Source organism: Weissella viridescens, assembly GCF_003862435.1.
Lineage (GTDB): Bacteria > Bacillota > Bacilli > Lactobacillales > Lactobacillaceae > Weissella > Weissella viridescens_A.
On sequence record NZ_RHGY01000009.1, the window covers coordinates 1 to 47,025 of the forward strand.

42 protein-coding genes and 2 rRNA genes are annotated in these 47,025 nt (G+C 42.5%); 8 read left to right on the plus strand and 36 right to left on the minus strand.

Going from position 1 to position 47,025, the window contains the following annotated elements; translation table 11 throughout:
- The 12 genes from D3P96_RS07320 to D3P96_RS07375 all read right to left on the minus strand — a co-directional run.
- A 16S ribosomal RNA gene (locus tag D3P96_RS07320) occupies positions 1 to 110 on the minus strand; the annotation flags it as partial.
- 415 nt (positions 111 to 525) lie between these two features.
- A complete protein-coding gene (gene lysS, locus D3P96_RS07325) occupies positions 526 to 2,010 on the minus strand; it encodes a lysine--tRNA ligase (RefSeq protein WP_124943717.1) in 1,485 nt (494 codons plus the stop codon).
- 100 nt (positions 2,011 to 2,110) lie between these two features.
- A complete protein-coding gene (gene hslO, locus D3P96_RS07330; protein WP_124943718.1) occupies positions 2,111 to 3,001 on the minus strand; it encodes an Hsp33 family molecular chaperone HslO in 891 nt (296 codons plus the stop codon).
- Positions 3,002 to 3,118: 117 nt separating this feature from the next.
- Positions 3,119 to 5,203 (minus strand): ATP-dependent zinc metalloprotease FtsH, encoded by a 2,085-nt coding sequence (ftsH, locus tag D3P96_RS07335; RefSeq protein ID WP_124943719.1) that lies wholly within the window; start codon positions 5,201 to 5,203, stop codon positions 3,119 to 3,121.
- 57 nt (positions 5,204 to 5,260) lie between these two features.
- A complete protein-coding gene (hpt, locus tag D3P96_RS07340) occupies positions 5,261 to 5,857 on the minus strand; it encodes a hypoxanthine phosphoribosyltransferase (protein WP_124943720.1) in 597 nt (198 codons plus the stop codon).
- A 98-nt stretch (positions 5,858 to 5,955) separates the two neighbouring features.
- On the minus strand, positions 5,956 to 6,942 hold the full coding sequence (gene tilS, locus D3P96_RS07345; RefSeq protein ID WP_124943721.1) for a tRNA lysidine(34) synthetase TilS: 987 nt from the start codon (positions 6,940 to 6,942) through the stop codon (positions 5,956 to 5,958).
- 62 nt (positions 6,943 to 7,004) lie between these two features.
- A complete protein-coding gene (locus D3P96_RS07350; RefSeq protein ID WP_124943722.1) occupies positions 7,005 to 7,382 on the minus strand; it encodes an FtsB family cell division protein in 378 nt (125 codons plus the stop codon).
- A gap of 124 nt (positions 7,383 to 7,506) precedes the next feature.
- Positions 7,507 to 7,779, minus strand: coding sequence for an RNA-binding S4 domain-containing protein (locus D3P96_RS07355; RefSeq protein ID WP_124943723.1), 273 nt, complete (start codon positions 7,777 to 7,779; stop codon positions 7,507 to 7,509).
- 1 nt (position 7,780) lies between these two features.
- The gene (locus tag D3P96_RS07360; RefSeq protein ID WP_124943724.1) at positions 7,781 to 9,355 is read right to left on the minus strand and encodes a polysaccharide biosynthesis protein; all 1,575 of its coding nucleotides are present in this window, start codon (positions 9,353 to 9,355) and stop codon (positions 7,781 to 7,783) included.
- A gap of 12 nt (positions 9,356 to 9,367) precedes the next feature.
- The gene (mfd, locus tag D3P96_RS07365; protein ID WP_124943725.1) at positions 9,368 to 12,862 is read right to left on the minus strand and encodes a transcription-repair coupling factor; all 3,495 of its coding nucleotides are present in this window, start codon (positions 12,860 to 12,862) and stop codon (positions 9,368 to 9,370) included.
- 24 nt (positions 12,863 to 12,886) lie between these two features.
- Positions 12,887 to 13,453: an aminoacyl-tRNA hydrolase gene (pth, locus tag D3P96_RS07370; protein ID WP_124943726.1), complete on the minus strand. Its 567-nt coding sequence runs from the start codon at positions 13,451 to 13,453 to the stop codon at positions 12,887 to 12,889.
- Positions 13,454 to 13,656: 203 nt separating this feature from the next.
- Positions 13,657 to 16,269, minus strand: coding sequence for a YhgE/Pip domain-containing protein (locus D3P96_RS07375; RefSeq protein ID WP_124943727.1), 2,613 nt, complete (start codon positions 16,267 to 16,269; stop codon positions 13,657 to 13,659).
- Between the two features lie 117 nt (positions 16,270 to 16,386).
- On the opposite strand from D3P96_RS07375, the gene D3P96_RS07380 reads away from it, so the two are divergent.
- Together D3P96_RS07380 and cbpA are read left to right on the plus strand one after the other, a co-directional pair.
- Positions 16,387 to 16,992 (plus strand): TetR/AcrR family transcriptional regulator, encoded by a 606-nt coding sequence (locus tag D3P96_RS07380; protein WP_124943728.1) that lies wholly within the window; start codon positions 16,387 to 16,389, stop codon positions 16,990 to 16,992.
- Between the two features lie 139 nt (positions 16,993 to 17,131).
- Complete coding sequence (cbpA, locus tag D3P96_RS07385) at positions 17,132 to 17,767, plus strand: cyclic di-AMP binding protein CbpA (RefSeq protein WP_124943729.1); 636 nt, start codon at positions 17,132 to 17,134, stop codon at positions 17,765 to 17,767.
- A 36-nt stretch (positions 17,768 to 17,803) separates the two neighbouring features.
- On the opposite strand, the gene D3P96_RS07390 is transcribed toward cbpA, so the two are convergent.
- The 9 genes from D3P96_RS07390 to D3P96_RS07430 all read right to left on the minus strand — a co-directional run bounded on the left by D3P96_RS07390 (position 17,804) and on the right by D3P96_RS07430 (position 26,481).
- A complete protein-coding gene (locus tag D3P96_RS07390) occupies positions 17,804 to 18,376 on the minus strand; it encodes a hypothetical protein (RefSeq protein WP_124943730.1) in 573 nt (190 codons plus the stop codon).
- Positions 18,377 to 18,607: 231 nt separating this feature from the next.
- Positions 18,608 to 19,354, minus strand: coding sequence for a DUF4352 domain-containing protein (locus tag D3P96_RS07395; RefSeq protein WP_124943731.1), 747 nt, complete (start codon positions 19,352 to 19,354; stop codon positions 18,608 to 18,610).
- A gap of 369 nt (positions 19,355 to 19,723) precedes the next feature.
- A complete protein-coding gene (gene dld, locus D3P96_RS07400; protein ID WP_124943732.1) occupies positions 19,724 to 21,409 on the minus strand; it encodes a D-lactate dehydrogenase in 1,686 nt (561 codons plus the stop codon).
- A gap of 129 nt (positions 21,410 to 21,538) precedes the next feature.
- On the minus strand, positions 21,539 to 22,729 hold the full coding sequence (locus D3P96_RS07405; protein WP_124943733.1) for an ABC transporter permease: 1,191 nt from the start codon (positions 22,727 to 22,729) through the stop codon (positions 21,539 to 21,541).
- Complete coding sequence (locus D3P96_RS07410; RefSeq protein ID WP_124943734.1) at positions 22,719 to 23,396, minus strand: ABC transporter ATP-binding protein; 678 nt, start codon at positions 23,394 to 23,396, stop codon at positions 22,719 to 22,721. The genes D3P96_RS07405 and D3P96_RS07410 overlap by 11 nt, the downstream gene beginning before the upstream one ends.
- A 12-nt stretch (positions 23,397 to 23,408) precedes the next feature.
- Positions 23,409 to 24,353: an efflux RND transporter periplasmic adaptor subunit gene (locus tag D3P96_RS07415; RefSeq protein WP_124943735.1), complete on the minus strand. Its 945-nt coding sequence runs from the start codon at positions 24,351 to 24,353 to the stop codon at positions 23,409 to 23,411.
- 60 nt (positions 24,354 to 24,413) lie between these two features.
- Entirely contained in the window at positions 24,414 to 25,634 is a 1,221-nt protein-coding gene (locus D3P96_RS07420; protein ID WP_244919082.1) for a PH domain-containing protein, read from the minus strand.
- Between the two features lie 80 nt (positions 25,635 to 25,714).
- Positions 25,715 to 26,188: a hypothetical protein gene (locus D3P96_RS07425; RefSeq protein WP_124943737.1), complete on the minus strand. Its 474-nt coding sequence runs from the start codon at positions 26,186 to 26,188 to the stop codon at positions 25,715 to 25,717.
- A 17-nt stretch (positions 26,189 to 26,205) separates the two neighbouring features.
- Positions 26,206 to 26,481 carry a hypothetical protein gene (locus tag D3P96_RS07430; protein WP_124943738.1) on the minus strand — a complete coding sequence of 92 codons (276 nt, stop codon included), beginning with the start codon at positions 26,479 to 26,481 and terminating at the stop codon, positions 26,206 to 26,208.
- Between the two features lie 267 nt (positions 26,482 to 26,748).
- On the opposite strand from D3P96_RS07430, the gene D3P96_RS07435 reads away from it, so the two are divergent.
- Positions 26,749 to 26,886 (plus strand): enterocin L50 family leaderless bacteriocin, encoded by a 138-nt coding sequence (locus D3P96_RS07435; protein WP_124943739.1) that lies wholly within the window; start codon positions 26,749 to 26,751, stop codon positions 26,884 to 26,886.
- An 82-nt stretch (positions 26,887 to 26,968) separates the two neighbouring features.
- Here the strand turns inward: D3P96_RS07435 and D3P96_RS07440 are convergent, their stop codons facing one another.
- From D3P96_RS07440 to D3P96_RS07450, 3 genes are read right to left on the minus strand one after another with little or no spacing between them, the layout of a single operon-like run.
- Complete coding sequence (locus tag D3P96_RS07440; RefSeq protein WP_124943740.1) at positions 26,969 to 27,703, minus strand: hypothetical protein; 735 nt, start codon at positions 27,701 to 27,703, stop codon at positions 26,969 to 26,971.
- 47 nt (positions 27,704 to 27,750) lie between these two features.
- Positions 27,751 to 28,551: a hypothetical protein gene (locus tag D3P96_RS07445; protein WP_124943741.1), complete on the minus strand. Its 801-nt coding sequence runs from the start codon at positions 28,549 to 28,551 to the stop codon at positions 27,751 to 27,753.
- 28 nt (positions 28,552 to 28,579) lie between these two features.
- A complete protein-coding gene (locus D3P96_RS07450) occupies positions 28,580 to 28,942 on the minus strand; it encodes a winged helix-turn-helix transcriptional regulator (RefSeq protein ID WP_124943757.1) in 363 nt (120 codons plus the stop codon).
- 121 nt (positions 28,943 to 29,063) lie between these two features.
- On the opposite strand from D3P96_RS07450, the gene D3P96_RS07455 reads away from it, so the two are divergent.
- Positions 29,064 to 30,080 carry a zinc-binding alcohol dehydrogenase family protein gene (locus D3P96_RS07455; protein WP_124943758.1) on the plus strand — a complete coding sequence of 339 codons (1,017 nt, stop codon included), beginning with the start codon at positions 29,064 to 29,066 and terminating at the stop codon, positions 30,078 to 30,080.
- A gap of 121 nt (positions 30,081 to 30,201) precedes the next feature.
- On the plus strand, positions 30,202 to 31,068 hold the full coding sequence (locus D3P96_RS07460; protein WP_124943742.1) for a YihY/virulence factor BrkB family protein: 867 nt from the start codon (positions 30,202 to 30,204) through the stop codon (positions 31,066 to 31,068).
- A gap of 211 nt (positions 31,069 to 31,279) precedes the next feature.
- Here the strand turns inward: D3P96_RS07460 and D3P96_RS07465 are convergent, their stop codons facing one another.
- Complete coding sequence (locus D3P96_RS07465) at positions 31,280 to 32,119, minus strand: undecaprenyl-diphosphate phosphatase (protein WP_124943743.1); 840 nt, start codon at positions 32,117 to 32,119, stop codon at positions 31,280 to 31,282.
- 176 nt (positions 32,120 to 32,295) lie between these two features.
- On the opposite strand from D3P96_RS07465, the gene D3P96_RS07470 reads away from it, so the two are divergent.
- Positions 32,296 to 32,538: a PspC domain-containing protein gene (locus tag D3P96_RS07470; RefSeq protein ID WP_124943744.1), complete on the plus strand. Its 243-nt coding sequence runs from the start codon at positions 32,296 to 32,298 to the stop codon at positions 32,536 to 32,538.
- Between the two features lie 44 nt (positions 32,539 to 32,582).
- Here D3P96_RS07470 and D3P96_RS07475 read toward each other — a convergent pair whose 3' ends face one another.
- From D3P96_RS07475 to D3P96_RS07485, 3 genes are read right to left on the minus strand one after another with little or no spacing between them, the layout of a single operon-like run.
- The gene (locus D3P96_RS07475) at positions 32,583 to 33,701 is read right to left on the minus strand and encodes an LCP family protein (RefSeq protein WP_124943745.1); all 1,119 of its coding nucleotides are present in this window, start codon (positions 33,699 to 33,701) and stop codon (positions 32,583 to 32,585) included.
- Positions 33,702 to 33,730: 29 nt separating this feature from the next.
- Positions 33,731 to 34,687: a thymidylate synthase gene (locus D3P96_RS07480; protein ID WP_124943746.1), complete on the minus strand. Its 957-nt coding sequence runs from the start codon at positions 34,685 to 34,687 to the stop codon at positions 33,731 to 33,733.
- The gene (locus D3P96_RS07485) at positions 34,684 to 35,181 is read right to left on the minus strand and encodes a deaminase (protein WP_124943747.1); all 498 of its coding nucleotides are present in this window, start codon (positions 35,179 to 35,181) and stop codon (positions 34,684 to 34,686) included. Before D3P96_RS07485 ends, D3P96_RS07480 begins: the two co-directional genes overlap by 4 nt.
- A 323-nt stretch (positions 35,182 to 35,504) precedes the next feature.
- On the opposite strand from D3P96_RS07485, the gene D3P96_RS07490 reads away from it, so the two are divergent.
- Both D3P96_RS07490 and D3P96_RS07495 read left to right on the plus strand, forming a co-directional pair.
- A complete protein-coding gene (locus D3P96_RS07490) occupies positions 35,505 to 35,738 on the plus strand; it encodes a Veg family protein (RefSeq protein WP_124943748.1) in 234 nt (77 codons plus the stop codon).
- A 286-nt stretch (positions 35,739 to 36,024) separates the two neighbouring features.
- The gene (locus D3P96_RS07495; RefSeq protein ID WP_124943749.1) at positions 36,025 to 37,059 is read left to right on the plus strand and encodes a branched-chain amino acid aminotransferase; all 1,035 of its coding nucleotides are present in this window, start codon (positions 36,025 to 36,027) and stop codon (positions 37,057 to 37,059) included.
- A gap of 48 nt (positions 37,060 to 37,107) precedes the next feature.
- Here D3P96_RS07495 and D3P96_RS07500 read toward each other — a convergent pair whose 3' ends face one another.
- From D3P96_RS07500 to rrf, 8 genes are all read right to left on the minus strand, one after another.
- Positions 37,108 to 38,472 (minus strand): hemolysin family protein, encoded by a 1,365-nt coding sequence (locus D3P96_RS07500; protein ID WP_124943750.1) that lies wholly within the window; start codon positions 38,470 to 38,472, stop codon positions 37,108 to 37,110.
- A 42-nt stretch (positions 38,473 to 38,514) separates the two neighbouring features.
- Positions 38,515 to 39,882 carry a hemolysin family protein gene (locus D3P96_RS07505; protein ID WP_124943751.1) on the minus strand — a complete coding sequence of 456 codons (1,368 nt, stop codon included), beginning with the start codon at positions 39,880 to 39,882 and terminating at the stop codon, positions 38,515 to 38,517.
- An 89-nt stretch (positions 39,883 to 39,971) separates the two neighbouring features.
- Positions 39,972 to 40,868 (minus strand): 16S rRNA (adenine(1518)-N(6)/adenine(1519)-N(6))-dimethyltransferase RsmA, encoded by an 897-nt coding sequence (rsmA, locus tag D3P96_RS07510; RefSeq protein WP_124943752.1) that lies wholly within the window; start codon positions 40,866 to 40,868, stop codon positions 39,972 to 39,974.
- Positions 40,865 to 41,434: a ribonuclease M5 gene (gene rnmV / locus D3P96_RS07515; RefSeq protein ID WP_124943753.1), complete on the minus strand. Its 570-nt coding sequence runs from the start codon at positions 41,432 to 41,434 to the stop codon at positions 40,865 to 40,867. The genes rsmA and rnmV overlap by 4 nt, the downstream gene beginning before the upstream one ends.
- Positions 41,434 to 42,237, minus strand: coding sequence for a TatD family hydrolase (locus D3P96_RS07520; protein WP_124943754.1), 804 nt, complete (start codon positions 42,235 to 42,237; stop codon positions 41,434 to 41,436). Before D3P96_RS07520 ends, rnmV begins: the two co-directional genes overlap by 1 nt.
- 144 nt (positions 42,238 to 42,381) lie before the next feature.
- Entirely contained in the window at positions 42,382 to 44,532 is a 2,151-nt protein-coding gene (locus D3P96_RS07525; RefSeq protein ID WP_124943755.1) for a cation:proton antiporter, read from the minus strand.
- 81 nt (positions 44,533 to 44,613) lie between these two features.
- Positions 44,614 to 46,602 carry a methionine--tRNA ligase gene (metG, locus tag D3P96_RS07530; protein WP_124943756.1) on the minus strand — a complete coding sequence of 663 codons (1,989 nt, stop codon included), beginning with the start codon at positions 46,600 to 46,602 and terminating at the stop codon, positions 44,614 to 44,616.
- Between the two features lie 177 nt (positions 46,603 to 46,779).
- Positions 46,780 to 46,896 (minus strand): 5S ribosomal RNA (gene rrf, locus D3P96_RS07535).
- Positions 46,897 to 47,025: the final 129 nt, after the last annotated feature.

Below are 47,025 nucleotides of genomic sequence, written 5' to 3' on the forward strand. Positions count from 1 at the left end.
GTCATATCTGAGCAAGCTCTTCAAATCAGTTGGACCACAAAGCGTTCGACTTGCATGTATTAGGCACGCCGCCAGCGTTCATCCTGAGCCAGGATCAAACTCTCATTTTGTACTTACTCCATAAATGAAGAAAGGTTTCAAAAGCTTGATATTACTCAATTTTTCTTTTTGTTGTTTAACAGATTGTTAAACGAATTTACTAGCGAATTGACTTCGCAAATGTTTGCACCAAATAAATTTGGTGACCCTACACATTTGTTTATATCGAAACGATATTCAGTTTTCAATGATCTACTTATCGGTCGGAATAACTCCCTGACGCAACTTTTATATTATAGCAACTATCTGGTTAATCGTCAACGATTGTTTCTGATTAATTCAAACGTTTATTTATAATTTTCCGTTGCCACGGCTCGTGACAACTCTTAAGATAATACAGATTTAAACCGTTAATGTCAATCACTTATTCGATATAATTGGATAAAAAAATAACCCACCGAAATTCGGCGAGTTATTTTGTATTAATTAACGCATTGTTGGGAACAACAAAACATCACGAATTGATTCTGCATCAGTTAAGAGCATTACCAAACGATCAATTCCGATACCCAATCCACCTGTAGGTGGCATACCATATTCAAGGGCTTCAACGAAGTCTTCATCGATGCCTTCGGCTTCATCATTTCCAGCGGCACGTTCAGCAGCTTGTGCTTCGAAACGTTCACGTTGGTCAATTGGATCGTTCAACTCAGTAAAGGCATTTCCATATTCAGCCCCAACAATGAACAACTCAAAACGATCAGTGAAACGGTCGTCTTCAGCATTCTTCTTGGCCAATGGAGACACTTCAACTGGATGTCCGTAAACAAATGTTGGTTGAATCAATGTCTTTTCAACGAATTCTTCGAAGAATTCGTTGATGATGTGACCAACTGTCCAGTAATCTTCATACTTAACATTATGCTCATCAGCAACTTGACGCGCTTCTTCAACAGTCATTGGTTGCCAGAAGTCAACGCCAGTCTTTTCCTTAATCAAGTCAACCATATGCTTACGGGCAAATGGCTTACCTAAATCAACTTCAGTACCTTGGTAAGTAATCTTCAAATCATCAGATACAACCTTAGTTGCAGCCTTGAAGATGTTTTCCGTTTCCGTCATCACATCATCAAAGTCCCAGTATGCCGCATATGTTTCCATAACAGTAAACTCAGGGTTGTGCTTTTGATCCATACCTTCATTACGGAAAACACGTCCAATTTCATAGACACGCTCCATACCACCAACAATCAAACGCTTCAAATGCAATTCAAGCGCAATACGAAGATACATATCAATATCTAGGGCGTTGTGGTGTGTAATGAATGGGCGAGCTGAAGCACCACCAGCTGAATTTTGTAGCATTGGTGTTTCAACTTCAATGAACCCATCTTGGTTCATGTAATCACGAATAGCTGTAATGATTTGTGAACGCTTGTAGAAACGGTCATAAGTGTCATCATTGGCAATCAAATCAAGGTAGCGTTGACGATACTTTGTTTCAACATCCGTTAGACCATGGTACTTATCTGGCAATGGACGTAGCGCCTTTGACAAGTGCGTGATTTCTTCAACGTTAATTGAAAGTTCACCAGCACGCGTCTTCATAACGGTTCCCTTAAAGCCTAAGATATCACCTAAGTCAGACTTCTTGAACCATTCGTAAACATCCTCACCAACAACAGGCTTTTGGACGAACACTTGGATACGACCTGTACGGTCTTTGATATCAGCAAAAGTAATCTTACCTGAACGACGCTTAGTCATCATACGACCAGCAATCTTCACTTCATGATGCCCTGCTTCTAAGTCTTCCGTTGAAACATCATCGTACAACTCATGCAATTGTTCTGCTGTATGTGTTCGGTCAAAACGATGACCAAAAGGATCAATTCCTGCTTCACGCATTTCGTCAGCTTTTTGACGACGTGAAATCATTTGATCATTTAATGACTCTTGTTGATCTGCCATTGTGTACCCCTTTATATGTTTTAATTTAAATTTGGTTTTTGAAAAATCGCCTTCTTAAGTTTGCCAAGCTTAAGGCATTTTTGCAAGCCCTAAACCGACATTATTTGTCTTGAGCTTCTGTAATTAATGCTTGGAGTTCTTCCGCATTAAAATCAATTTCTTTTCCAGTGAAACGATCAGTAATCTTAACACCGTGATCTTGATCAAGCATCTCTTGCAAATCAGCAACTGGTAACGTCTCAAGCATTTGGGCGTAACGCGCCTTTGAAGTTTCAGGGTATGACGTTACTGGCGTAGAATCAACTTGTTCCAATTCAGTAGCCCCAAACAATTGGTCCAAAAGCTCCATTGGCATGTGGTTTTCTTCCAAAATTGATGCAATTGATGGGTAGTGTTGTAACTTTTCTTCCAATGTATCCAAGTCAGCATCAGTGGCGTCAGGTAGTGCAGAAACAATGAAACCACCGGCAGAGATGACATTCCCATCGCTATCCAAATCAACTGAAACCGCAACAGCTGAGGGAATTTGTTCTGACTTAGCCATGTAATAAGTTAAGTCATCACCAATTTCACCCGTTGCAAGTTGGACCTTCCCTGTAAATGGTTCCATGTCCTCACCCATATCTTTGGTAACCGTCAAGTAACCATCAATACCAACGGCTGCCCCAACATTTTCTGAACCATCTTCATTCAATGGCAATGAAACTTCTGGATTTGAAACATAACCGCGAACTTGCCCTTCAGCAGAAGTTTCAACCACAATCTTACCTGCAGGTCCGTTACCGTCAATTGTCAAAACCAGACGATCATCATCCTTTAACAAGGCATTTGAAAGTAATAGTCCCCCAATTAAAGCACGGCCTAAAATAGTCTTTCCAAGGTTTGAAGCCTTTTGGTTTTCTGTAATCTTTTGCACCATGTCAGTTGCATCAACGGCAATGGCACGGAACGCATTATTTTTCGTTATGGCACGTACTAGTTCATCTGTCATATTAATTCTCCTTATACTCACATTTTCTTAAGTGCTATTATACGCTATCTCACAGCATACTTTAATCATTAAATATAAAAAAGGAACTAATCGGTGATTAGTTCCTTGTTCATGTACTTAGATTTCATCATCGTCATCAGGGGCGATTTCCTTTGGCTTATCTGTAGCAGCCTTGTCTTCGTCCTCTGTTAACTTACGGTTAGCAGCATCACGTGCTTCTTCATATGACATTGGCTCGTCTGAATCTTCTTCATCAACGGGCTTTTCATCTGGCATGTGGCCTGTTTCAAACAAACTCAAAATTTGCTTTTCGTCAAGGGTCTCATACTCAAGAAGTGCTTGCGCAATGGCTTCATGCTTATCTTGGTATTCTGCAATGATTGACATTGCAGTATTATATCCATCAGTTGTTAAGCGACGAACTTCTTGATCAATATCGTTCGCTGTTGCTTCCGAATATGTCAAACCATTACGTCCCATTGAAGGCGTGTTTTGGTTTTCCAATTCAACCATTCCCAACTTATCAGACATTCCATATTGCGTCACCATCGAGCGCGCAATTTGTGTTGCTTGTTGGAAGTCATTTGAAGCGCCGGAAGATTGTTGATCAAACTTGAACATTTCAGCAGCGCGTCCACCCATCAAACCAGCAATTTGATCAGTTGCGTCTTGCTTTGACATTAACATTTGATCTTCACGTGGCAACATGATGGCATATCCGCCAGCACGTCCACGTGGCACAATTGTTACCTTGTGCACGACACGTGCGTCATTTAGTACCAAACCAACAATGGCGTGTCCAGCTTCGTGATAAGCAACTGTCTTACGTTCCTTTTGCGAAATGACACGGTCTTTCTTAGCTGGTCCAGCAATAACACGGTCTTCCGCTTCGTCAACATCCTTGGCGTTGATGGTGTTGTGGTTTTGACGTGCAGCCAAAAGCGCAGCTTCATTCAACAAGTTTTCCAAATCAGCTCCCACGAAACCTGGTGTTTGCTTGGCAACTTCCTTCAAATCAACTGAAGAATCCAATGGCTTGTTGCGGGCGTGCACCTTCAAAATTTCTTCACGACCCTTAACGTCAGGTTGCCCGACCAAAATCTTACGGTCAAAACGACCTGGACGTAGCAAAGCGGGGTCCAAAACATCAGAACGGTTGGTAGCAGCCATCACAATGACACCTTCACTACCAGAGAACCCATCCATTTCAACCAAGATTTGGTTCAATGTTTGTTCACGTTCATCGTTTCCACCACCGGTACCAGAACCACGTTGACGTCCAACCGCATCAATTTCATCAATAAAGATGATTGATGGGGCAACTTTCTTGGCGTTATCAAACAAGTCACGAACACGACTTGCCCCAACCCCAACGAACATTTCAACGAAGTCAGATCCAGAGATTGAGAAGAATGGCACCTTTGATTCACCAGCCACGGCACGGGCTAGCAAAGTCTTACCTGTTCCTGGAGGCCCCTCAAGTAGGACACCCGCTGGAATACGTGCACCCAACTTAGAGAACTTCTTTGGATCACGCAAGAATTCAACCACTTCGACCAATTCTTGCTTTTCTTCTTCTTCACCGGCAACATCCTTGAAACGTACTTTGTTTTCACTAGGATCTTCAGGCTTAGCCTTTGACTTACCGACACCCATGATGTTTCCACCACCGCGTCCGCCTTGGCCACCACCTTGCATACCGCTCATCATCATGTAGAACAATCCGACCATCAATAGCACAGGCAACAACGTTACCAGCATTGTACCCCAGAAGTTTGAGGCTTGTGGCTTAGTTGTCACAGCTGTCTTTGACTTGTCAGCTTGATTTTGAATATCTGAGATGACGGTACCGTTGCTTACAACTTGCGTTTGGAAATTCTTTGTCTTGGTATTTTGCTTACCTGACAAAAGATTGTTAAACGCACCGGTCGTACTCTTTTGGTCCTTCTTTGAACCAGAATCAGACTGTGCCTTACGGTATTCACCCGTAATCTCATACACACCCGCACCTGGTTGGACCGTAATCTTTTTAATCTTTTCGTTCTTGAGATCAGTCACGAACTGTGACGTTGTCGTTGTTTTAGTCGTTGTTGTTTGTGTAGGTCCTGCAACCCAATAAAACAACCCCAAAAAACCTAAAGCAAGGATAACGTAGAACAGACTGTTTCGAACAAAATTACCATTGTTCTTGGGATTTCGCATCTATTCCTCCTAGGGGTATATCACTGCGATATACCGGTTTACTTTATCATTTATATTTTAGTGCTCTGCTGTGATATCTGTTGTATCCACCAAGTCGGCGTGTTCTGGGTCATAGACGGCTTGTTTCAACACGCCCACGTATGGCAAGTTACGGTAAAGTTGCTTGTAATCTAGTCCGTAACCAACTACGAAGGCCTTTGGTACATCAAAACCAACATAATCAACGTCAGCATCAACAACTCGGCCTTCTTTTTTATCTAAAAGACTGGCCACTTTAATTGACTTTGCACCACGTTGTTCCAACAGCGCCATCATAAACTTCAATGACCGCCCTGTATCAACAATGTCTTCCATGATGATAACATCACGTCCAGCAATATCTGTTTGTAAATCAACAATTAAATCCACTTCACCAGATGAGGCAATACCACCATGGTAGCTTGAGACGTCAATGAATTCTACTTCTGCGTATTGCATATAACGCATGACATCTACTGTCCATAGGACGGCACCCTTTAAAACTGAGATAATAACAGGCGTGCGACCTTCGTAGTCGTTGGCCAATTCGGTCCCGACACGCTTTGCCGCTTCTGCAATATCATCTTCACTATATAAAACACGTTCAATATCGTTATTCATGTCCCACTGGCTCATGTAGTTTGCTCTCCTAAAAATATGGTTCACCTATCGTTACACAGCATTAAGAGTAACACAAATAATTGAGAATGTTTAGCAAAATCAAGAAAACATTGTTAACTTTCTTGACCAATGCTCACTAATGCTAATATGGCCTGTTCCCGTACCAATTGCCATCCTTTTCCTAGATCAATTATCCCATGTGCCACGCTATCATTTCGCATCAACTGAAGCGCCTGTTGAAGCTGGCGCTGCTTCACTTGATACAGTCCTTGTTCATTTAGCCAAGCCTGCAAGACATAGGTTATAGCTGCATCTGGCATCGACCAATCAAATGTACCTGCTTCAAGCGCACTAAAATATTGGGGCAGGCTCGCTTCTAGTAAGTACTGCATCCCCGATAGTTGTTCAGCACTTTCATTAATATGGGCCGAGGCTTGTTGATTAATTTGTTGAAGCTCTGGCATTACCCGATTACGAATACGATTACGGGCAAAACGGTTGTCTTGATTGGAGCTATCTGTGATCCACTGCTGTAGCGGTTTATCCAATAGGGTATCAAGCGAGCCTTTAGCTATCCCTAAAAATGGGCGCACTAACTCAATGGTTTCGGTTAACGGTACTTTCGGTTGCATGCCCTGTAATTGTTGGATATGTCCTCCGCGAATAAGTTTGTAGAGAATCGTTTCTGCCTGATCAGTCGCATGATGTGCGGTTACAATTTTATTGGCCCCGATTGTTTGGGCAAAATCAACCAACGCAGCATAACGTCGATCACGGGCTTGCTCTTCGATAGCACTGGTTGGCACTTCATCCCATTCCAGTGTCACGATTTTTGTTTCTGCCAGTTGTGGGTTAGTATCGAACACTTCGCGTACAAATTGTGCTTCTGCTGGTGCATCATCCCTTAACTGATGGTTAACGTATAAAGCACTCACTTTTGGTTGTAGCGCTTGAGGAAGGTATTGTTGGGTTAGCCAATTTAATAAGGTCAGGGAATCATGTCCGCCTGAAAAGGCGACCACAATATGGTCTGAGGCTTTGAACAACTGTTTTGTTCGCACGGTTTCGATTAACTGACGATTTAATTTATTATCTTGCATTTCGTTAGCCTCATCTTCTTGCTATATAAAAAGGTCGAGCCACGGCTCGACCTTTGTTTATTTTAATTATCATCGGGGAGATTAAAAACAACCTCACCATCTTTAGAATAAAGATAACGTTGACGCGCCAGCTTACCCAAATAATCATTATTTTGGACATCTTTTTTCGTCTGTTTTAGGGAACGATTCGTATCCTGCGCTTTGCTAAGACTAGCTTTGGTCTTGGTCACTGTTTGCTCAGCCGACACGTAGCGTTGATAACGCGTTTGGTATTGCCAAGTAAAGATCAAGGTCAATACGAGAATCGCTGAGGCACAGATAATCCGACGCTTACGATGCACCTTGCGTTGGTGTTCAATCGTTCGGCGTTGCAAATCCAGCGCTCGTTGACCAGCATCGTTCAATGGCTGAATATTTTGATTAGAGTAATATTTAGCCATCTGCTGGCCTCCTTCATTTTAAGTTCGTTAGTCTTTACACAAGAGTAACTTTATCTTAAAACTCGAAAAATTTTAAGCCGAAAAATGAAAGCTTAACCTTTTTATATAAAAGTATCCCAGAGCGTTATTCTGCGTCCCCATCTGTTGTGTACTTTTCGTCAACGATGGTATACATCTCTTCTGATTCATCCTTCTTGGTTGTTTCAACGATCTTATCGATACGCAAAACTGATGTCTTGTTACCGAAACGAATGGTTAACTCATCCCCTTCAGTGACATCGCTAGAAGACTTCGCTGTCTTCCCATTAATATCAATTCGGCCTTGATCCGCAATTTCCTTAGCAACGGTACGACGCTTAATCAAGCGAGAAACCTTTAAAAATTTATCTAAACGCATATTAATTTCCTTTCGATAGCTGCGCTAGGTGCTCACCCTTGGGTAATGCACATAGCTCTGTTTGATTAAAAATATGTTGGTGGATCACGCCATAAATAGCCACAACTGCACCACTCAGACCGGCAAGTCCACATGTCAAAATACTAGCACCCCGGGTTTGTCCAAAGAGCCAATCGCCACCCCAGCGAACGGCAACCGCCGTAATGACCATAGCACCCAAGACAATACCCAAATGGCACCACCACTGCCACGTTAACATTCCATGCCACAATGAACGTGGAATCCGCCAAATAGCGAATGTAAGCAACGGCAATAAGGCGATTAGCGTTGCAATTCCCGCGCCGTCAATGCCCCAAGCAGGAACCAACAAGACGTTTCCGACGTATTTGGTACCCAGACTAATGCCTACAAACCAGACCAAGCCACGGGTACGATTCATGCTTTGTAACACACTTGTTAGCACCGTGATGAGGGTGGCGGGGATAATAATTGTAACATACCACATCAATGCACCATCCCCTTCGCGAGAACTAAACAAAAACATGTTAACGACAGGCATGATTGCAATTAACCCAAAGGTGGTGAGTGCTGAAAATACCAACGACATGCGCACAGTCATTTGAAAAGCCTGTTTCAGTGCGGCTTCGGCTTTATTTTGCCAATGGGTGTGCAGGGTCGGCAACAATGATGTGCCCAATCCAGTGGCGACTACCATCCCCAATTGCACGAGTGGTTGCCCACGATCATAGACACCCTTAGTACTTTCAGCCACCGTACTCATCAAACCGCCTTGCACCAAGAACCCCTTCACTGTAAAGGAATCAATCAGCTGCAAGAAGACTAACAAAGCAGCTAATACCGCTAACAGCCCTCCTTCACGCCACAGTCGTTGCCATAATTGGCGATAATTGAGGTTCTCAGCGGATATCGTTGTTTTTCTTTGTAAAGGGTTGAAGTCCCAGAGCGACCGTAATAAGTAGAGTGCCGTCGCGACGCCAGCAATGGTAGCCGCAAACGTCGCCCAGGTGCCAATGCGGTAAACGTCCCACGCATGTTGCATCCCAAACCACGCGACACCTAAAATGACAGTCACGCGGACTACTTGTTCAATCACTTGTGACAAGGCGGTTGGTACCATATCAAATTGCCCTTGGGTATAGCCCCGACTGGTTGCCAGACACGGCATCAAGAGAAACATCCATGCCACTGCTTTAATTTCAGGAACCAAGCGCATGTCTTGCATCCCTGCAGCAATCACTGAGGCACCAAAGTAGATGAGCGCAAAGATGGCGATACTGATTCCAGCTAGTAGCCAAAATAAGCGACGTGCTACCAGACGTTTTTCAGCTTGCGTTGGTTGTTCTGCCACCATTTTTGAAATAAAGAGGGGCCAACCACTAAGCGCCATCACCATGCCAATCCCATAAATGGGATAGACCTGTTGAAAGACATAGAAACCTTGGTTTCCAACAATATTTTGGAACGGCACGCGATAGACTGCGCTTAAAATTTTAGCGATAAGTCCCGCCAATGCCAGAATACCGGCACCGGCAAATAATTTTTGTTGTTTTGCCATCTGAACACCTACCTAGACTAGGCTAGCAAAGAAATCAGTGAGTTGCTTTAGCCATACCATTGGCTTTTGGTTTGGTTGCAATGCAATCTGCAAACGTGCAACGTCACCCTGATTCTTAATCTGACCAGCTAACTTATGCGCCTTTAGTTGTTCTTGAAGGGCTTCAAGCGTTACCTGGCTCGCATCCGTAAACCTCGTCTCTAACATTTGTGGCTGACGCGGCATCCGTTTAATGGAAGCGACACCAGCACGATCAGCAGCTGCCTTTAAGCGACCAACCATAATCAATTGTTCAGCTGCCAATGGAAGCTCACCGAAACGATCAACCAAATCATCAGTGATTTCGTCGAATTGTTCTGGTTTATCTGACTTACGAATCCGTTGATAGATTTCAATCTTTTGGGGACCATCTGGTACATAGTCATTTGGTAAGTAGGCTTCGACTTGCAAATCAAGTTCAGCGTCTGATTGCTTCTTCTTACCCTTACCTTGCTTTTCAGCCACGGCTTCATTCAGCATCTGCATGTACAAATCGTATCCGACACTGTTGATGAATCCGTGTTGACTTTGCCCGAGTAAGTCACCAGCTCCACGAATTGAGAGATCGCGCATTGCAATCTTAAATCCAGAACCCAACTCCGTAAAGTCACGAATGGCTTCCAGACGCTTTTCGCTTTCTTCATTCAACGTCCGCGTTCCAGGGTAAGTGAAGTAAGCGTAGGCCAAATTGTTAGAACGACCCACGCGACCACGCAACTGATAAAGTTGTGACAAGCCCATATGGTCAGCATTTTCTACGAAGAGTGTATTCGCATTTGGAATATCAACTCCAGTTTCAATAATTGTTGTCGTGACCAAAACGTCGTACTCACCATTAATGAAGTCTACAAGAATTCCTTCAAGTTGTGTTTCGGTCATCTTACCGTGAACATATGCAACTCGTGCCTCAGGTACTAATGACTCAATCATTGCGACAACGCGTTCAATGTCTTCCACACGATTGTGAAGGTAGAATGTTTGTCCGCCTCGGGCCATTTCGCGTTCGACCGCCGTCGCCAACGTGCGACCATTTTGTTCCATCACATACGTTTGAATTGGGTAACGGTTTGCCGGTGGTGTTTCAATCACTGAAAGATCACGTACCCCAACCATTGACATGTTCAATGTTCGTGGAATTGGTGTCGCAGTTAAAGTCAAAACGTCCACATTGTTTTGCATCTCCTTGAGGCGCTCTTTGTGCTTAACCCCAAAACGTTGCTCTTCATCAATGACCAACAAGCCCAAATCTGCAAACTCAACATCCTTAGATAAAATACGATGTGTCCCAATTAGGATATCAATTTCGTGATTGGCAGCTGCCGCCAAGGTCGCCTTTGTTTCCTTGGTACTTTGGAAACGAGAAAGCACACCGATTTTCAGACCAGTGCCCTCAAATCGACTTTGGAAACTATCGTAATGCTGTTGTGCCAAAATCGTGGTTGGCACAAGCATCGCCACTTGCTTACCCGCATGAGCTGCCTTAAAGGCTGCACGCATGGCCACTTCTGTTTTTCCAAAACCAACGTCCCCAACTAAGAGTCGATCCATTGGTTGCACCTTTTCCATGTCTCGCTTAATTTCTTCCGCGGACCGGAGTTGATCAGCTGTTTCTGGATAAGGGAAGGCGTCTTCAAATTTGCGCTGTGCATCATCATCAGCCGGAAAGGCGAAGCCTTGTTTTAGCGCACGCTCAGCGTAAAGATCAAGCAGCTCATCCGCAATATCCTCAACCTTCTTGGCCACTTTAGCCTTAGCCTTTTGCCATTCGGTGCCACCCAGCTTATTTAGCTTAGGCGCTTTTTCGGCGGCACCAACATACTTTTGTACCAAATCAAGTTGAGAAACAGGAATAAAGATTTTGTCGTCTTTTTGGTAACCAATCGTGATGTAGTCTTGCTTCATCCCATCACGTTCGATGGTCTCCATGCCCTCGTAAACCCCAATACCATGGTTCACGTGAACGACGTAATCGCCAACTTCAAGCTCGTTATAACTTTTAATTCGCTCCGCGTTCGTCAGGGTTTGACGACGTGGGGCCTTCTTTTTAGCTTGTTGGAACAACTCGTGCTCCGTTAGCACAATCATGTTTTGGGCCGGCCAATCGAATCCAGCACTCAATGGTTGCACCGCTAATTGGGTCCGTCCCATTTGCAAGCCGTCCGTAGCAGTTTGGTTCACTTTGACATCAAAATCCGCCAAAGTTTGTGCCAATTTCTCGGCTCGTTCTTCGGTATTGGTCAAAAAGAGGACCGTATTCCCCTGCTTTTGCCAACGCTCAACTTCGCTCTTTAACATTGGCATTTGGCCGAAGAACTGTTGACTTGGGCGTACCGTGACATTAGTTAAACTGTCTTGCTTAAGATTTCCAATTCCACGTTGTAATGGTGAAATCATTAAGGTGGTTTGCTTGAGTTCACGCGCTTGTTGCTCAATTTCAAACCCTAAATCAATTTGATCAAGTGCTAGTTGTTCTTCAGCTTTCTGCTCCCACCATTGGGTATTTTCATCAGCCATTTGCTTGGCATTATCGATAGCACGAGGATAGTCATCAAAAACAACTAGCCCAGCAGCAGGAAGATAGTCAAACAAGCTCGCTGGTTCTGGATATAAATAGCGCAGATACTGGCGGAATGGCGCCAAGATTTGGCCCTGATTTAAGCCGTCGATAATCGGCGTCATCGCTTCCGTAAGATGACGCTTGTCGGCACCTTCCAAACGATCACGATTTTCGGTAAAGGCCAACTCAAAACGCGTACGAGCTGCTTCAAGTTGTGCGTCCGTTGCCACTAGTTCATTTGCTGGACGGATCGTCACTTGATTTAAGTTATCCAGACTGCGCTGTGTTGCCACATCAAACGTGCGTAGTGAATCCAACTCAGTATCAAAGAAGTCCATTCGAACTGGATATTCGGCGTCCATTGGATACACATCCACAATCGAACCACGCACTGCAAAATCACCCGGTTGCCCGACGACTTCATTGCGTTGGTAGCCCATTGTATGCAATTTGGCCGCAAGTTCTGCTAAATCATACTCATGTTTAAAATCGACCTCGAGTTGTGCCGCCACAAAGTCAGCCACCGGAGCCAAATAGCGTTGTGCCCCGGCTACACTCGTAACGACCACAGCTTTCGGATCATTACGCAATGCTTCTAATGCTTGCACGCGAGCAATCGGTACATCCAAGGATGTCACGGCAATTTCATTGGCAAGCGTTTCTTCAGCAGGGAAAATGTGCACATGCCGGTCTGGTAGCAAACCAGTCATGTCTTCTGCGATTTGATCCGCATGGAACTGGCTGTCTGCCACAACCAGCATCGGTTGTTGGACCTTTTGTTCAACCGCAGCCAAATAAGCGGTCCGCGCCGCTCCAGATAGTCCGGTCACAATGTGCCGACCACCTTTTTTCAATTGGCTTGTTAAATTTTGTAAATCCGGGTTTTCGGCAATTAAATCAACCAGTTGCATGGCTATCTCCTCTTCAGTAATCCCTTAATTATAGTGATTCATTAGGGTTTGAATATCATCCCCTGCGGCAAAGTCCTCAAAGATATCTAGTGACTTATCGACACCAGCAGCTAATTCGACTTGCTCATCTTCACCAAACTTGCCCAATACGAAATCAATTACTGCTTGGTGGGTATGCTTAGGATGTGAAATCCCAAACTTCAAGCGATTGAAGTTTTGTGTGTTCAAATGGTTGGCAATACTCTTAATTCCGTTGTGACCACCGGCAGACCCCTTGGCACGTAGACGAATCTTACCAAGATCCATATCCATGTCATCATGCACAATCAAGATATCTTCCAAATCAATCTTGTAATAATCCATCAACGGACGCACAGCCTTACCAGAATCATTCATAAAAGTCGTTGGCTTGACTAGCAACACCTTTTGACCTTCAAAGAACCAGTTCGCTACAAATGCATGATGTTCACTATCTTGCTTGAACGTCAAATCATACTTATCAGCCAAGGCATCGATAACAATAAAGCCAATATTATGTCGTGTACGGTCATATTCGCGACCAATGTTTCCCAACCCAACAATCATTTTCATTTTTAGATACCTTCTCTTTTGTTTAATGCACGAAAGGGGCAGAATCGCGAGGATCCTACCCATTCCATTTAATTGAATTTACTAACTTTTTACCATTATACGCATTTTGCACCAACAGTGCCATGACTAACGCTCAATATTAAAGACGCGCACGCGATAATTTTTTACAAAAAAAGCCCGCAACATTGTGCGAACTTTTTACTTTATTCTGAAATTAAATTAAAACCATGTCGATGTTGCCTGATATAGAACAAAATCATTGCGACCAAAGATACGAGCATAATTCCTAACATGACGTGAACTGCTTGCGTTGGCGCTTGCCCAATCATCATCGTTTGTCGCAACCCGTTTACGGTGTAAGTCATTGGCACCCAGGCATGCAACTTTTGATAAATTTCAGGTGATAACTGAATTGGATAAGTTCCCGCAGACAGGCTCAATTGTGCCACTAACAAAACAACCGACACGAACGAACCAGCTCGACCGAACCATAAATTAATCGCCGTCACGAGTAAGGCATCCATCCAAGCAATTAGGATCAACAGTCCCAATGTGGCAGGTCCATCGACATAAGTCATGCCGAGTAACCACTTGCTCAAGAAGAAGAGCACAATCGCCATCATCGTGGCAATCCCCAATAGGATGACTAACTTTGATCCAACCCAACGCCAAAGCGCATAGACCGTTGTGCGTGGTTGTACCAAGTCAATCATCAGATTGATTCCTAACATCCCAACGAACAAACCAACTGAGAACATATAAGGCGCCATTCCAGTTCCGTTATTTGGTACTTGGTCACGTTCCTTGTGTTTTGTTTTAGCTGGTTGCGCCATTTGGGCATAGGTCTGCTTGTCAGCTGGTAGATCATTCACACGTTTTGTTGCTTGATCCAATTGATCAGATAACTTCTGATTCCCCTGTTGCACTTGCTGCAACGCTGGTCCCATTTGTTGCGCGCCTTGATTGAGCTTTTGTGATCCCTGTTGAAGTTGCATCGAACCATCAGCAAGTTGTGCACTTCCTTGGGCTAACTCGCCACCCTTATCTTGCAGAGTATTCAATCCAGTTTGGACCTTGCCGTTTCCAGCAACTAACTGTGCCACACCGTTTTGCAATGGTGCCATTTGATTGGCCATCTGATTGACACCAGCATTCAATTGTTGGCTTCCTGATAACGTCTTTGCATTACCATCAGTTAATTGTTGACTACCGGCGAGTAAGCTATTTTGGGCGGTCACCAATTGTTGGCTTCCTTGGTTAAGTTCACCTGACTTTTGGTTTAATTGTTGCAAACCTCCCGTAACGCGCTTTGACCCATCGGTTAAATTCGTTACCGCACTTGGCAAAGCTTGTAGTTGCGTCACTTGTTGTTCAATAGCAGGCATCTCGGCTGGCAAGCCTTGGGCATGTTGCGCAATGCGCGTAAGCGTTGCCTGATTTTCCGTCAAACTCTTCACCATTGGTGATATGGCTTGTTGTAAATCAGCTGTATTCTTCTGGAGCACTGCCACTTGTGCATCCATTTGCGCTTGATCTGATGCCTGACTAGCTTGCACACTTTGTTTAAGGGCTTGCGTTTGCTCTGGCGTCAACTTTTGTTCTTTAGCTGTTTGGTCGATTGCTGCATTAACATGCGCATCACGACCAGCTGAAATCTTTTGCATTTCGGCCAAGGCTGTCAAACTACTATCAATTTTTTGCGTCACTGCTTGCGCATCTGGCGCAGCTCCTTGCTTTGCTTTCGCTTCATCAATAATACGCTCTAGGTCAGTCAGGTCTGACTTCACTTGGTTAATTTTTTTAGGGTCCAATTGCCCTTTTTGTGTGGCATCTTGTAATGCTGCGAGTCCCTGTGTTACTTGCTCACTCCCCGTTGTTAGCTGCGACACAGCATCAGTGTAACTTTGCACACCAGTGTTTAACTTCGTTTGCCCCGCTTGAGCCTGCGCTAAACCACCTGTTAACTGACGCTGCCCGTTTAAGCTTGCTCCCAATCCAGCACTTAGTTGGTTTTGCCCGGCCGACAAAGCCGTGACTCCTTGATTAAAGGCGGGCAGCTGACCCTGCATTTGCTGCAGTCCTTGCCCAACTGCTTGGTTACCTTGACCAGCCTGACCAACACCATCCACGTACTGCTTTAGTCCAACATCTAACTTCTGGGCCCCCGCACCAAAAGTTAAACTGCTTTGAGCCAACGTATTTAAGCCATCTGCTAACTGTTGTTGTCCATTTTTAATCTTACCGGAACCATCTGCTAGCTTTTGGCTACCATCGGCAGCTTTACCAATACCATCCCCAGCCTTCTTAATTTCTGAAAACATCGCCTTGGTGTAGGCCTGCGTCACAGATTCTGACACACGTTGTTGCATTTTATTAGCGGCTGATTCGGATAACTTACCACCAATAAAACTATGTCCAGAACTTGTGGCGTAATCCAATTGCATTTTCCGTGGGTGCTTGTCCAGTAAAGACGTTGCATCTTTTGAAAAATTTTCAGGAATCGTCATAACCATATAATACTGGCCATCTTTCAACCCTTTTTGTGCCTTCTTTGAATTTGTGAACGTAAAGTCCAAATCCTTAGATTGCTTTAACTCATGCACCAGTTGATCCCCAACATCAACTGTTTGCTTATGATACTTAACCGGTTGATCATGATTCACAACCGCGACTGGTAATTCATCGACATTACCATAGGTGTTCCATAAGGAACCCAAAAACGGCACGGCATATAGTGCTGGTAAAAAGCATAGGACGCTTACCACCAGCAACATAAAGCGATGCTGTTTTACATATTGCCATTCTGCTTTTAACATTGTTCCCCCTCGCTAATCTTTGAAATATTGCATATCTTTTATCTTAAATCTTGCTATAATAAGTTCAATAATCAATATTGAACAATGTGTTCAACAAATTAAAGAAAGGGGACTGTCATGCGCCATTCCGAACAAAATGCTGAGACCGAAAAGCAAATTAAAGCTGCGTTTATCCATGCCGTTGATACAAAGGGAATCAATAAAGTTACCATTACTGACATTGCCAAACATGCCCACATTAGCCGAGGTACATTCTATGTTCATTATGTCGATAAATATGATTTATTAGAAAAAATTGAGCAAGAAATCTTTGAAAAGTTACAAAGTCATGTGATTGGCGAACAACTTGAGGCTCCCTTGCTGGCTCGAACCGATGAGGACATTGCGAGTTCAACCTATCGTATTTTCAATTATTGCTTGGAGTACATTGATCAAGAGCGTGAGACCATTCGCGTATTGCTCTCACCAAACGGTGACCCCTACTTCTTTGATAAGATTAAAAAAATCATCGACCGACTCTTCACCAACAAATTGGCTGAGCTAAACGGACACTTCTCAGATAAGCTGCCAATTTCTTATTCAAAAGAAATTTCAATCACGAATTTATTGAATATTGTCCGTCATTGGCTAAATAGTCCTGATCCCGAAAGCCCTGATGAATTAGCCGAGATCCTCATGCAAAGTCGCTTGCTCGCACCGCGTGACTTATTAGTATTTGATTAACTTATATACCCAATGCCTTACTCATAAACTTCATATACTCTTGTCAAATCTCATTCTTTTCTCACATAAACGTCCTATTCCCTTAAAAAACGTGTTATGATAGAGGAATTAATTAGAAGAACAAGGAGGCCAGCGCCAGATGCTTGAAAATTTGGTGAAATCAAAAGATTCATTGACCGTGGTCACTGAAGACACCACCTTAAGTGAAGCACTCATGATAATCGAAGATTTCAATTATCGCGCGCTCCCTATTTTAGATCAAAGTGGACAACTCTTCCGGGGTGTTATCTACAAAATGCACTTGTATAAACACAAAGCTAATAATGGGGACATGCAGCAACCCGTTACGTCAGTGATGCGTAACACCACTAAATTCATCAATATCAATGATTCATTTTATGATCTCACTTTCGCGCTACGCGACCTCCCATTCATTTCCGTTTTAGACCACGAAAACCACTTTGCTGGCATCATCACGCACAATCGTTATATGCACTTACTTGAAGATTCATGGTGCCCAACGACTGCTAGTACTGTGCTAACCATTGCAACAAGTGGCGAACGTGGCAGCTTGGAACGTGTTTCAAAAATTATCGCGCGTTATACAACCGTGCTTTCACTTTTGACGCTGAATCCGGACAATGACTTGAGCACAGCTCGCATCGTTGCAACGATTCCAGCTGAGGTTAACGAAGCTACCATTGGCAAAATTTCACGTACTTTAGTGCGTAAAGGTTTTGCAATTGAGAACATTGAAAAAGTTCATCACGAATAAAAACGCATACCATGTCTGGTATGCGTTTTTTTGTTCTTATTGTTTAACTTGCGGATACCAAGGTAGTTTTTCATCACTATCTAGTGCATACTCAGGTGCCTTCTTTTGCATAAGTTTAAACCACTCATTATCAACTTCATTCCGATCTAATTTAGCTTCTTCATTATCTTCATAAATCGTATGTCCAAACCAAGCCTGACTCCCCCATTCAAACTGAATCTCAGCATAGGCAATTTTAGCTAGGTCTTCCTTTTGAAATTGTTGATTGATAGTTTCGGTAATTTCACGAGCTTGCGGTAATACAACATTCTCGATTGATTCACGATAATCAGCATTAGATAAATCTTGCCAATGCACAACATGCCCATTCATTTGATAAAACAAGTCCAACTTGGGATCAGTTTCTGAAAAATCCACAAAAATAAACGCACGCTCCGCACTCACATCTACAGCATTCACAGCTGCTTTAACTAATGAGATTTCCATCTCATGCCAATCATCTTCAGCTTCCCCAGAATCCATTGTAAATAATTCATCCAATTCGTTTATATCTGCGTTACCACGATTAACTTCTTCAATTTTGTCAGCAAATCTTGAAAAAAATCCCATGAGCATTTCTCACCTTTCGTTAGTTAAGTATAATTATCTTATTATGGCTGTCATTTTATCATATTTATTGCCAAAGAAAAGCATTTGATTGATTAATACGTGGTCCGTCATCTTATTGAAAAAGTTCATCACGAATAAAAACGCATACCATGTCTGGTATGCGTTTTTTGTTTCTATGATTTGTTTTACTTTATCCCATCGTAAACCAAAGACTGCTCATATTCATGATGATTAATTCAAATCAATTTCAAAGGCCTCTTCGTCATCAAACATGCTTCCCTTATAATCTAGCTTCAACTTATCTGCTGGATTGGCTTGTCCGATTAGGTCACCTGAAACAGTTGCCCCTGGCTTTAGATCGCCTGAGTCCAACTCATTATTATTATCAATATCTGTTTCCATCATATCAGTTGTGTTCCCATTGTTATCCAATTGGAAATCAAAACTATTGTAACTAATTGACTTGTCACTTTTATTAGTGATGGTAACGTTAGCAATCGCAAACTGATTACCATCCTTCAAAACAGTTGTCTCAGGATCATCGGGCTTGAAAGTAAATGAATTTACCTTGAACTCGACCCCCTTATAAGTCACTGTATCGCCAACCTTAAATGTCTTACCGTTGATTGAACCCTTTTCGGATGAACTTGATGCACTCTCATCATCTGAACTCGAGTCTTTTGCAACCTCTGATGTTGCATTATCAATTGACTTACTAAATGAATTTTGTGTAATCAAAACAATTGCAAAAGAAGCGATTGAAATAGCTAACCCAACTAAGGTCAAAACTTTCTTGTGCTTTCGATTTACGACTAACGAAATTAATCCTAAAATAACCCCCACAACAGCAAAAATCGCCGCAATATTATTAATAATTGGCATCCATGATAATGCTAACGCAATTGCACCGAACACTAATGCGATAATTGGCAACACTTTGCGCTCCGGTAACTTTCCCTGCTTGTTTTCTTCTGACATCCCTTTTCTCCCAAAAGCTTTTTACGTGGTTCATTTTTGCACGTAACTGAATTACTTTTATATTAAATTGTATTTTTTTGTTTTAAATAGCACTAAATGAATTTCATTCACAATTTAATTCCCCATGTATTTAAGTATATACAAGCAACGTCAAATTTGTCTAGAGCAAGCAAAGCGGATTTTTTGGAAAGCTTGTAACCACTGATATAATAACATTTATGAGAGGTTTGCGTACTTTTCAAAAACCGAGATATTTCATTTTTATTTCTATAACATTTCATTTGTTTCAAGGCTCGTGCGTGTAAAGTCGCCTTTTTACCCAAACAAAAAAGAGTCAACGCAATGCGTCGACTCTTTTCGTTTATGATTTTAGTAATTTCCGTAGTACTTCAAAGTTGATGTCTTTCCAATACCAGGGTTGAAACTATTAGTTGGATCATTCTTGTGATAGTGCTCCACCAAAGCTGGGGCAGCCTTATACAAGTGACCTACGTTGTGTTCAGCAGGGTAAATCGCACCGCGTTCATCGAAGATTTTAAGCATTTCTGCCTTCACTTCGTGCGCATCAACCCCCTTCTTCAATACGTAGTCTTGGTGCATCACGTGGTCCAAGAAGTGTCCATAATACAACTTGTATTGAATCTTATCCTCAAGCTCCTTTGGTAGGTGCTCGAACCAGTCGAATTCGTTACGTGGCAACGCCACATCAATTGGCAAGATTTCAAGATTATCATCTTGATAAACTTCTTCCAAACGAATGGCGACACTAGCTGTCACATAGCGGTGTGTTGCAGCAACCTTGGCTTCGTGTGGGGTACACTCGAAGTAATCCCCTTCTTCTGTCTTGAAGAATTCTTTCAAGTACGCGCGCGCCTCATCAATACCTTCACCCTCCATCTTCAATTGGAGATAGTGTTGGTAACGGTCACGATATTGTTCCATGCGCTTTGGCAATTGGTTTGGAATGGCATGGCTCATCGTTTGCAACATACGGTCTGGGAAATATGGCTTGAACGTTGGAATGTGGTCCAAAATACGTTCAGCAGTCGCACGCATATTAAACAAATATGGGAGTGCATCAGTTCCCAAGGTATCAATGACAACCAATGAATCCTTACCATACTTCTTGGCAAGGTCATAAGCTTCACGGTGCATGTACTCACCTGAAACAGGCAAGTGCTTGAATTCCGTCATGATATGACGACGCATCTTCTCAAGCACATCGGGATCATTGGTTCCGATGTAGAACACTTGTGAAGCGTCAGCCTTAGGATACGTGTCCATCCGAACCGCAAAAGTGGCAAGTTTTCCAGCCGCACCAGAAACTTCATAAAGTTCCTTAGGGTTAGCGTTGTAACGTGTTGGTTCAGACGCATTAACATCACGTACGCGGGCTTCATAATCACGCATATGTGCAACGTGCTTATCATCGCGTTCGACATTATTAATATCGAAATTGCGGTTTTCCAAATTCGTAATAATTTCTTCGGGTGTGTTTCCTAGATCAATGCCCAAATGGTTGACCAAATGTAATTCATCATTTTCATCGATTTGCGCATACAACGCAAGTTCAGTATAAGCTGGTCCACGTTGGATCAAAGCACCACCAGAATTGTTGTTCACACCACCAACTACTGTGGCACCGATGTTTGAAGATCCAATAACTGAGTGTGGCTCACGGTCAACGTCATCCAACGTTTCCTCGAGCTTGTGCAAGGTTGTTCCAGGAAAGGCTAAAACTTGCTCGTTATTGTTAATCAACTGCAAGCCCTTAATCCGCATACCGTTAACAATCACGATATCACGGTCGTAGCCTGATGCTGGAATTGACCCTTCAGTCAAACCAGTATTCGCAGCCTGCATCAAGATAATGATATTATGCTTGTGCAACACCTCTAAAACATGCCACAACTCCATTAAGTCAGCTGGCTTAACAACCGCGAGGGCATCCCCTTTTCCTGAACGATATCCTTCGCGATAGGGACGTGAACGTTCCTTTGATGTAATCACATTATGCTTTCCGACAATTTCCGTAAGCTCTTCCACTACAGTCATATTTCACAAACCCTCCAATTAAGATCTCTTTACAGTATTATTATACCACTTTCATTTTAAGGTATCGGATATCCGTGCAAAGACACATTGTGCCACAAAAAAAGCAGCCAGTAAGCTGACTGCCTTTGTTTATCTGAGGATATCAATTAAGTTTTTATTGGCAGCCTGTTTTGCTGGTAACCAGCCAAAAATGACCCCAACAATCGTTGACACACCAATCGCAAACAACACATCCTTGAAAGTAATCACTGCTTTAATATGCATATTACCTGGAATCAATTTAACCGCTCCTGAAGCAATTAAGTACCCTGATACCAAGCCCAGTAATCCCCCAGTGACGGTCAAGATAATCGCCTCAATCAAGAATTGATTACGAATATTGGCTTCCGTAGCCCCAACGGCCAAACGAATACCAATTTCCTGGGTTCGTTCCGAAACGGAGATGTACATCATATTCATCACGCCAATTCCGGCAATAAACAATGAAATCCCAGCCACCGCTGTTACAAAGAACGTAATGCCGTTCAAGACCTTACTAATCTGGCCAATCCATTTGTTATTGTCTTCATACTCATAAGTTCCATTCTGACGATTGGCACCATTTTGTTTGAGCAATTTTTCGGCCTTACGCCCAACCTTTTGGGGATTAGCGCCTTTTTTTACCGACAAAGTCATCACTGATCCTGTCGTATTATTTTCTTTCAAATACGCCCGATACGGAATAATGGCGCCACCTTGGTACGTATCATCCGTTGTAAACGTACCAATCACAGTATACGCATAATTCCCCAAAGTCACTGATTTGCCGAGCGCCTTTTCCGGTGAACCAAAATACTGTTTCGCCAAATGCTTACTGATCAATATGCTATTTTGCCCCACGTCCAAATCAGACTGGCTAAAATAACGACCACTATCAAGAGTTGGACCACCACTACGTTTGTGCGCCACGGTAAAATCCAATTCGCTTGGATCACCGTTGATACTGCCAAAGTCACTACCATAATCACCCGACAGCGTCGACGTTTTGGCATCTGTAATTTCAGGACCAATCTCACTGCTTCGTAGAAAGCTCACGTCTGATTGCGTGAACCCATTCAGCCCCGAGTCGGTATTACTATTGAAATCGATGACGGCTTTCAGTTCGCCACTCTTTGACGTTTTGAATTGCGACTTGGCCATCTGATTGACGCCATTACCAATCGCCATAATCGTAATCACCGAAGCAATCCCAATCACGATCCCGATAATGGTCATGAACGAACGCTTCGGATTCATTTTAAGGGACTTAAAGGCAGTGATAATCGTTTCTCTAAATGTCATAGTCGGCCCCCATCACTTGTCCATCCAAGATTTTGATGAGACGCTCCGCCTGTTCACCAACTGAGGCATCGTGCGTCACAATAATCAACGTTGTTCCAGCAGCATTCAATCGCTTGAAAACATCCATAATTTCAACGGTCGTTGCACTGTCTAGCGCTCCAGTCGGTTCGTCCGCAATCACAATGTTTGGATTCGTCACAATCGCCCGAGCAATCGCAACGCGTTGTTGTTGTCCACCTGATAATAGTTTTGGGTAAGCATCGGCTTTATCTAAGATACCAACTTGCGCTAGCACGCCTTCAACGATTTGCCGAATTTCTTTAGCCTTCTTCCCCTGGTACTGCAAGGGCAACCCAACATTATCCGCCACCGTCATATTATTGATGAGCTTAAAGTTTTGAAAGACCCAACCAACATTCTCATTCCGAAAACGCGTGTACTGCTTCTTACTCAACGCCCGCGTATCGCGATCGTTTAGCCAGTAGCTTCCTGAAAAGTCACGGTCTAGTAAACCAATAATGTTCAATAACGTCGATTTTCCTGACCCAGAATGTCCCATAATTGCGACAAACTCACCATCGTTAATCGTCATGTTAATGTCCTTTAGGACATGTTGTTCCTCTTTTCCATGTGTAAAAAATTTATTGATTTGCTTTAGCTCTAACATCTGGTGCGCCCCCTAAATCTGCTTGCCATCTAGGTCACGCTGACCTGGCGCTTTGACAACTGTGGCATTAGGACTCAAACCCGCCTCGTCAACAATATAGCTGGCCCCAGATTTCTGCATTGGTAGTGCCTGTTTGTGGGCTCGGCCACCTTGAACTAAATAGACATACGCTTGTCCGTCTTCTTTTTTTACAGCAGAAGCCGGCAAGGCGACTTTATCTTGCTTAATTTTAAGGGTAACTTGTTGGCCAACCCGATACTTTGGTGAAGCCGTGGTTTTAAAGTCATAGCTTGTCACTTTGCCACTCGTCTTAGCGATTTGTGCAATGAAAGTGATTTTTTCCGTTGACGTCACATCCCCAGCGTTTGTCGCAACTTGCGCGGCATCCCCTGTTGCCAAACTATCATAGTCAAAATCCGTTACACTTGAGGCGATATACTTATCAGTTGAAGCAATCGCAACTTTAACATTACTCGTATCTGTATCATCGATTGATACCGTACCGTCATATGGCGCTACGATACTTTTGTTGGCTTGATTTAATTTACGTTGCGCATCCGTCAATTCAGCTCGCAGATCGCTGGTGTCGCCCCCTTGTTGTTGGGCATTGGCAATTTGGGTCTGGAGTTGATTGACCTTGTTCGTCCCATCAGTCAAATCTTGTTGATTCGTTGCGACACCCAGCACATCACCAGCACTTACATTCGCACCATCGTTCACATAGAGATTCACCTTTGCACCCTCTGGTACGTTAATATCTTGGTGATGGCGCGCCTTCACTAACCCTGATTCACTAATCGGCTGAACTTGTACAGGATGTACCGTCGCCTCCTTTTGATCTTCTTTTGATTGTTGCGGCTTAGATACGGCCATGATGATTCCCACAATCACCACCGCCAAGACGATAACACCGAAAATAATACGGCGCTTTTTCCCTTTAAACACTCGTTTGAACATCTTCTGTTCCTCCCAAAGATACGATTGCACGGTCAATGTTTATAGTTTACCTGATTATCGTTATGATTCAATAGCCACAAACCGCAAAGCTGGATTCTGATCTGTACGCAAAATTTGTATTTCTCCAAACTGCGCTATCCTTAATCGCGTTTCTGACCCTAGCGTCTGTAACGGCAAATAATAACAACTACGATTCACATAGCCAACCTGCACCCTAAGTAAATCCGCGGTATCTTTCACGATACATGTCAGTAATGGACGCATAATCGGCGGAATGGCGAGTACCAGTAACCACATCCAACTGATCTGCGTTAATTGATATAGTCCGACCACACCAGCCAAGAGAGCCGCGGCAGTCATTACTGCCATCGTTATTTTCCGACGTCGTGGTGCACTTGGAAAAAGAGATTGATGTCCTAAAGCTATGCTAAATTGATTTTCGACCCACCTCCGTACCTGGTGCTCCGATGCAAATGGCAGTAACAAACATTTAGTTTGGGTATCCGGCGCAGGGTCATTCAAAATCGCTGACACCTGATAAAGGTGCAACAGACGCAAGCCAACGTTCTGCTCAAGCTTAATGCCCATAACATCATCGCGGCTCAGTACATTACGATCACGTTCGAGCCAACCATTACTAATAACAAAATAGTCAGCATGCACGATTAATTTAAATTTTGCATACTTAAAATACTGCAGGCCGATTGACCAGGCTGGCATCACCGCTAACAAGATTCCAATCATCCAGCCATTTACCACCACATTGATGCCTACATGCAGCGTCACCCAATCACGAATTTGTGCTAAATCCATGACAAAGGGCACCATCAATAAATAATTCGCAGACAAGAGACCCGTTAATAGAAGCCGTTTAGTTGTAACGCCTGATACAATTGATACCCCCGTTGTCGTTTCTTGTGGTTCAACATTGTTTTCCAATTGATTTAATGCCTGCTCAAGCCGGACTAGTTCGGCTTGCTTCAAAGCACAAAATGTCACTTCGGTCTCGTCCCCGCTATTTTTAAAATACAATGTTATGCCTGAAACCCGAAACAGCTGCTGTAACCAATTTTGCTCGATGCGATAATTCACCAATGCTTGTTTTTGATGCAATTCAAATCTGCGTTGTTCAAAGCACCCATAGCATATTAGGATAGCTGATTCTTTTATCTGATAAGTCGTATGCCGATAAGATAGACCGATTGCGACAACCTGATAAATACCAAAGACAAGCCACAGTGGCATTACCAAATCCGGACGCCCCAAGACATGCTGTAGCATTTGGATCACTGGTATCCAAAATAAACCATCAATAATTGCGCGCTCACCTCTAATTAAAAAAAATGCATTTGCTTGCTTGTTCATTTTGCTAGCTCCATGTTTTTAACCTCTGCATTAAATTGAGCAATCAAGCGATGAACTTCGTGCTCTGGCACCCCCTGTAACGCAAAACAACGGGCTGCGGTCTGAATTTCAACATCACTAATATGCAAATACTGCTTTATTACATGCGTTTGTTGCGTAATCCCGTACACACGAGCATACGGAATCCAGGTCTTACGTTTAAACACCCGTCCTTGTTCTAAAATAAAGTGCTGCTGTTCATGATCCATACGTAAACAGGCCGTCACATAATAATTTCGTTGATGCAGATACTCAAAGAGTAGCCCGACCATGAAGGCCCCCAATAACCACCCATCCCAACTTGAACGCAAAGCTAATACGCGTCGCCCCCACAGGAGTCCAGCTAATATGCATCCATCTATACTCAACATTGCCCCCATGGCATAGAACCAATACTTACGTGTTGATTGCCACATCTGCTTCGTTTCCATAACTCCCCCTCGTTTCATCATCCCCCAATTTCTGCCAAATGTTTTTTATAGATAACTTCAGCAATTGATGGTCGAATCGCTTTTTCATATACCAAAAAGTCTAGATACTCTTTAAATTCAGCTTTACTTTGTGCGGTAATAATTTTTTGTCGAATTAAGTTAAGTTTCTTTTTTGCAACAAAGTATGATTCCCCGCTCTTTTTTTGATAATGGTTTATCTTAAAATCAACTTCGATAAACTCTCTGATCAGTTGTAATTCCTGCTCACTTAAAACCTTAATCCACCTTTCCATCTTGTATCACTCCCTCTATTGACATAAATCCAACTCAACTTTATAAAAACAGGGTATTTTTGTCAAACGAAAAGAAATTATTTTCACTTGAGTTATAAATAAAATTTAAATAAATTCACATTTTCATCACTTCACTATTTTTTTATCCATCCAGCGTCTGGGAATACGCCCTTTTTTGAAATTACAAGGATATTTTTATCTTTCCGATTTTCTTAAGCTTAAAACATAGCTGGTAATCACAACACATATTAAGGAGGAAGCTGATAAATGGGAATTGCACTACGATTAGCTCGAAAATACGGTTGGAAATTCTATCGCACAATTATGCGCTGGATTGGCGAAGGTTATAGAATTGCCTGGATGGAGAAACAATTAAAAAAGCGCACTCGTAAGCTCCGACACTAAACATTTACTTCATAAACTATCACCAGCTAAAAAAAGACCATCACATAATTGTGATGATCTTTTTTAGTGTTTTAAAACGCATTTAGCGAATTTTCTTACCAGGTAACGTGACCAAACTCCAGACAAACATAATTACTGGCATAATCAAAACGACCCAGAAACCAATGCCGATAAATTCTGAATAATCGATATTCAAGCTACCCAAAATTGAATTTTCAAGTTCTTGATAGACCGTGATAATCGCATAAACAATGACACCAAAGTCCACCAATGCAAGTAACATGGCAATTGCCTTAGCAATATAGCTCCGGATTAATTGTAAAACCATGTATAGGATTGGGCAGATAATCAAGATGTACATCAATATGGTAATCTTGTGCGCATCAATTCCAATCGTGGTCAAATATGCACTGGAGTTATTCAAAAAATCATACAAGCGAATCGTTCGTTCATCAGTATTTGGTAAATCAATTTGTAAAAATGGCAAGGTAAACAAGGCTAACAAATCGACAAACCCAATGATAAACCCAATCACGCTTGTTCGTGAACGTCGTCCACTTGGTTGTGGTGCAGGTTGTTCAACAATGACTTCGGGTTGTTTATCGACCTCTTCTGGCGCAACCTCAGTCTCTGGTTCTGGTACATCCGTAACAGCATACGTTTGATCATATTTCGCGACCCGCGTCGCTGGTGTCTCTTTTTCTGCCAATTCGTCTACATTTTGTTGTTGATTTTGCATTAATTCTGCAAGTTCAGCCTCAGTCGGCCGGCGCCCGTACAACTTTTCAAATGCTTCAATTACTTCTTGTTTATTCATTTTTTCATACCCCTATCGCGCCTATTTGCAACTTCTCATGTGCCTGATTATTGATATTGGGCAATTAACGCCTTTAATTCAGATTGTGCAGCCGCATCTTCAGAAACTTGGAAGGTTTCGTCCGGTGCATATTTAGCCGTGTATTCACCATCATCGTTATACTCACCAAAACCAGTATTAGTTGATGCTGGACTACCATTACCTAACTTCAATTCGTAAACAACACCATTATCACCCAGGAGATACTTAGAAATTGGCTTATCAAAATTCATATCAACAGAATAGTTTCCAGCAATTGAACTTTCAGCTGAAAGATCTTGTTGACCAATCTTGCCTGACTTTGACTTATAGAAGACACAGCCACCCAGTGAATGAATTTTAAACCCGGCTTTACCTGGATTGTCTTGGTTTTGAACTTGAATTTCACCATCTGGTGAATCCGCATACCAATCACCGCGACCAGCAGCTCCGTGATCAAAATACCAATTCGTTACGGCCATGTGACCCATTTTGGCCCGTTCACCGGCCCAGTTATTAAAGGCTTGATTGATTTTTTCAGCTTGTGCTGCCGTTAAATTTACGGATGACTGACTGGTATGACTCTCGCTCGACATCGTTGCTGAATCCGATGATTCCTGGGCTTGTGATTCCGAAGACGCCTTTGATTCTGACGCCGCCTTACTTGAGGCCTCTGACATTGAGCGCTCTTTGGCAGCCAAACTTGAGCTTGAAGCAGACATTTCAACTTTTTGCGCATGATGCTTCGCAAAGGCAGCCCCTGCAAAAACTGAACCTCCCAATAAAACGACGACTCCTAAAATAACTAACCAAATCTGTTTCTTTTTCATTTCCCAACTCCATACTTCCCTAATTTATTTATACTTCATCTGCGCCATCATTGGCACGAGCATGCACCTCATCGGCGTAATCCTCGCCCCAAGCGGCCATTGCTTGAATCACCGGTTTGAATGTTGCCCCAAACTCAGTCATCCGATATTCCGTTTTTACGGGAACAACCGGATAGACTGTCTTATGTATAACACCATCTTCTTCTAGTTCTGCTAGCTGCTTAGCTAACATGCGTTTGGAAACATATGGTAATTTTTCCTGTAATTCAGAAAAGCGTAATACTGTATTCTCAAATAGATGATACAAAATCACACTTTTCCATTTACCCGCAATAAACTGTAACGTATTCTGCACTGGACAACCCACATCGCAATCATATAATTTACGCATCATATTTCCCCCACTACTCTATGATACCATTTTCAGCCAGGTGCACAATAATTCACCTCTTCCTATTCATTTAAATAAGTGTAGTATATGAGTTGTCAGGAGGTTTGATATGAATAATTCAATGAAAGCTGTTGGTTTTTACCAACATTTACCTATTACAGACCCAGCGAGTTTTGAAAATGTAACACTCGCCATCCCCACACCCGAAGCACATGACCTACTAGTTGAAGTGCAAGGGGTTTCGGTAAACCCCGTGGATACTGGTGTTCGCAAGGGAGGCCGTAAGAATAAATTAGCCCACCCAAAGATTATCGGATGGGATTCCGTCGGAACAGTCACAGCTGTTGGTGATGAGGTAACCTTGTTTGCTCCCGGTGATCGTGTTTGGTACGCCGGCGAATTTACAAAGCCCGGTAGTGATGAAGAATTTCAAACAGTCGATGAACGTATTGTTGGCCATGCACCCAAGACACTAACTGATCAACAAGCTGCTGCCATCCCATTGGTTGGCTTAACGGCTTATGAAGCTTTATTTGAAAAAATGCATTTGAATTTCACTTCCCATAAAGGTGAAAGTATTTTAATCATCAATGGTTCTGGTGGTGTAGGTTCAATGGCCGTGCAGCTTGCCAAACTAGCTGGTTTAACCGTCATTGCGACCGCATCCAAGCCTGCTTCAGTCGATTGGGTTAACCAACTGGGCACTGATTATGTCGTGGACCACCATCAGGATTTGGTAAAACAAGTTCGTGACCTTGGTTTTAAAAATGTGGATTATATTTTGAATCTAAATAATTTGGATGCCCATTGGCAAGAAATTGCTGAATTAATTCGTCCCGACGGGATGATTGCGGCAACAACTGAAAATCATCGTTTAATTGACTTACAAGCGTTAACCAAGAAGCGTGCAACGTTTGCTTGGGAATGGATGTATAGTAAGTCATATTACCAAACTGATAATATGATTACGCAACATGATATTTTGGATCATATTGCCCAGTTATATAACGACAAAGCGCTCCAACCAATAGATACTGTACATTATCAACCCATTAATGCTGAGAATATGCGTAAAGCGCATGCCGATGTTGAATCCGGGCATATGGTTGGTAAAGTAAGTCTCACTAATTGGTCATAATTTAAATTAAACGGCGTCCCAAATATGGGTCGCCTTATTTTATTCAGGTATCCCATATTTATTTACGCTCTCATTTCGTATAGAATAGTATGATGACGATTGGAAGGAGGGCGTAACGAACATGCGGAAATATATGAAGAAATTCATGAATAGCTCAGCAATGCAGACCATTATTGATTATTGTACCCGTATTTATTTGGGTTATTCGAGTGCAGCCATTACGTATTACGCCCTGCTCGCCATTTTACCGACCTTAATTGTCGCTGGTAACTTACTATCGATTCTCAATTTAAATTTAAATAATGTTATGCATTTTCTCAATCATTCACTGCCCCCGTCTGCATTAACGATTATCCGCCCTATTATTAAATCAATTTTGACGCAGCATAATCTAGGTGGTTTCTCAATCTCACTGATTGTCATGCTCTGGACGATGTCCCGCATGGTTGCATCCATCCGTATCTCTCAAAATACAATCTATGGGGTCAAACCCAAGCATATTGCCATTATTGATCAGTTCGTTTCCTTTTTCTGGCTCATCTTGATTCTTGGCATTATTGCGGCATTGCTAATGTTCGCGGCTTTCGGATCAAGCATTTTAGATGCTCTACCACTAAGAGAAAACACGATTCAACATATCAACGCCTCGCGTCCCTACATCGTTGCGATTGGGCTATTTATCGGGGTCAGTCTCTTTAATTGGTTGCTCCCTGCTAAGAAACCCTGGTTACCTTGGGCGCTCTTAGGAACCTTCCTGGAAGTTTCTGCATTCATGCTCTTAACGCAAGCCTTTAGTGTTTACGTTTCGGTTATCGCAAAAGCCTATTCCTTCTACCAAGCGATTGGTTCTGTGATTGTTGCTATGTTGTGGCTCAACTTCATGGCGTTAATTAGTAATATCTGTACGATTATCACGGCCATTCTAAATGATTTTTGGCCAGGTACTTCTTTACGCCGGCGTTCACCATTCCAAGCCCGGGTAAAGTAAACAAATTTAAGTTCTATTTCAGCCCTACTTATCAAATGTTTAAGCTAACGGCGTTATATTATATTCATACCTAATTAAGAGAAAAGCAACCCATACTTTTTTCATAAACCTACTCCTATAAAAAGAACACCAGGTGCCCACCTGGCGTTCTTTTTTTTACACAATTTTGCAAAAAGAAAAACACCTGCCAATGGCAGGTGTTTTCGTTTAATTAGGCTTTAATGACACCAACTAAGATCAAGGCGATAACTAAGATACCAACCGCAATTCGGTAGTATCCAAAGGCCTTAAAGTCGTTCTTCTTAACATAGTCAAGCAAGAACTTAATGGCGATATAGGCAACAACCCATGAAACCATGAATCCGACGAACAATACTCCTGATTGAATCATGGTGAAGCTACCGCCCTTAAGGAAGTAACTACCAAGCTTCAATACCGCAATACCGAACATCATTGGAATACTCATGAAGAATGAGAACTCCGTTGCCACGAAACGAGAAGCACCCAAGAGCAAAGCTCCTAAGATGGTTGCCCCTGAACGTGATGTTCCAGGAATAATGGCAAGCACTTGGAAGAATCCAATGAACAAGGCCATCTTGTAACTCATGGCATTCAAATCAGTCAACCATGGTTGCTTATCAGCTAAGTAATTTTCAATAATGATAAACAAGAAACCATAAAGGATCAACATTGCAGCAACAACCCAAACGTTGTCGCCCATGTAATCATTCAAGGCTAACCCAATAATCGCTGAAGGCAACACTCCCACGATTACCTTTGACCACAAACGCCAAGTTTGATTTTTCTCAACTTGCGTCTTAGAGCGGGCAAATGGGTTCAGCTTATTGAAGTAGAGCTGTAGCACGGCCATAATTGCTCCAAGTTGAATCACATATTCATACATGTGCGTGAAGGCCTTCGTCCAAACCGCTCCACCAGGAATTCCCATCAGTGAGTCGGCGATAATAATATGCCCTGTTGATGAAATTGGTAGGAATTCAGTAATTCCTTCGACAATTCCAATAATAAAGGACTTTAAAAGTTCAATCATAAGTTATCTCCTATATTTACTTAACACTAACATACCAAAATTTTTCTGCTAGCAAAACCCTTATCCAGTTTTTTTAATGCTTTTTAAATTAGCGTATAATATTCCTTGCAATGTTATACGCTGTACAGTATAATTTTATGTATAAACTAAACATATATGAAATAGGAGAAAATATTATGAAGAAGAAGTTATATAAGTCAGACAATCGTGTCCTCGCCGGAGTACTTGGTGGAATCGCCAACTACCTAAACGTTGACCCAACCGTCATTCGTGTCATCTTTGTGATTCTAACAATGCTTACAAGCATTGTTCCCTGTGTGATTTTCTATGTAATTGCCGCAATGATTATGCCCGATATGCCTAACTTCTCACAATATGAACGTGAAGATGTTACGCCTAACCAAGACGACGAAATCTAATAAAACGAAAAGCACTGCCGAGCTTATGCTTGGCAGTGCTTTTTTTATGGTGTTGGTAAGCCACTTTGGGCAAGGTCCATTTCATCAACGTCCCCACCGTAGAGCGGCCCAGTTTCTGCAGGTTTCAAATCCAACGCTTTCCGCAATTGATTCGTCACCGGTTGCTTAACTTCAGTACTAATGAATTCCGAAGAACCCCGTTTTGTGTCATACGTTTGACCCGTCAAATGACCAGTTTTAATCGACTTAGCTGCTAACAAGTAGTTACCGCTAATTTGTTCGATGTCTTGTGAAGATAAATCAGTCTTCACAGATTGACTGACAGCTGAAATAAAATCAGCATCTGCTAGCCGAAGAGGGTTCGACAAAGCCTTCTTGGCAATTCCTTGTATAACTAATCGTTGCCGTGCTTGGCGGCCATAGTCACCTGATGGATCTTGATAACGCATGCGTGAAAAGGCTAGCGCTGCTTTCCCATCCATCCGATCATATGAATGGGTCACATCATTCTTACCCGTGTGCGTAAAGTGTGATGAGCCTTTTTTGAACTTATACAAATTCCCGGGATCACTATGGGCCGTTTCAGGATTGAATTCAAAGGTTAGTGGTGAAACCACCTGAATGCCACCTAACTCATTCACAACCTGCTCCAACCCCCGCATATTCACAATCGCATAGTAATCAATTGGTACGTTCAACCACCGTTGCACCGTCTGAATCGATGTTTTGGCTGATCCATACTCATACGCTGAATTCAGCTTAGCCGGAAATTCATGTTCGTAGCCGACCGGCGCGACAATACTATCACGTGGTAGTGACACCAGTGTCGTGGTCTTCTGTTCAGGATTCACAACCGCTAACATCAAAGAATCCGTCCGTCCCTTATAGTTACGCCCGAATTCTCCTGTATCTGTCCCCATTAATAAAATAGAAAACGGTTTGCGTTGCTTTAGGAGTTTACTCCCGTTGCGCGATTTTTTCACGTGCGCCGGTTGATAGGCTTGATTCATCGCACGATTAGCATTGATTAGCGTATGTATACCAAACCCTACGCCAATCGCCATCATTATCAACGTTACCGCTAACACAATGTTGCGTTCCCGATACGCCGACTTAATATAACGTGGTCCACGGACAACACGTCGTTTCTTTCTATCTGACATGCATGGTGCCCCCTCGCTACATCATCATCTTAGACAGCCACTGGGGCCTTAATTGACTTGCTTGGATGATAATTCTTAATCTTAATATCATCCATTGTGTAATCAAAAATCGATTTAACATCTGGATTCAACCAAAGTTCAGGTAACTCTGCCATTGGGCGTGCCAATTGTTCTTCCACTTGTTCCACGTGGTTATTGTAGATGTGAGCATCTCCCAAGGTATGCACAAATTCACCGGCTTCATAACCCGTTTGCGCAGCTACCATATGTAGCAACAAGGAGTATGAGGCAATGTTAAAAGGCACACCGAGAAACATATCAGCTGAACGTTGGTACAATTGCAAACTGATCTTTCCATCAGCAACATAGAATTGGAACAAGGCGTGACATGGTGGCAAAGCTTGCGTTGGAATAGCTTCGGGATTCCATGCCGTTACGATTAAACGACGAGAATCCGGATGTGTTTTAATTTGGTCAATCACATCAGCCATTTGGTCAATAAAGCCACCTTGAACTTTCTTCCAGTGACGCCATTGCGCACCATACACATCACCAAGTTCACCAAATTCAGCGGCAAAATCATCATCTGACAAAATCTTGTCGACGAAAATTTGGTGTTGTTGATCATATTCAGCCGCAAATTCGTCATCAACTAGCGCTCGGCGTCCAAAATCCGTCATATCTGGACCAGTATAGCTATCTGATTCAACCCAGTTTTTAAAGGCCCATTCATCCCAAATATGATTGTTGTTTTCCAGTAAGAATTTAATATTGGTATTTCCTTGAAGGAACCACAATAATTCACTTTTAATAAGCTTAAATGGCACACGTTTAGTGGTCAGTAGCGGAAAACCTTCTGCCATATCAAAACGCATCTGACGGCCTAAAACTGAACGTGTTCCTGTTCCAGTCCGGTCCGTTTTTACAGCACCATTTTCTAAAATATCTTGGAGTGTATCCAAGTAAGCTTGTTCATTCTGGCTCATTCCGTATCTCCTTGCGTTGTGTCAATATACTTTTCAAAGTGTAACTTTTCAATATCATCTGCCGTAATCGTCACTTGCTCTAAAGCCACATGCTTTTCATCAATCAAGGTCATGGCAAAATCATCATTGCGATAGTTACGTAAATAATTAATTTTCTTAATCCCAGCCTGCAACAATAGCTTTGTACAGTAAACACATGGGAAATCTGTAACATAAATTTCAGCATCGTCAGATGAAATGCCCATTTTAGCCATTTGCATCAACGCATTTTGTTCAGCATGCACGGCCCGGATACAATGACCGTCAACCATCAAATCACCGACTTCATCACAGTGTGGGGTTCCTGAAACTGATCCATTATAGCCACTAGCTATAATCCGTCCATCTTTAACAATGACTGCCCCGACTTGGAGTCGCGTGCAGGTTCCACGTGATGCTAACATCACAGCTTGCAACATAAAATAGGTTGGCCAGGCAATTCGCTTTTCAGTCATTTCTCCACCTCAAATTATTTCTAACTCCCATCATACCGCATTCATAACCATAATAAAATCGTTCAATTTGGACCAACTGACGTTTCAGCATTACTAGTCGCAGTCCTGGGCAAAAGATAGGGCTAATTTCTTTTTCTTTCGTTTTTTTCAAAAATTGCATTAAAGAGATTAATAAATTCATTTAATAAAAACTCTCTTTCTTATTTACCATAATTATGGTAAAATAAAAAAAGGCCTTGTCGTACATAAAATTCAGGCTATACGTAGTCTCGATCTCATTTGTCGAGAGAAGGCGAGATTGTCTCGCGAAAGGAAGTGTTTTTATGCCTGCAACATTAGTGGAAATTAAACAAAATCTTGATAACCATCTTGGTGAAACGGTAACTTTGATTACCCACGAAAGTCGTCATCGCACAATTGAGCATCAAGCAATTGTCCGAGAAACTTTCCCTGCTGTCTTTGTTTTAGATTTAAAGCAAGATGGCCACGAATTTGATCGTGCATCATTTAGTTATACTGACGTCTTAACTGAAAACATTGAAATTAATTTTAATTAAGCATCAGCAATTTGCTTTTGTTTCATTATACTAAATACCCGTGCCAATTTACATTTTGGTTCGGGTATTTTTTATTTAATTTTTTTCAATCTAGAAAAAAATTCGCTTACGTTTTTTGTCTCTGTTGGCATGCATTTTTTCATAAATAGTCGTCGCACTCGTTTTTACTCATTTTTGGTACGCTTTTTTTCATATTACGCCACCACTCTATCGGCGCCACCTTGACAAACTTATCATTTTATTCTAATAATTATATAATCTATAAATATGAAAGTTGGTATTCCACATGACAAAAGTAACTCCTGCCGATTTCGATTGGTCCGATTTAGGCTTTGCCTACCACGATCTTCCTTATCGTTTTCGCGCCGTCTATCGTAACGGCCAGTGGGAACCTGGTGAAATCACTGAAAACAGCCAGATTCAAATGAGCGAAGCAGCTTCAGTCCTCCACTATGGTCAAGAAGTCTTTGAAGGTATGAAAGCCTATCGTCGCGCCGACGGCGGTGTCAACATCTTCCGTCCCGACCGCAACGCGGCCCGGATGCGTCAATCGGCAGAACGTTTGGTTATGCCGGGATACCCTGAAGATGCCTTTATCGATGCGGTTAAGGCCGTTGTTAAAGCCAACCAAGATTTCGTCCCACCTTATGGTTCTGGCGCAACATTGTACATCCGCCCCTTCCTCATCGGAACTGGTGCAGTTGTTGGGGTTAAGCCGGCCGACGAATACGTATTCGGCATTTATGTTACCCCCGTTGGGGCCTACTATAAGGGTGGACTGACACCCACCGCTTATGTCACAAGCCCGTATGATCGTGCCGCTCACGGTGGAACCGGCCGTGCAAAGGTTGGTGGTAATTATGCCGCTTCAATGTTGCCGGGTCAAAATGCGCATGCTGATGGCTATTCTGATGTGGTATACCTTGATCCACGTTTACATGAAAACATTGAAGAACTTGGATCAGCTAACTTCTTTGGGATTACCAAGGACAATCGATTTCTAACCCCTAAGTCACCTTCAATTTTACCTTCAGTCACCAAATATTCATTACTTGAATTGGCAGAAGAAGCTGGCATGGTAACCGAAGAAACCACTATCAGCATTTATGACCTTGAGCAATTTGATGAGGCAGGTGCCATGGGAACTGCTGCTGTAATTTCACCAGTTGGCTCAATTACACACAATGATAAGAAGCATGTCTTCTATTCAGAAACAGAAGTTGGGCCAAAGACCCAAGCACTTTACGATCGCTTAATGGCGATTCAGTTCGGAGATCAACCTGGCCCTGACGGCTGGGCAATCGATGTACCACTAGATTAGCAATAAAAAAAACGATGCGCACCTAAACCATGCGCATCGTTTTTTTGTTTATTTTTTAACTTCAGGATCAACCTTAGATTCAGGTTCTTTGGTAACTTCAAAGTCACTGATATAGGCATCCTTGTAGTGTAATGCTTTGAAGTGGAATGGACCCACTTGCATTTCACTACCTGCACCGGCATTTGGATTCTGGTCAAGCATGTAACCCGTTAGAGTTACCATGTCTGAATGATCAAAGTCACGCAAGTCGGTCTTGAAATAGCGTTCAAAGTCATACAAGGTCATTTTACCTGAGACGCGATAATGCATGATACCATTTTCGTCAGAACCAAGCTTTTCAACGAGGTCATCGGCAACATCATCAACTTCATCGCGGACAGTGCCGAAGAGTTCTTCGTAAATGTCCTTATCGGTAACAATCCCTGATGTACCACCGTATTCATCCTTAACAACCACCATTGGTGTTCGCTTAGAAATCATCACTTGAAGTGCATCTTGAATTGGCATACTTTCAGGAACTGTTGGCATTTGGCGAAGAATCTTACGGACGGTGACTGTATCGTCAGCATAAGCTTGACGCATCAAGTCATAATTGAAGATATAGCCTAACACCTTGTCCTTATCGTTGTCAGCAACCACTGGCAAACGTGAGAACTTAGTCTTGAAATAAACTTGAACCGCTTCCTTAATGGTTGTGTTAATATCAACAACTTCCATCTCAGTTCGGTCGATCATAATATCTACAACGTCTTTGTCATTCATTTCGAATGCGCGTTGCATCAATAGATAATCTTCATCCTGTAATTGTCCCTGGCGGGCAGCATTACGTGACAAACTCAAAATTTCAGCTTCAGAGTAAACTTCGCTATCTTCTGAGGCCGTCTTCATTCCAAACAAATGGGTTACCCCATTGGCTGACACATTTAGCAACCAGACGAATGGGTAGAAGATGACGTGGAAGAACTTCAAAGGACCTGACACAGCAAGCCCCACCTTAACGGGAAACTCGATTGACACGTTCTTTGGCACAAGTTCAGTGAAGACCACTTCAATATATGTCAACAAGACTAAGGCAATCACTGAAGCGATGACACCGGCACTTGGTCCAGTCATTTCTTGAATGATCCCCATCTTTAAGAGCAAGTGGGCCACAGTTGATTCACCCATGAACCCTAACAACAACCCTGCCAAAGTAATTCCAACTTGGGTCGTTGAAAGGTATTCGTTTAGGTTATCCACCATGTTGATGGTACGCGCAATTTTCCGTGATGGCTTCTCACGCTCGTTTTGCATTTCTTCTAATGTACTTCGACGAACTTTAACTAAGGCAAATTCAGCGGCAACAAAAATTGCTGCAAAAATTAACACAATGATAATGATAATCAATGAAATCCACAGTTGTGCAGTACTCAATAGAAATCCCTTCTTTCTTTATCGGTCATTTATAACAGGTGATTATTCTTCTTCAATACGTACATCAGAACTATTTTCATCCGTAAGTGGTAATACCGCTACTTCGAAATAGTTGATGTATGCATCCTTGAAGTCCAAGGCGGTAATTTCAAAATTAGCCACTTGGTTGGGTTCATTAACACTAAGATCAGGGAAACGATCCAACATATAGCCTGTTAATGTCACCTTATCTGAATCCTCAAATGATCCAATATCTTCGTGGAAGTAACGCTCAAAGTCATTTAGATTCAACTTACCTGACACTTGATAATGCATATTACCCTCATCATCAGAGTGCAACTTCGTAATCAAGTTATCGATTGTATCATCAACTTCATCGCGTACTGTACCGAATAGTTCTTCATAGATGTCCTTATCTGTCACAATTCCAGAAGTTCCACCGTATTCATCCTTAACGACAACCATTGGCACACGGTGATCAATCATTTCTTGCAAGATATCCGTAATAGGTTGATCTTCAGAAATGTTTGGTAAGTTACGCAAAACCGTACTTACAGGCGCTTCCATATCGATACGACCTTGACGTACTAAGTCATATGAATAAACATAACCAAGAATCTTATCCTTATCGTTGTTAGCAACAACTGGGATTCGTGAGTACTTGGTTTCTAAGTACATGTTCAAAGCTTCATGAATCGTCGCGTTCACATCAATCACTTCAAGTTGTGTACGGTCAATCATGATATCAGCAGCAACCTTATCATTCATTTCAAAGGCACGTTGCATGTAGCGTAAGTCGTCTTCATCAATTTCACCAGCTTGTGCAGCATCACGAGAAAGTGACACAATTTCAGCTTGTGAATAGATATCTTCATCAGGATGCGCATTGTATCCCAAAATCTTTGTCACCCATGCTGCAGTACGGTCGAACAACCAAATCATTGGGTAGAACAACACGTGGAAGAACATAACAGGGCGCACGATTTTAAGCAAGACCCCAGTCGGATCATCAATCGCAATATTTTTAGGAACCAAATCGGTAAACACCGCGTGAATAAAGGTGAAAATCAAGATGGCGGCAATTGACGCAAAACTATGCGCAATTTCTGGTGGCAAGATGCCACTACTGATGATTAAGCCAGCAATGAAACCTTCCCCTAACCAACCTAAGATCAGCGAAGTTAACGTAATACCAACTTGCGCTGTTGAAAGATATTCAGTCAAATGATCAACCATGTAAATGGCATGATCAATTTTTGTTGATGGCTTTTTTTGTTCCTCTTTCAAGGCCTTCAAAGCGCTGGGACGAACCTTAACCAAAGAATATTCAGTTAAAGTAAACAATACTGCAAGTGCCAAAATCACGATAATGACAACAAGGTTAATAATTATAGACGGACCGGAATCCATGTGCTACCTTCTTTCGAGTTTTAAATTTAAATTACATACATAGACAATATTTTTATATCAACCGAATTTTTGGCGATATATCTATTATTTTATCCGTTATAGACGCCGGCGTCAAATAGCGCATTGTGCAAACGGATAAAGTCATCGAGCGTCAATTTCTCAGCACGAATCTTAGGACTAATATCAGCAGCTTCCAAAGCTGTTGTCAAACGTTCCTTCATCTCATCAGTTTTACCAAAAGCGGTGATGAGGTTATTCCAAAGCGTCTTACGGCGCATGGCGAAGCCAACCTTGAAGAGTTGGAAGAGTTTCTTCTCATCCTTGGGGTCAACTGTTAATGGTTCGCGCGGTGTCAAAACGATAATCGCTGAATCCACATTTGGATTTGGTACAAAGGCCGTGCGTGAAACATTAAAGGCGAGTGCCGCATTCATACGGTAAGTCACAGCTAACGTCAATGAACCATAGTCCTTAGTTCCAGGTTCAGCTGACAAACGATCAGCCACTTCCTTTTGCATCATCACGACAATCGCATCAAACTGCACATTTGATTGCAAGACTTGCATCAAAATTGGTGTCGTAATGTAGTATGGCAAGTTCGCCACCAATTTCAATGGTGCACTTGGATCATCGAACTCTTCTTGAATCGTCTTCTCCAAATCAACACTTAGAATGTCTTGATTAATGATTTTCACATTATCATATGGGGCCAGGGTATGATCCAATACTGGAATCAAGCGATCATCAATTTCAAATGCGACCACTTGCTTGGCGTTACGTGCTAATTGTTCCGTCAATGCCCCAATTCCAGGTCCGATTTCAATCACATTATCGGTCGGCTTAACTTCACCGGCAGAGACAATATTTTTTAAGATATTAATATCCGTTAGGAAGTTTTGTCCCAGCGACTTTTTCGTATTAATACCATATTGGTTCATTATTGCCTGCGTCCGGACGGGCGTTGCAATATCTGGTACATCATTCATGCATTTTCCTCTTCTATCTCTCGAAGCGTTGCTTCTAAATCAGCCTTGGTGATGCCAAACATCCCCAAGCGCTTTAAAAATTGCTTCCCATTCACGTAGCCTAATTGGCGCTTTTCAGCAACCTTTTGGCGGAGTTGGGCGGCCTGTGGGCCAGCTAGCAGATTTAAACGGACCAAATCTTGGCGCGTCACATCTGACGTTGGTTGACCATCGGCATCCATCACCGTAACGACTTGGTCGAGTGCATGTTGGATCGTTGCGGCATCAGCGTACTCAATGCCCAAACTATGGTGTTTAATCTGCCGACCAGCCTCATCCTTCGTTAAAAAAGCGTGCTTAGCCGTTGGTACAGCTTCCGTAATGAGGTGGCGTAGCCGTTCCCCATTAAAGTCAGGGTCAGTAAAGACAATAATCCCCCGTCGATCAGCAGCTTCTTTAATCGCCCGTAGTGTTTCAGGACTAAGCGCTGAGCCGTTCGTTTCCAAAGTGTCTGCATCAACTGCTTGTTGAATCACTTGCGTATCAGCTTTCCCCTCGACCACGATGACTTCTTGAATCTTGGTCATTACTTATCCAACCACAAACGGTGGGCATTGTCAGTTGTAATCTTAGCAATTTCGTTATACGTCATGCCCAATTGTTCAGCCATGTTTTCAAGCGTATAGTGCGTAAACATTGGCTCGTTCATCTTGCCACGCATTGGTGTTGGAGCTAAGAATGGCGCATCTGTTTCGACCAAAATACGGTCTAATGGCACCGCCTGTAAAGCTGCCTTAATATCGTCAGACTTTTTGAACGTTACCATTCCTGAGAAACCGATATACATACCGAGGTCCAAGAAGCGTTGCACTTCTTTTGCATCCCCAGTAAAGGAATGCATAACACCGCCGAATTCTTCAACGTGGTGCGCCTTCAACATATCATAAACGTCATCAAAGGCGTCACGCGCGTGCACAGTAACAGGTAGATGCGTTTCACGGGCTAAGTCCAATTGTGCCGCAAAGGCCGCTTTTTGGACTTCTGGAGCAGGATTATCTTCCCAGTGGTAGTCCAGTCCCATTTCACCCAACCCAACGACTGTGTCGTCGTTCAATTGGTCACGTAAAATCGCCATTTCGGCATCATTCACTTCGTTCACATCTTCCGGTTGGAATCCCACGATTGCATGGACGCCTTCCAATTCATGGGCAATTTCAATTGCTTGCGCATTTCCCAAGTGATTGTATCCCACCACGTTCATTTCCATAATGCGGTATTCACGTGCGCGAGCCCAGTATGCTGTAACATCTTCACTAAATTCTGTTTCATTTAAATGTGTGTGTGAATCATAGGCGGCTTCAGGCCGCTTTGATGGATCATAAATCGCCATAATTTACCTCATTTTATTTTTGTCTCGTATCTTAATAGTACTATCATACCAAAAAAAGATGGCATGCTTAAGCTTTGACCGTAAAACAGTCATAATGCTATGTATAAAAAACAGCCGAATGACACATTCGACTGAATTTCCAAGTTATTCTTCTTCTTCTTCTTCAATTGCCAAAACTAAGGCTTGAGCCGCATTCACTTCATCGTAAAGGGCTTTAGCCAGTCCAGAACTCAGTGTATTTTTGGCTCGACCTTGATGGATGTACTGCAATTCAGCCTGCAATGCATTCATCATCACTTCTTGATCGTCGTCCGTTGAATCGACTGAACTCTGCATCACGTTTTGTTGACGTACTTGCACATTGCGCATAGCTAATGCCAAGCGTGGATTCTTACCAGATTGCTCCAAAGATTGAATATCAGCTTCAACCGCCGGTTCCGTCACATTACGAATTTCTTCAGTTGCGGCAGCCCAACGATCACGTTGCTTTTGCTTTAACTTATGCAAACTCTGACGTTTATCGGCCGTATTCATATCCAACACTTTTCGCTGATCAGCGATTCGTTGTTCCATATGTTTACGTTGGTCAGGTGGCAAATCCTTCAAGTGGCGTTGCTCACGCTTAATATACTTTTCAATACGTTGCTTTTGACGTTCTTGACGCTTACTTGAATTCACATGACGGTCAATGAAGTGCATCCAACTTTGTTCAAGACTGTGCCAAAGCACACGTCCACGGTGCTGAATACCATGCCAACCAGAATTACGCGAATTATGTGATAAGCGCTGATAGAACAAAGCGGCATCACCGGAAAGTTGATCAGCATCCATCGCGTCTTCAATCGCTTGGTTGGTGACCCGATTAATTCGATCTGTTGCTTCTAACCAAATGTCACGGTCTAACTGCTCATCTCCATAACCGAGTTGTGCTTGCAACTGACGCGTCACACGTTGCTTGGTTTGCGGGTCAGCATCAGAACGATCAACATCGGCCATACCACGACTAACCATCTCCAAGTGCGCCTTGTCAAAGTCAGCTGTTTTGAATTCAGGTTCAACTTCAGGCAAGACTTTAGGCAAAACAAGTAGTGGCATTACCAAACTAATAATGATTACAACTGATGCAATCAATAAAATATTGTCTCGATATGGGAATGGCTGTCCATTCTTTAACACATATGGCAAAGATAGCGCCATGGCCATTGTCATGGCTCCATGAACGCCACCAATGGCAAAGACAAACGCGTCTTTCTTCCGTTGACCATAATCGATAAAGCGCTCCACGTCTTCTTTTTGTGAAAAAATCATCGATAAGAAACGCACAATAACCATAATGATGTAAATCAAGATTCCCATGCCGACCATTGGCACCCAACCGTAACCAGTTGTATTAACGAAAGTCTCGACAACGCGGACAAGTTCGAGCCCCAAAAGTACGAACACGATTCCATTTAGGATTTGGGACATCATTTCCCAAACCTGATTACTCAAATTACTTAACTGTGCCGACATAAATTGCATATGCGCACGTTCTTCATTATGCACAACTCCAGCAATTACCACAGCGATAATTCCTGAGACATGGAAGTGCTCAGCAATAATATAGATTGCTACTGGACTGATGATTTGAATCAAAATTTGGGCCGTACTATCGTCCAATTGGAAGCGCAAAAGATTTTGACGAATCCAAACGATTAACATACCCAAAATAAATCCAATAACTGCACCACCAAAGGCTGAAATCAAAAACTCTTTAAATCCTTCAAGGAATGAAAAGTGTCCCGTATTTAGCCACAATAATGCTAGTGCTAAAACAACTAGTCCGCTGGCATCATTGAACAGTGATTCCAAATTCAGCGCACGCTTGATTCCTGACGGCATTTTAACCGTTGATGTCACCGAATCTAAGGCAGTTGCATCAGTCGGCGTAACAATGGCTGCTAGCGCGACTGCCAGGGGTAAGACCCAATGCATAATCGCCTGCTCCGTAAAGCCAAGCACCACAACCGTGACTATCGCCAAAATTCCCGCCAAACGAATGATGGCTGAAAAATTCTTTGAAATCACACTGGCATTGGTATGTTGCCCTTCATAAAACAATAACGGAGCAATCACTAACATCAAGAACAGATCAGGTTCTAGATGAATTTGATTTAAAGTACCAGGAATTAATGCCAGAATAATTCCGGCTAAAATCTGCCAAAAAGCTTGGGGGATTTTTGGCATTAATTGAGACAGAAAATTAGCAACAATGATCGCAATCATAATTACTAAAATAACAAATAGAAAATCCATAAGTTCCTCCTGAGGGGATTACGACATAAGGAGAACAGGGACCCAATTTTGAGTCCCTGCCGTTTAACTTATTGAATTACATTATCCTAAGTCAGCACCAGGCTTAATTGAGTCTGGTAAGAATGTTAGGGTAACTTCATCATCCTTCTCGGCAGATAGAATCATACCTTCAGAAAGCTCACCCATCATCTTACGAGGCTTTAGGTTAGCCACAAAGGCAACGTTCTTACCCACTAATTGTTCAAATTCTGGATAGAACTTCTTCATTCCAGATAAAATGGTACGACCATTCTTTGAACCGTCATCAAGCTTGAAACGCAACAACTTATTTGACTTTTCAACTGCAGATACCGCTTCAATCTTACCAACGCGGATATCAACCTTTTCAAAATCATCAAATTCAATTTCTGGCTTCGTTTCAAGCTTTTCTGGACGATCATCAGCTTCGGCCTTAGGTGCACCACCCGTCATTTCATCACGGATGTAAGCAACTTCAGCATCAACATCCACGCGTGGGAAGATTGGTTGACCCTTTTCTACGACACGACCACCAGTTGGCAAAGCATCAAAGCTTAAGTCAGCAATTTGTAAGTTAGATTCTGACAAACCTAATTGTTCAAAGATAGCCTTTGGTGTGTTTGTCAAAACAGGTTGCAACAAGATTGCGACAACACGCAATGAAGCAGCCAAGTGGGCCATAACCGCACTCAAGTTATTTGCTTGTTCTGGATCCTTGGCCATTGTCCAAGGTGTTGTTTCATCAATGTACTTATTTGCACGTGAAATCAACTTCCAGACTTCGGCAAGTGCATCTGATGTGTGTAGTTCATCCATGTACTTATTGTAGTTTTCAATAACTGATGCAGCTGTTTGTTCCAAATCAGCATCAAATTCAGTTGAACCAATTTCAAGCGATGGAATAATACCGTCATCATACTTGTTAATCATCGCAACCGTACGGTTCAATAGATTTCCAAGGTCATTTGCTAGGTCGTAGTTCAACTTTGAAACAAAGTCTTCAGGTGTGAAGAGGCCATCGTTTCCGTATGGCATTGCACGCAATAGGTAGTAACGTACCGCATCAACACCGTAGCGTTCAGCCAAAGTATCAGGATACACAACGTTTCCCTTTGACTTTGACATCTTTCCATCACGCATAGTTAACCAACCATGTGCGAAAATCTTCTTTGGTTCAGGCAAGCCCAAGGCATGCAACATAATTGGCCAATAAATGGTGTGGAAACGAACAATTTCCTTACCAACTAATTGCACATTTGCCGGCCAGAACTTATCAAACAATTCCGTGTTATCACTACCGTAACCAAGCGCTGTAATATAGTTTGAAAGGGCATCAATCCAAACGTAAACAACGTGCTTTGGATCTGATGGTACAGGAACTCCCCATGAGAAGGCAGTACGCGTTACGGCTAAGTCTTCCAATCCTGGTTCGATAAAGTTTTTAACCATTTCGTTCATACGTGAATTTGGTTCAACAAAATCAGGGTGTTCCTTGTAGTAGTTCATCAACCAGTCAGAATACTTACTCATGCGGAAGAAATATGATTCTTCCTTAACTAGTTCAACTTCATGACCAGATGGTGCCTTACCACCGATGACCTTACCATCTGCATCACGGTAAACTTCTTCCAATTGTGATTCTGTAAAGTATTCTTCATCATCTACTGAATACCAACCTTCATAATTTCCCTTGTAAATATCCCCTTGATCAAGGAATTGTTGGAAAATCTTTTGGATTGCTTTTTCATGTTGTTCATCAGTTGTACGAATAAAGCCATCATTACTAATGTCCAATTCTTTCCAAAGCTTTTGAATATCTTCAGCCATACCATCAACGTATTGTTGTGGTGTCATATTCAACTTTTCTGCTTTTTGTTCAATCTTCAAACCGTGTTCGTCGGTTCCTGTAAGGAAATAGACATCATCACCTAGTAGACGGTGGTAGCGCGCGGCAGCATCAGCTAACACTGTTGTATAGGTGTTTCCAATATGTAACTTACCAGATGGATAGTAAATTGGTGTCGTAATGTAAAATGTATTTGGTTCTGTCATTAATCCTTTACCTTTCAGCATACGAATGAGTATGCTGCCCTTGTTGTATTTTAGATTATAAGTCTCTTATAAAGCCTAATCTTCATTATATCAATAAATTTAATGCTATGATGGAAAAATATCAAATTTCGTTTCCTGAATAAACAAAAAAGCCGCCATCACTGGCGACTTTCGTTTGCATTGCGACGTCCTATCCTCGCAGGAAGAGATCCTCCAACTACTTTCGGCGCTATTGAGCTTAACTTCTGTGTTCGGTATGGGAACAGGTGTGACCTCAATGCCATCATCACAACACGGTGTTGATGAGACTTACGTCTCTCAAAACTGAATCATATTATGTATCTTATTTTCATTTCATTAATTGAACCGTACACCAACGTTTTGTTCAACTTGGTTAAGTCCTCGAACCATTAGTACTAGTCC

Coding starts and splice junctions, on each gene's coding strand:
- lysS (WP_124943717.1), bottom strand. CDS start 2,010: ATGGCAGATCAACAAGAGTCATTAAATGATCAAATGATTTCACGTCGT.
- hslO (WP_124943718.1), bottom strand. CDS start 3,001: ATGACAGATGAACTAGTACGTGCCATAACGAAAAATAATGCGTTCCGT.
- ftsH (WP_124943719.1), bottom strand. CDS start 5,203: ATGCGAAATCCCAAGAACAATGGTAATTTTGTTCGAAACAGTCTGTTC.
- hpt (WP_124943720.1), bottom strand. CDS start 5,857: ATGAGCCAGTGGGACATGAATAACGATATTGAACGTGTTTTATATAGT.
- tilS (WP_124943721.1), bottom strand. CDS start 6,942: ATGCAAGATAATAAATTAAATCGTCAGTTAATCGAAACCGTGCGAACA.
- D3P96_RS07350 (WP_124943722.1), bottom strand. CDS start 7,382: ATGGCTAAATATTACTCTAATCAAAATATTCAGCCATTGAACGATGCT.
- D3P96_RS07355 (WP_124943723.1), bottom strand. CDS start 7,779: ATGCGTTTAGATAAATTTTTAAAGGTTTCTCGCTTGATTAAGCGTCGT.
- D3P96_RS07360 (WP_124943724.1), bottom strand. CDS start 9,355: ATGGCAAAACAACAAAAATTATTTGCCGGTGCCGGTATTCTGGCATTG.
- mfd (WP_124943725.1), bottom strand. CDS start 12,862: ATGCAACTGGTTGATTTAATTGCCGAAAACCCGGATTTACAAAATTTA.
- pth (WP_124943726.1), bottom strand. CDS start 13,453: ATGAAAATGATTGTTGGGTTGGGAAACATTGGTCGCGAATATGACCGT.
- D3P96_RS07375 (WP_124943727.1), bottom strand. CDS start 16,269: ATGTTAAAAGCAGAATGGCAATATGTAAAACAGCATCGCTTTATGTTG.
- D3P96_RS07380 (WP_124943728.1), top strand. CDS start 16,387: ATGCGCCATTCCGAACAAAATGCTGAGACCGAAAAGCAAATTAAAGCT.
- cbpA (WP_124943729.1), top strand. CDS start 17,132: ATGCTTGAAAATTTGGTGAAATCAAAAGATTCATTGACCGTGGTCACT.
- D3P96_RS07390 (WP_124943730.1), bottom strand. CDS start 18,376: ATGGGATTTTTTTCAAGATTTGCTGACAAAATTGAAGAAGTTAATCGT.
- D3P96_RS07395 (WP_124943731.1), bottom strand. CDS start 19,354: ATGTCAGAAGAAAACAAGCAGGGAAAGTTACCGGAGCGCAAAGTGTTG.
- dld (WP_124943732.1), bottom strand. CDS start 21,409: ATGACTGTAGTGGAAGAGCTTACGGAAATTGTCGGAAAGCATAATGTG.
- D3P96_RS07405 (WP_124943733.1), bottom strand. CDS start 22,729: ATGACATTTAGAGAAACGATTATCACTGCCTTTAAGTCCCTTAAAATG.
- D3P96_RS07410 (WP_124943734.1), bottom strand. CDS start 23,396: ATGTTAGAGCTAAAGCAAATCAATAAATTTTTTACACATGGAAAAGAG.
- D3P96_RS07415 (WP_124943735.1), bottom strand. CDS start 24,353: ATGTTCAAACGAGTGTTTAAAGGGAAAAAGCGCCGTATTATTTTCGGT.
- D3P96_RS07420 (WP_244919082.1), bottom strand. CDS start 25,634: ATGCTACAGCATGTCTTGGGGCGTCCGGATTTGGTAATGCCACTGTGG.
- D3P96_RS07425 (WP_124943737.1), bottom strand. CDS start 26,188: ATGGAAACGAAGCAGATGTGGCAATCAACACGTAAGTATTGGTTCTAT.
- D3P96_RS07430 (WP_124943738.1), bottom strand. CDS start 26,481: ATGGAAAGGTGGATTAAGGTTTTAAGTGAGCAGGAATTACAACTGATC.
- D3P96_RS07435 (WP_124943739.1), top strand. CDS start 26,749: ATGGGAATTGCACTACGATTAGCTCGAAAATACGGTTGGAAATTCTAT.
- D3P96_RS07440 (WP_124943740.1), bottom strand. CDS start 27,703: ATGAATAAACAAGAAGTAATTGAAGCATTTGAAAAGTTGTACGGGCGC.
- D3P96_RS07445 (WP_124943741.1), bottom strand. CDS start 28,551: ATGAAAAAGAAACAGATTTGGTTAGTTATTTTAGGAGTCGTCGTTTTA.
- D3P96_RS07450 (WP_124943757.1), bottom strand. CDS start 28,942: ATGCGTAAATTATATGATTGCGATGTGGGTTGTCCAGTGCAGAATACG.
- D3P96_RS07455 (WP_124943758.1), top strand. CDS start 29,064: ATGAAAGCTGTTGGTTTTTACCAACATTTACCTATTACAGACCCAGCG.
- D3P96_RS07460 (WP_124943742.1), top strand. CDS start 30,202: ATGCGGAAATATATGAAGAAATTCATGAATAGCTCAGCAATGCAGACC.
- D3P96_RS07465 (WP_124943743.1), bottom strand. CDS start 32,119: ATGATTGAACTTTTAAAGTCCTTTATTATTGGAATTGTCGAAGGAATT.
- D3P96_RS07470 (WP_124943744.1), top strand. CDS start 32,296: ATGAAGAAGAAGTTATATAAGTCAGACAATCGTGTCCTCGCCGGAGTA.
- D3P96_RS07475 (WP_124943745.1), bottom strand. CDS start 33,701: ATGTCAGATAGAAAGAAACGACGTGTTGTCCGTGGACCACGTTATATT.
- D3P96_RS07480 (WP_124943746.1), bottom strand. CDS start 34,687: ATGAGCCAGAATGAACAAGCTTACTTGGATACACTCCAAGATATTTTA.
- D3P96_RS07485 (WP_124943747.1), bottom strand. CDS start 35,181: ATGACTGAAAAGCGAATTGCCTGGCCAACCTATTTTATGTTGCAAGCT.
- D3P96_RS07490 (WP_124943748.1), top strand. CDS start 35,505: ATGCCTGCAACATTAGTGGAAATTAAACAAAATCTTGATAACCATCTT.
- D3P96_RS07495 (WP_124943749.1), top strand. CDS start 36,025: ATGACAAAAGTAACTCCTGCCGATTTCGATTGGTCCGATTTAGGCTTT.
- D3P96_RS07505 (WP_124943751.1), bottom strand. CDS start 39,882: ATGGATTCCGGTCCGTCTATAATTATTAACCTTGTTGTCATTATCGTG.
- rsmA (WP_124943752.1), bottom strand. CDS start 40,868: ATGAATGATGTACCAGATATTGCAACGCCCGTCCGGACGCAGGCAATA.
- rnmV (WP_124943753.1), bottom strand. CDS start 41,434: ATGACCAAGATTCAAGAAGTCATCGTGGTCGAGGGGAAAGCTGATACG.
- D3P96_RS07520 (WP_124943754.1), bottom strand. CDS start 42,237: ATGGCGATTTATGATCCATCAAAGCGGCCTGAAGCCGCCTATGATTCA.
- D3P96_RS07525 (WP_124943755.1), bottom strand. CDS start 44,532: ATGGATTTTCTATTTGTTATTTTAGTAATTATGATTGCGATCATTGTT.
- metG (WP_124943756.1), bottom strand. CDS start 46,602: ATGACAGAACCAAATACATTTTACATTACGACACCAATTTACTATCCA.